General features: G+C 71.6%; 48 protein-coding genes and 4 pseudogenes (1 of these 52 cut by a window edge). 17 read left to right on the plus strand and 35 right to left on the minus strand.

Annotation, left to right across the window (positions count from 1 at the left end; translation table 11 throughout):
- Positions 1 to 680 carry the 5' end (the start) of an FAD/NAD(P)-binding protein gene (locus tag ACFUO4_RS42970; protein ID WP_383496005.1) on the minus strand. 1,096 nt of this gene lie to the left of the window's left edge, so the window shows 680 of its 1,776 coding nt (coding positions 1-680); the start codon lies at positions 678 to 680; its stop codon lies off the left edge, out of view.
- A gap of 532 nt (positions 681 to 1,212) precedes the next feature.
- Positions 1,213 to 2,397 carry a DUF5685 family protein gene (locus ACFUO4_RS42975; RefSeq protein WP_383496008.1) on the minus strand — a complete coding sequence of 395 codons (1,185 nt, stop codon included), beginning with the start codon at positions 2,395 to 2,397 and terminating at the stop codon, positions 1,213 to 1,215.
- A gap of 299 nt (positions 2,398 to 2,696) precedes the next feature.
- Here ACFUO4_RS42975 and ACFUO4_RS42980 point away from each other — a divergent pair, with 299 nt between their 5' ends.
- Positions 2,697 to 3,137 (plus strand): cell division protein SepF, encoded by a 441-nt coding sequence (locus ACFUO4_RS42980; RefSeq protein WP_079312542.1) that lies wholly within the window; start codon positions 2,697 to 2,699, stop codon positions 3,135 to 3,137.
- Positions 3,138 to 3,173: 36 nt separating this feature from the next.
- Here the strand turns inward: ACFUO4_RS42980 and ACFUO4_RS42985 are convergent, their stop codons facing one another.
- Positions 3,174 to 4,364: an acyl-CoA dehydrogenase family protein gene (locus ACFUO4_RS42985; RefSeq protein WP_383496011.1), complete on the minus strand. Its 1,191-nt coding sequence runs from the start codon at positions 4,362 to 4,364 to the stop codon at positions 3,174 to 3,176.
- Positions 4,365 to 4,539: 175 nt separating this feature from the next.
- A complete protein-coding gene (locus tag ACFUO4_RS42990; protein WP_383496014.1) occupies positions 4,540 to 6,141 on the minus strand; it encodes an MFS transporter in 1,602 nt (533 codons plus the stop codon).
- Positions 6,142 to 6,401: 260 nt separating this feature from the next.
- Between ACFUO4_RS42990 and ACFUO4_RS42995 the strand changes: the two genes are divergently transcribed.
- The gene (locus ACFUO4_RS42995) at positions 6,402 to 7,655 is read left to right on the plus strand and encodes a mannosyltransferase family protein (protein ID WP_383496017.1); all 1,254 of its coding nucleotides are present in this window, start codon (positions 6,402 to 6,404) and stop codon (positions 7,653 to 7,655) included.
- A gap of 238 nt (positions 7,656 to 7,893) precedes the next feature.
- Positions 7,894 to 8,889, plus strand: a complete 996-nt coding sequence (locus ACFUO4_RS43000) for a phosphatase PAP2 family protein (protein ID WP_079310567.1) — start codon at positions 7,894 to 7,896, stop codon at positions 8,887 to 8,889.
- A 106-nt stretch (positions 8,890 to 8,995) separates the two neighbouring features.
- On the opposite strand, the gene ACFUO4_RS43005 is transcribed toward ACFUO4_RS43000, so the two are convergent.
- Positions 8,996 to 9,211: an I78 family peptidase inhibitor gene (locus tag ACFUO4_RS43005; RefSeq protein ID WP_383496022.1), complete on the minus strand. Its 216-nt coding sequence runs from the start codon at positions 9,209 to 9,211 to the stop codon at positions 8,996 to 8,998.
- Between the two features lie 395 nt (positions 9,212 to 9,606).
- Between ACFUO4_RS43005 and ctaD the strand changes: the two are divergent.
- A pseudogene (gene ctaD, locus ACFUO4_RS43010) lies at positions 9,607 to 11,133 on the plus strand (cytochrome c oxidase subunit I); the annotation flags it as partial.
- Positions 11,134 to 11,176: 43 nt separating this feature from the next.
- Here ctaD and ACFUO4_RS43015 read toward each other — a convergent pair.
- The 4 genes and pseudogenes from ACFUO4_RS43015 to ACFUO4_RS43030 form a co-directional block, all read right to left on the minus strand.
- Positions 11,177 to 12,217, minus strand: coding sequence for a YafY family protein (locus ACFUO4_RS43015; protein ID WP_128112263.1), 1,041 nt, complete (start codon positions 12,215 to 12,217; stop codon positions 11,177 to 11,179).
- A 61-nt stretch (positions 12,218 to 12,278) separates the two neighbouring features.
- Positions 12,279 to 12,623, minus strand: a pseudogene (locus ACFUO4_RS43020) (hypothetical protein); the annotation flags it as partial.
- Between the two features lie 88 nt (positions 12,624 to 12,711).
- Positions 12,712 to 14,013, minus strand: a complete 1,302-nt coding sequence (locus tag ACFUO4_RS43025) for an ABC transporter substrate-binding protein (protein ID WP_383496025.1) — start codon at positions 14,011 to 14,013, stop codon at positions 12,712 to 12,714.
- Complete coding sequence (locus tag ACFUO4_RS43030) at positions 13,982 to 14,533, minus strand: hypothetical protein (protein WP_383496028.1); 552 nt, start codon at positions 14,531 to 14,533, stop codon at positions 13,982 to 13,984. Before ACFUO4_RS43030 ends, ACFUO4_RS43025 begins: the two co-directional genes overlap by 32 nt.
- Positions 14,534 to 14,662: 129 nt before the next feature.
- On the opposite strand from ACFUO4_RS43030, the gene ACFUO4_RS43035 reads away from it, so the two are divergent.
- The 3 genes from ACFUO4_RS43035 to ACFUO4_RS43045 are packed head-to-tail and all read left to right on the plus strand — an operon-like array spanning position 14,663 to position 18,736.
- Positions 14,663 to 15,130 carry a hypothetical protein gene (locus ACFUO4_RS43035; RefSeq protein WP_383496031.1) on the plus strand — a complete coding sequence of 156 codons (468 nt, stop codon included), beginning with the start codon at positions 14,663 to 14,665 and terminating at the stop codon, positions 15,128 to 15,130.
- Positions 15,131 to 15,143: 13 nt separating this feature from the next.
- Positions 15,144 to 18,011 carry an ATP-binding cassette domain-containing protein gene (locus tag ACFUO4_RS43040; protein WP_383496034.1) on the plus strand — a complete coding sequence of 956 codons (2,868 nt, stop codon included), beginning with the start codon at positions 15,144 to 15,146 and terminating at the stop codon, positions 18,009 to 18,011.
- Positions 18,008 to 18,736 carry an ATP-binding cassette domain-containing protein gene (locus ACFUO4_RS43045; protein ID WP_383496037.1) on the plus strand — a complete coding sequence of 243 codons (729 nt, stop codon included), beginning with the start codon at positions 18,008 to 18,010 and terminating at the stop codon, positions 18,734 to 18,736. Before ACFUO4_RS43040 ends, ACFUO4_RS43045 begins: the two co-directional genes overlap by 4 nt.
- Here ACFUO4_RS43045 and ACFUO4_RS43050 read toward each other — a convergent pair.
- A complete protein-coding gene (locus ACFUO4_RS43050; protein WP_383496040.1) occupies positions 18,636 to 19,283 on the minus strand; it encodes a transglycosylase family protein in 648 nt (215 codons plus the stop codon). The genes ACFUO4_RS43045 and ACFUO4_RS43050 overlap by 101 nt on opposite strands.
- A gap of 118 nt (positions 19,284 to 19,401) precedes the next feature.
- The gene (locus ACFUO4_RS43055) at positions 19,402 to 20,034 is read right to left on the minus strand and encodes a transglycosylase family protein (protein WP_383496043.1); all 633 of its coding nucleotides are present in this window, start codon (positions 20,032 to 20,034) and stop codon (positions 19,402 to 19,404) included.
- 387 nt (positions 20,035 to 20,421) lie between these two features.
- Between ACFUO4_RS43055 and ACFUO4_RS43060 the strand changes: the two genes are divergently transcribed.
- Together ACFUO4_RS43060 and ACFUO4_RS43065 are read left to right on the plus strand one after the other, a co-directional pair.
- The gene (locus tag ACFUO4_RS43060; RefSeq protein ID WP_383496046.1) at positions 20,422 to 21,204 is read left to right on the plus strand and encodes a hypothetical protein; all 783 of its coding nucleotides are present in this window, start codon (positions 20,422 to 20,424) and stop codon (positions 21,202 to 21,204) included.
- A 65-nt stretch (positions 21,205 to 21,269) separates the two neighbouring features.
- Complete coding sequence (locus ACFUO4_RS43065) at positions 21,270 to 21,662, plus strand: hypothetical protein (protein ID WP_383496048.1); 393 nt, start codon at positions 21,270 to 21,272, stop codon at positions 21,660 to 21,662.
- 71 nt (positions 21,663 to 21,733) lie between these two features.
- Here ACFUO4_RS43065 and der read toward each other — a convergent pair whose 3' ends face one another.
- The 6 genes from der to ACFUO4_RS43095 all read right to left on the minus strand — a co-directional run bounded on the left by der (position 21,734) and on the right by ACFUO4_RS43095 (position 26,780).
- Complete coding sequence (gene der / locus ACFUO4_RS43070; protein ID WP_079310575.1) at positions 21,734 to 23,212, minus strand: ribosome biogenesis GTPase Der; 1,479 nt, start codon at positions 23,210 to 23,212, stop codon at positions 21,734 to 21,736.
- A gap of 81 nt (positions 23,213 to 23,293) precedes the next feature.
- The gene (locus ACFUO4_RS43075; RefSeq protein ID WP_383496052.1) at positions 23,294 to 23,977 is read right to left on the minus strand and encodes a lysophospholipid acyltransferase family protein; all 684 of its coding nucleotides are present in this window, start codon (positions 23,975 to 23,977) and stop codon (positions 23,294 to 23,296) included.
- The gene (gene cmk, locus ACFUO4_RS43080) at positions 23,935 to 24,621 is read right to left on the minus strand and encodes a (d)CMP kinase (protein ID WP_383496055.1); all 687 of its coding nucleotides are present in this window, start codon (positions 24,619 to 24,621) and stop codon (positions 23,935 to 23,937) included. The genes ACFUO4_RS43075 and cmk overlap by 43 nt, the downstream gene beginning before the upstream one ends.
- A gap of 202 nt (positions 24,622 to 24,823) precedes the next feature.
- A complete protein-coding gene (locus tag ACFUO4_RS43085) occupies positions 24,824 to 25,909 on the minus strand; it encodes a prephenate dehydrogenase (RefSeq protein WP_383496058.1) in 1,086 nt (361 codons plus the stop codon).
- Positions 25,906 to 26,274: a chorismate mutase gene (aroH, locus tag ACFUO4_RS43090; protein ID WP_079310578.1), complete on the minus strand. Its 369-nt coding sequence runs from the start codon at positions 26,272 to 26,274 to the stop codon at positions 25,906 to 25,908. Before aroH ends, ACFUO4_RS43085 begins: the two co-directional genes overlap by 4 nt.
- Before the next feature lie 101 nt (positions 26,275 to 26,375).
- A complete protein-coding gene (locus ACFUO4_RS43095) occupies positions 26,376 to 26,780 on the minus strand; it encodes a YidB family protein (protein ID WP_079310579.1) in 405 nt (134 codons plus the stop codon).
- A 153-nt stretch (positions 26,781 to 26,933) separates the two neighbouring features.
- On the opposite strand from ACFUO4_RS43095, the gene ACFUO4_RS43100 reads away from it, so the two are divergent.
- Genes ACFUO4_RS43100 through ACFUO4_RS43110 form a run of 3 tightly spaced genes read left to right on the plus strand, consistent with a single transcriptional unit; the run spans position 26,934 to position 28,616 of the window.
- On the plus strand, positions 26,934 to 27,590 hold the full coding sequence (locus ACFUO4_RS43100) for a hypothetical protein (RefSeq protein WP_079310580.1): 657 nt from the start codon (positions 26,934 to 26,936) through the stop codon (positions 27,588 to 27,590).
- Positions 27,591 to 27,621: 31 nt separating this feature from the next.
- Entirely contained in the window at positions 27,622 to 28,206 is a 585-nt protein-coding gene (locus ACFUO4_RS43105) for a DUF6529 family protein (protein ID WP_383496062.1), read from the plus strand.
- The gene (locus ACFUO4_RS43110) at positions 28,203 to 28,616 is read left to right on the plus strand and encodes a Rieske (2Fe-2S) protein (RefSeq protein WP_079310581.1); all 414 of its coding nucleotides are present in this window, start codon (positions 28,203 to 28,205) and stop codon (positions 28,614 to 28,616) included. The genes ACFUO4_RS43105 and ACFUO4_RS43110 overlap by 4 nt, the downstream gene beginning before the upstream one ends.
- A 4-nt stretch (positions 28,617 to 28,620) precedes the next feature.
- Here the strand turns inward: ACFUO4_RS43110 and ACFUO4_RS43115 are convergent, their stop codons facing one another.
- Both ACFUO4_RS43115 and ACFUO4_RS43120 read right to left on the minus strand, forming a co-directional pair.
- Complete coding sequence (locus ACFUO4_RS43115) at positions 28,621 to 29,640, minus strand: ADP-ribosylglycohydrolase family protein (protein WP_383496065.1); 1,020 nt, start codon at positions 29,638 to 29,640, stop codon at positions 28,621 to 28,623.
- Positions 29,637 to 30,356, minus strand: coding sequence for an NUDIX domain-containing protein (locus tag ACFUO4_RS43120; protein ID WP_383496131.1), 720 nt, complete (start codon positions 30,354 to 30,356; stop codon positions 29,637 to 29,639). The genes ACFUO4_RS43115 and ACFUO4_RS43120 overlap by 4 nt, the downstream gene beginning before the upstream one ends.
- Positions 30,357 to 30,437: 81 nt before the next feature.
- Between ACFUO4_RS43120 and ACFUO4_RS43125 the strand changes: the two genes are divergently transcribed.
- Complete coding sequence (locus ACFUO4_RS43125) at positions 30,438 to 31,430, plus strand: DUF72 domain-containing protein (protein ID WP_383496134.1); 993 nt, start codon at positions 30,438 to 30,440, stop codon at positions 31,428 to 31,430.
- Here the strand turns inward: ACFUO4_RS43125 and ACFUO4_RS43130 are convergent.
- The 12 genes and pseudogenes from ACFUO4_RS43130 to ACFUO4_RS43185 all read right to left on the minus strand — a co-directional run.
- Positions 31,397 to 32,800, minus strand: a pseudogene (locus ACFUO4_RS43130) (DHA2 family efflux MFS transporter permease subunit); the annotation flags it as partial. The gene ACFUO4_RS43125 and the pseudogene ACFUO4_RS43130 overlap by 34 nt on opposite strands.
- Before the next feature lie 44 nt (positions 32,801 to 32,844).
- A complete protein-coding gene (locus tag ACFUO4_RS43135; protein WP_383496069.1) occupies positions 32,845 to 33,390 on the minus strand; it encodes a TIGR03086 family metal-binding protein in 546 nt (181 codons plus the stop codon).
- Positions 33,387 to 34,346, minus strand: coding sequence for a sigma-70 family RNA polymerase sigma factor (locus ACFUO4_RS43140; protein ID WP_383496072.1), 960 nt, complete (start codon positions 34,344 to 34,346; stop codon positions 33,387 to 33,389). The genes ACFUO4_RS43135 and ACFUO4_RS43140 overlap by 4 nt, the downstream gene beginning before the upstream one ends.
- Positions 34,347 to 34,423: 77 nt before the next feature.
- The gene (locus tag ACFUO4_RS43145) at positions 34,424 to 35,542 is read right to left on the minus strand and encodes a pseudouridine synthase (protein WP_383496075.1); all 1,119 of its coding nucleotides are present in this window, start codon (positions 35,540 to 35,542) and stop codon (positions 34,424 to 34,426) included.
- Positions 35,543 to 35,553: 11 nt separating this feature from the next.
- Positions 35,554 to 36,204 carry an SMC-Scp complex subunit ScpB gene (scpB, locus tag ACFUO4_RS43150; protein ID WP_383496078.1) on the minus strand — a complete coding sequence of 217 codons (651 nt, stop codon included), beginning with the start codon at positions 36,202 to 36,204 and terminating at the stop codon, positions 35,554 to 35,556.
- Positions 36,201 to 37,172, minus strand: coding sequence for a segregation and condensation protein A (locus ACFUO4_RS43155; RefSeq protein ID WP_383496081.1), 972 nt, complete (start codon positions 37,170 to 37,172; stop codon positions 36,201 to 36,203). The genes scpB and ACFUO4_RS43155 overlap by 4 nt, the downstream gene beginning before the upstream one ends.
- 18 nt (positions 37,173 to 37,190) lie before the next feature.
- A complete protein-coding gene (locus ACFUO4_RS43160; protein ID WP_079310587.1) occupies positions 37,191 to 37,766 on the minus strand; it encodes a hypothetical protein in 576 nt (191 codons plus the stop codon).
- Entirely contained in the window at positions 37,751 to 38,887 is a 1,137-nt protein-coding gene (locus ACFUO4_RS43165; protein ID WP_059196697.1) for a ParA family protein, read from the minus strand. The genes ACFUO4_RS43160 and ACFUO4_RS43165 overlap by 16 nt, the downstream gene beginning before the upstream one ends.
- Positions 38,888 to 39,299: 412 nt before the next feature.
- A complete protein-coding gene (ald, locus tag ACFUO4_RS43170; protein ID WP_079310592.1) occupies positions 39,300 to 40,415 on the minus strand; it encodes an alanine dehydrogenase in 1,116 nt (371 codons plus the stop codon).
- Between the two features lie 144 nt (positions 40,416 to 40,559).
- Positions 40,560 to 42,620 carry a tetratricopeptide repeat protein gene (locus ACFUO4_RS43175; RefSeq protein ID WP_383496086.1) on the minus strand — a complete coding sequence of 687 codons (2,061 nt, stop codon included), beginning with the start codon at positions 42,618 to 42,620 and terminating at the stop codon, positions 40,560 to 40,562.
- A gap of 151 nt (positions 42,621 to 42,771) precedes the next feature.
- Entirely contained in the window at positions 42,772 to 43,398 is a 627-nt protein-coding gene (locus tag ACFUO4_RS43180) for an NUDIX domain-containing protein (protein WP_383496089.1), read from the minus strand.
- 85 nt (positions 43,399 to 43,483) lie between these two features.
- A complete protein-coding gene (locus tag ACFUO4_RS43185; protein ID WP_079310589.1) occupies positions 43,484 to 45,151 on the minus strand; it encodes a CTP synthase in 1,668 nt (555 codons plus the stop codon).
- 512 nt (positions 45,152 to 45,663) lie between these two features.
- Here ACFUO4_RS43185 and ACFUO4_RS43190 point away from each other — a divergent pair.
- The 3 genes from ACFUO4_RS43190 (at position 45,664) to ACFUO4_RS43200 (ending at position 50,148) form a co-directional block, all read left to right on the plus strand.
- Positions 45,664 to 47,466, plus strand: coding sequence for a glycoside hydrolase family 15 protein (locus tag ACFUO4_RS43190; protein WP_383496137.1), 1,803 nt, complete (start codon positions 45,664 to 45,666; stop codon positions 47,464 to 47,466).
- A gap of 103 nt (positions 47,467 to 47,569) precedes the next feature.
- Positions 47,570 to 48,631 carry a pyridoxal-phosphate dependent enzyme gene (locus tag ACFUO4_RS43195; RefSeq protein ID WP_383496093.1) on the plus strand — a complete coding sequence of 354 codons (1,062 nt, stop codon included), beginning with the start codon at positions 47,570 to 47,572 and terminating at the stop codon, positions 48,629 to 48,631.
- A 134-nt stretch (positions 48,632 to 48,765) separates the two neighbouring features.
- Complete coding sequence (locus tag ACFUO4_RS43200) at positions 48,766 to 50,148, plus strand: FAD-binding protein (protein WP_383496096.1); 1,383 nt, start codon at positions 48,766 to 48,768, stop codon at positions 50,146 to 50,148.
- Between the two features lie 11 nt (positions 50,149 to 50,159).
- Here the strand turns inward: ACFUO4_RS43200 and ACFUO4_RS43205 are convergent, their stop codons facing one another.
- Both ACFUO4_RS43205 and ACFUO4_RS43210 read right to left on the minus strand, forming a co-directional pair.
- Entirely contained in the window at positions 50,160 to 51,752 is a 1,593-nt protein-coding gene (locus ACFUO4_RS43205) for an FAD-dependent oxidoreductase (RefSeq protein WP_383496099.1), read from the minus strand.
- A 14-nt stretch (positions 51,753 to 51,766) separates the two neighbouring features.
- Positions 51,767 to 53,284 carry an APC family permease gene (locus tag ACFUO4_RS43210; RefSeq protein WP_383496102.1) on the minus strand — a complete coding sequence of 506 codons (1,518 nt, stop codon included), beginning with the start codon at positions 53,282 to 53,284 and terminating at the stop codon, positions 51,767 to 51,769.
- Between the two features lie 223 nt (positions 53,285 to 53,507).
- Between ACFUO4_RS43210 and ACFUO4_RS43215 the strand changes: the two genes are divergently transcribed.
- Positions 53,508 to 55,136, plus strand: a complete 1,629-nt coding sequence (locus ACFUO4_RS43215; protein ID WP_383496105.1) for a PucR family transcriptional regulator — start codon at positions 53,508 to 53,510, stop codon at positions 55,134 to 55,136.
- On the opposite strand, the gene ACFUO4_RS43220 is transcribed toward ACFUO4_RS43215, so the two are convergent.
- Entirely contained in the window at positions 55,133 to 56,269 is a 1,137-nt protein-coding gene (locus ACFUO4_RS43220) for a glycosyltransferase family 4 protein (protein ID WP_079312607.1), read from the minus strand. The two genes, ACFUO4_RS43215 and ACFUO4_RS43220, sit on opposite strands and share 4 nt — an antisense overlap.
- A 285-nt stretch (positions 56,270 to 56,554) precedes the next feature.
- Positions 56,555 to 56,752, minus strand: a pseudogene (locus ACFUO4_RS43225) (hypothetical protein); the annotation flags it as partial.
- Between the last annotated feature and the right edge of the window lie 53 nt (positions 56,753 to 56,805).

Below are 56,805 nucleotides of genomic sequence, written 5' to 3' on the forward strand. Positions count from 1 at the left end.
ATCAGGTCGACGAAGGCCAGCCCGAAGCCACGCACGAGGACCGGCTCGCCGGGCGCGAGCGCGGACAGGTCGCTGTCGGCGGTGAAGTCGGGCGGGAGATGGACGAGGCCGTGCGTCTCGGCGTATGCCGCCAACCTGCTTTGCTCCACGTCGAGTTCGGCATCGAGATGGCCGAGGGAGAGCACCACCAGGTCGGCGAGGAGCGGGCGCGGGCGGTCCTCCAGCCACACCTGCTGACGTCCGTCGCGCGAACCGCTGATCCGCAGGGCGCGTCTGGGGTGGTGGTGGACACGGACGCCCTCGGGCAGCGCCGCCACCGCCTGCTCGTGCGCCCAGCGCAGATAGGCGCCCTGGAGCTGCCGGTCGGCGAAGGTGGCGCCGTCGATGCCGGCCCACTCGTGCAGGGTGGGCCCGGGGCGCACCGGCCCCTCCATGGTCACCGTCTCGTCGGTGAACATGGTGACGTCCTCGGCGTGCGAGTTCATCCACAGCAGCGGCGACTGCGCTTCCCGCCAGATGCGCCCGGCGCCCGGCGGATACGGGTCCACCAGATGGATGTCGAAGCCTTCGCGGGACAGTCCCGAACCGGCGTACAGCTCGGGCGCGTTGGCGGCGATCCGCTCGATCAGACCGGTCCCCCGCGGCCCGGCCCCGACGATCACCAGCGTGCCCCGGCTCATCGCGCGGCCTCCGAGCGCGTGCCCGTGAGGGTGCCGATCAGCCGGCTGAGAGGGCGTTGCGGGACGGTCCGCAGGGAATCCGCGCCCGCGGGTATGCCCGGGGCGGCGGGGGCTGTGACGAGGGTGTCGCAGGACATGCGAAAGCTCCGTGTGGACGGGCGCCTTCACATACGGCCGAGCCCCTCAGCAGGACCGCCTTTCGAGACTACGGGGCGGTTTCCCCTCACTGTCAAGGCTGTCCACACTGTGAGCGGTACGTCTCAGGTCAGTTGACGCACAACCGGATGCCTGTTCCACTTGGCCCATGCATCCACAGCAGTGGCTGGTCAAGCGCTCCCACATCGACCTCGGTCGCGTGTGGTCGTCTTCCTGTTGAGCTGACCCCCTGCGCGCCCCGACGACCGGGGCGCCTTTTGCGCATTCCCGCTCCACCCTTCTCTCTTCTCCTCTTTCGCCTTCACAAGCGCCCTCCCCTCACCCAGCGCTCTTTCTCGCTCACAGGAGACAGTTCCGTCATACGCACGCCCCCGGTTCAGCAGCCGCAGTCACACCCGCAGTCGCAGCCGTCGCAACAGTTCCCGCAGCAGTCTCCGCAGCACTGACTGCAGTCGCAGCAGTCCCCGCAATCACCGCAATCGCACTGATTGCACAGCCCTTCCCGCCGCTGCCGGCTCCACGGGTCCTCGAACTCCCCGCAGCACATCTGGCAGGTGCAGGCGAGCCCCAGCCACACCGCGCACCCCGCGAGCAGCCCGCGCCGGTCCCGGCGGGGCGGCTCCGGGGGCGGGAAGCCCGGACCGCCGGGGCCGGGAGGGGCGTACGGCGACGACATGCCGGCCGTATGCCCCGCGTGCCCGCACGAGGACGAACCGAAGGCCCGGTCCACCGACCCCCGCAGCTCATGCACGAGCAGCACATGCGCCAACTCGGCATCAGCGAACTCGACCTCGCGCAACGCCAGCCGGATCCCGTGCACGGCGTCGTCGGCGAGCCGTCGCGCCTCCGTCAGCGAGGTCCCCGTCGCGGTCAGCGGGTTCCAGGCGCCCGCCGCGGCGTCAGTCTCCCTGTCCTCCACGGCGTCCAGCAGATGCGCGAGCCGTCCGAAGAGCCGCCCGGCCTCGGCGAGCGGTGCCGCGTTGCCGGGGCGGCCGGCCAGCACGGCCGTGTGCGCGAAGGCGGCGGCGGTCGCGGTCTCGGTCGGTTCGGTGACGGTCAGGATCGGCGTGCCCGGCCCGGCGAGCGCCTCGATACCGAGCTGCCGGTCGACCGCGTCGACGAGCACGGCGGTGTCGAACCCGACCGCGGACCCGCTGCGGGCCCCCGCCGCACCCCAGCTCGACGCCACCCGGCGCGCCGCGAGCGCGACCGGCTTGCGGGCCAGCAACCCGTCCCCGTCGGCGACATGGTCCCGGACCTTGGCCGACGCGAGCACCAGCGAGACGGCGGCGGAGAGCCGCGCGCCCTCACCGTTGGCTACGGATGCGGTACGCATTCCGCGCAGCGGACAAGGCCCCGCCGTACGCCTCCCACCACCCGATTCCCGGGCCTGAGCCTCCGTCAGAACCGATATCAGCAGCCCGTCGTAGTTGGTGACGATCCGCGCGAACTGGCCGTGATCCTTGCGCAGCGCGAGACACAGCCCGCACAAATGCGCCATCCACTGGGTCTTGAGCTGCTCACCGAGCCGATGACGGCAGGGCCTGACGATTCCGAACATGGCGATCCCCCGTGGTGCGTACGACGTTCAGCGGCGGCATCGTATCGATCGCGCCGACCGCCTCGTTCACCCGTACGCTCCGTGTCTCACCCATACGCCGCGAAGAATCATATTTCACTCACAGTCAGCAGCCGTATGGGAAACGACCCTTGGGGCACCCGGGCTCTGTACGGATTCGCTGTGCACCAGTACCGTCACAAACCCCCCGCGCGGCGTCTATCCACTTGGCGCGACGTCCGCATCATGGATGACCATAGGGATGCGGAAAGCAAAACAGACCGCTGTGAGAGGAGGCGTCCATGGGATCGGTGCGCAAGGCGAGTGCCTGGCTGGGCCTCGTTGACGACAACGATGACGAGCGTTACTACGACGACGACGGATACTCCGAAGGGACCGAGGCCGGGGATGCCTGGGTCACCGACCCCCGGGTCAAGGTGGCTTCGGACGTGGCCGAGGAGAAGGGCCGTCGGATCGGGACGGTCACCCCGGACAGCTTCCGGGACGCGCGCGCCATCGGCGAGCTCTTCCGGGACGGGGTTCCCGTCATCATGAACCTGACGGCGATGGAGCCGGCCGACGCCAAGCGGGTCGTCGACTTCGCGGCCGGCCTGATCTTCGGACTGCGCGGTTCGATCGAGCGTGTCTCGACCCGTGTGTTCCTGCTGACCCCCGCCAACACGGAGATCGTGAACGGCGACCCGGCCGCGCACCGCACGGACGGTTTCTTCAACCAGAGCTGAGGCAGGGCCGCTCACCGGCCCTGCCCCGCGCAGGGTTCACCGGAAGGCATCCAACCCGGTGAGCGCCTTGCCCAGTACCAGTTGGTGCATCTCGACGGTCCCCTCGTACGTCAGCACCGACTCCAGATTCGTCGCGTGCCGCATGACGGGGTATTCGAGGGAGATCCCGTTGGCACCGAGGATGGTCCGCGAGGTCCGGCAGATCTCGATGGCCTCACGCACGTTGTTGAGCTTGCCGAAGCTGACCTGCTCGGGACGCAGGCGGCCGGCGTCCATGCGCCGCCCCAGATGATGGGCGAGCAGAATCCCCTTGTGCAGTTCGACCGCCATGTCGGCGAGCTTGGCCTGGGTCAGCTGGAATCCGCCGATGGGCCGTCCGAACTGCTCCCGCGTCTTCGCGTACTCGACGGCGGCCTCCAGACAGCTCCGCGCGGCTCCCATCGCGCCCCACACGATCCCATACCGGGCGTGCGACAGACAGCTCAACGGCCCCTTGAGGCCGACGACCTCCGGCAGCACGGCGTCCGAGGGCAGCCGCACGTCGTCGAGCACGAGCTCACTGGTGACGGACGCCCGCAGCGACCACTTGTGCTTGATCTCGGGCGCGGAGAACCCGGCCGAGTCGGTCGGCACGACGAACCCGCGGATCCCTTCGTCCGTCTGCGCCCACACCACGGCAACGCCCGCGACGGACCCGTTGGTGATCCACATCTTCCGCCCGTTGAGCACCCAGTCGGTGCCGTCGCGCTTCGCGTACGTCCGCATGGACGCGGGGTCGGACCCGTGGTCGGGCTCGGTCAGCCCGAAGCAGCCGATGACCTCGCCGGCGGCCATGCGCGGCAGCCAGGCCTGCTTCTGCTCCTCGCTGCCGAAGCGATGAATGGCGTACATGGCGAGGGAGCCCTGCACGGAGACGAGGGAGCGGATCCCGGAGTCGGCGGCCTCCAGCTCCAGACAGGCGAGCCCGTACTGCACCGCGCTGGCCCCGGCGCACCCGTACCCGTCCAGCGACATCCCGAGGGCCCCGATCCCGCCGAGCTCCCGGGCGAGGTCCCGAATCCCCGGCAGTTCGCCGCTCTCGTACCACTCGGCGACATACGGCAGCACCCGATCCGCGGCCCAGGCCCGCACGGTGTCCCGGACGGCGAGGTCCTCGGGCTCCAGCAGATCATCGATACCGAGGGGATCGGCGGGATCGAACGGCGGCAGCTTCGAGGCCCCAGACATGACAACACCCTCCGACACAGAAAACTAGCACCGCTAATCAGAACTGGGTCCAGACGTTACGGGGAGGTGTGACGCCCGTCCAGTAGCTGCACCCGCAGCCGCCAACGGCGAAGCACCCCCACAGGAAACGCCCGCCTTCCAGCCGACAGTCACGGGCGGTGCGCGGGTGGGAGAGCTACGCGGAGACGCGGGACTCCATGACGTCCCGAGGCGCAGGCACCTCCACCTCAGCCGGAACGACCTCGCACTGCATCACCCGCGGCAACCGCAACGCCATCACCGCCCCCAGCAGCAACAACCCCGCACTCACCAGCAACGTCACGTGCAGCCCGTGCACAAAACAGTCCCGGGCCGTCCGACGCAGGGCCTCACCGGCAGGCCCTCCCAGACGTCCCGCCACCTCGTACGCCTCGCCCAGCGAATGCCCCGCCGCCGCGGAGGCCGACGCCGGCACTCCCTGCACGGACGACAGTCCAGGCGTGTACGCCGCGTTCATCACACTGCCGAGCAGCGCGATCCCGATCCCCGCGCCCAGCTGGTACGACGTCTCCCCGATCGCCGCCGCCCCGCCCGCCTGCTCCGGCGGAGCCTCGCTCAGCATCGACTCGTACGCCCCGAACAGCGTCGTCTCCAGACCGAAGCCCAGCAGCACGAACCCGAACAGCAGCAGCGGCGCGTTGTCCTCGCCGCCCATCCCGAGCAGCGTCAGCACCGCGACAGCCGTCAGACAGAACCCGAAGCACACCATCCGCCGCGGCCCGAACCGCCGCAGCATCCGCGCCCCGGCCAGACCGGACGCCATCGCGGCCACGGTCAACGGCAGCAGCCGCAACCCCGTCTCCAGCGGGGAAAGTCCCAGCACCAGCTGGAGATACTGCGCCGCGATCAGCTCCAGGCCCACCAGGGCCAGCATCGCCAGCACGATGCAGCAGACGGAGGTGGAGAACGCGGGCCGCGCGAACATCCGCAGGTCCACCAGCGGATGCGTACGGCGCCTCTGCCGTCGTACGAAAAGAACCAGCAGCACCGCGCCCACCACCAGCGGCACCGCGGTGATCCCGTCGATCTCGCCGCCGCCGAGCCGCTTCACGCCCAGCACGACCCCGAACAGCCCGGCCGCGGCCATCAGCGCGCCGACCACGTCCCAGGGTCCTTGCCCGCTGCCCTTGGACTCGGGCAGCAGCAGCCGTCCGACCGGCAGGCTGACCAGCATGAGCGGGATGTTGACCAGGAAGACCGAGCCCCACCAGAAGTGCTCGAGGAGGAACCCGCCGAGCAGCGGGCCGACCGCCGCGCCGACCGCGGCCACCGCGCTCCAGATGCCGATCGCGAGCGCCCGCTCGCGCCGGTCGGGGAAGACCTGGCGGAGGATCGACAGCGTCGCGGGCATGATCATCGCGCCGCCGACCCCGAGCAGCGCCCGCGCGAGGATCAGCACCTGCGCGTTGTCGGCGAGGGCGGCCACCCCGGAGGCGACGCCGAAGAGGGCGTACCCGAGCAGGAGGACGCGTCTGCGGCCGACCTTGTCGCCGAGCGTGCCGAAGAGGATCAGCAGCGAGGCGCAGACGAGGGGGTAGACGTCGACGATCCAGAGCAGCTCTATCGCGCCGGGCTTGAGGTCCTCGGTGACGGCGGGGACCGCCACGTGCAGCACGGTCGCGTCGACCGCGACCAGGAGCAGGCTCACGCAGAGGACGACGAGGACGACCCAGCGGTTGGCACCGGCCCCGGCCGCCCGACGGCGCAGCGCTGCGGCGGCCGTGGTCGTCCCGGACATGTACGTACCTCCCAGATGTTCCCTCGCGTTCGGCGGGCACACGGGGTGGGGACTCCCCGTGATCTCGGCCGGAGGAGCGGTGATCTCCGGCCCGCGCAACGAAGGCGAGTGACACGTCAGCGTACGCGAGTTCACGTCTCGGCCAAGTGGTGGACCTCTCACACTCCGCGGAGAACTCGTGTGGCGTACGCCACTCCCCCTCCCTCCCGAACACGCCCCCGCGGCGCTCGCGGTTCACCGGGCGTTCAATAATCGGGCCGGTGACCGATCTTGAGACGCGCGTGGCGCCACCCGGCAGCGCCCTGCGCCGCGCCGCCCCGGCCCTCCTCGGGTACGCGGCCGTCCGCGCCCTGGGCCTGCTTACGCTGGCCCTGTGGAGCGCGGCGCGCGACAAGAGCGCGTACACGCTGCTGACGGCCCGCTGGGACGCCCTGTGGTACACGAGGGTCGCCGAGCTGGGATACGGCTACGAGGTCCGGCTCCCCAACGGCGACGTGCACTCGAACCTCGCCTTCTTCCCGCTCCTCCCCTGGCTGGAGCGGGGCATCGCGGCGGTGACACCGCTGTCGTACGCCGACGCCGGCTTCGTCGTCAGCCTGCTCGCCTCGCTCGCCGCGGCCTGGGGGATCTTCGCGGTCGCGGACCATGTGTACGGGCACCGGGCCGGAGCCTGTGCCGTGCTGGTCTGGGCGGTGCTGCCGGTCGGGATCGTGCAGTCCATGGCGTACAGCGAGTCGCTGTTCACGGCACTCGCCGCCTGGTCGCTGTACGCCGTCCTGACGGGCCGCTGGCTGACGGCGGGCGCCCTGGCGGCGCTGGCGGGCCTGACCCGGCCGGTGGGGCTCGCGGTGGTCGCGGCGGTGTGGGTGACGGGCATCGCCGCCTTCCTGCGGGACCGGGCCGCCGCCCGCACTCCCTCGTTCGTGCGGGACCGAAGCACGGCCGCCGCGCACGGCGCACCGGAGACGGCCCGCGCCCCCTCCCCCGCCGGCGACGGGCCGGCCGGGGGCGCGCCGGCCTGGCGCCGCGCCCTCGGCATGCTCCTCGCCCCCCTCGGCGCCGCCGGCTACGTCCTGTGGGTCGGCCACCGCACCGGCAAGGGCCCTCTCGGCTACCTCGACGTCCAGGCGGGCTGGCGCAACGGCTTCGACGGCGGTTACGCCTTCGCCCGCTTCGTCGCCGACAAGTTCACGTCGTTCCCCTCGGCCCTCGCCGGCGTCGGTCTGATCGTCGGGGTCGGGCTGGTGGTGTGGCTGTACGTCGTCTGCGTACGCCAGGGCCAGCCGCTGCCGCTCCTGGTGTACGCCGGTGTCGTCACCGCCCTCGCGCTGTGCGCGTCGAGTTACTTCGGCTCGAAACCGCGTCTGCTGCTGCCCGCCTTCCCGCTGCTGCTGCCCCTCGCCCTGTCCCTGGCGCGGGCGCGGACGTCCAGGGCGGCCCTGGTGGTGGCCGGTGTCGCCCTGGCCTCGGCGGTGTACGGGGCGTTCTGGCTGAACGGCTCGGGCCCGCCATGATCGACTCGCGGCGTCCGATGAGCGGCGGGACAATTGCGCCCCACCATTCGGTGAACGAATTCATAAGCGCCCATAAACCGGAACCCGGAATGATCAAAGGAATTGAAGGGACAGGCGGGACCGGAAAGCGGATTCCTCGGAAATAAACCTCTTCCTGAGAGGAATCCCACATCACATCGTCATCACAAAGCCGTGGATTCGACCGGGAACTGAGCTCACTCGCTGTAACGTCGATTGGGTGCGTACCGAACGGAACCTCACCCGTCTGGACCGGGTGTTCGCCAGGCTGGACCGGGAGCCGGAACGACCGGCGCATCTCGACGTGCCGCGGATGTCCCGGCACCGCGTCGCGCTGCTCGCCGGCACCCTGCTGTTCTACCTGGCGATCGTGTGGCTCGTGGTGGACACGTCGTGGCTGGTCCGGCTGGACTGGCAGGTCATGTTCTTCCGGCCGTACCAGCAGTGGTCGGAGATCCACTGGTTCGTGGACTACTACGTGGTGCTCGGCCAGCGCGGCCCGACCGCGGTGATGGTCGCGGCCTGGCTGGGCTGGCGCTCCTGGCGGCAGCACACCCTGCGCCCGCTGCTCACCCTCGGTGCCTCGCTGCTCCTGCTGAACATCACGGTGGGCGCCGCCAAGCTCGGCATGGGCCGCCTCGGACCGCACTACGCGACCACCATCGGCTCGAACGAGATGGGTCTGGGCGGCGATATATTTCCCAGCGGCCACACCGCGAACGCCGTGGTGACCTGGGGAATCCTGGCCTATCTGGCCTCCACCCCGAGAGCCCGCAGATGGCTGTCCGCCATCTCCGCGGTGACCTCGCTCGGCGTCGGCCTCGCCACCGTCTACCTCGGTACGCACTGGCTGAGCGACGTCATGCTCGGCTGGACCGCGGGTCTGCTGGTCCTGCTGGCCCTGCCCTGGTGCGAGCCCCTCATCACCCGCGCCGAGACCGCCCTCTTCGACCTGCGCGACCGCTGGCGGGCCCGCCGCGCGGTCCCCACGGCCGTCAAGCCGGTCGAGGTCCCGGTACCGCTCAAGCCGCGCACCGCGCCGCAGAGCGAGCCCGCGGCCCGCTCCGGCCGGGCGCCCGCCTATCTGGCGCCGGGTCCGCACACCACCCGCTCGGAGCGCACCCCGGTCACCCCGGTCGGCCCGCGCCGGCCACCCCACCCCGACCGCGTCGCACGCGGCACAGCCTCGGCGGCCCGCCCCCTGACAGGCGGATAGGCCACCGGCGGACAGCGGGGACGGTACGCACACACCCACCCCGCAGCGACGGCCCCCACTCCTCACCGGGTGGGGGCCGTCGTCGCAGGTCGCGGCTCGTCGCGGGTCAGCCCTTCCAGGAGCGCGCCACGCGCCCGTCCCTCACCTCGAAGTTCAGGCGACCGCTGCGGTACTCCATCGTGATGATCGCTCCGGGCGGCAGCGAGCGGACCGTCGACCAGCCCTTCTCGCGCGCGAGCCGCTCGGCGCGGCCCTGCTCCAGACCCACATAGGCGTCCGGGTTGTCGTGGGGTTCGGCGGGCGGTGTCGGTATCGGTGCCATACGGCCCACGCTAGGCCCTGCGCCCGCGCCCGGGCCAGGGATCAGAGCACTGTCGGTCACCGGTCCTTCTCCGGTCACGCTTCTGTCACAAGATCCCGACAGCCGTATCCCCGTCTCGACGTCACACGTACGAGCGGTTCCCTAGCCCTTCCGCGCGTAATCGAACGTAATTCCCGCGTGTCGCGGACGCTTCTCCGATAAGCGGCCGGAAAGTGCCAGGAGATGTGTCGCCGGAGCCTTTTCCTTCCGATTCCGGGCGTGGTAGGTGGGTCTGACACCGCATAGGAAAAACACTGATCCACCACACAACCCCCGTACGCCCTCTGTCGCTGTGCGCGGCGACGCGAGCATCATGACGTGACCCGAGGCGCGAGAGGCGAAGGGGCGATCCAGCGATGGGTACCGAGACCGTGCAGACGACGGTGCGACCCGTGCGGAGCAGGAACCACGGCCGGGTCGTCGTCGACTGGCTGACCACCACCGACCACAAGAAGATCGGTCATCTCTACCTGATCACGTCGTTCGTGTTCTTCCTGGCCGGCGGTGTGATGGCACTGCTGATGCGCGCCGAACTCGCCCGGCCGGGGCTGCAGCTCCTCGACAACGAGCAGTTCAACCAGTTGTTCACGATGCACGGCACGATCATGCTGCTGCTGTTCGCGACGCCGAGCTTCGCGGGCTTCGCCAACGAGCTGATGCCGCTTCAGATCGGCGCGCCGGACGTGGCCTTCCCCCGGCTGAACATGCTGTCCTACTGGTTCTTCCTGTTCGGCGGGCTCATCGTGATGGGCTCGCTGCTGGTGCCGTCCGGGCCGGCCGCCTTCGGCTGGTTCGCCTACGCGCCGCTCAACAGCATGGAACGCTCGCCGGGCGTCGGCCCCGATCTGTGGATCATGGGGCTCGCGCTGGCCGGCTTCGGCACGATCCTCGGCGCGGTCAACTTCATCACCACGATCATCGGGATGCGCGCGCCCGGCATGACGATGTTCCGGATGCCGATCTTCACCTGGAACACGCTGTTCACGTCGATCCTGATCCTGATGGCGTTCCCGGTGCTGGCGGCGGCGCTGCTGGTGCTGGAGGCGGACCGCCGGTTCGGCTCGCAGGTGTTCGCGTCGGCCAACGGCGGGGCGCTGCTGTGGCAGCACCTGTTCTGGTTCTTCGGGCATCCCGAGGTCTACATCATCGCGCTGCCGTTCTTCGGGATCATCACGGAGATCCTGCCGGTCTTCAGCCGCAAGCCGCTGTTCGGCTATCTGACGCTGGTCGGCGCGACGATGGCGATCACCGGTCTGTCGATCGTGGTGTGGGCGCACCACATGTTCGTCACCGGCGCGGTGCTCCTGCCGTTCTTCTCGTTCATGACGTTCCTCATCGCCGTGCCGACGGGCGTGAAGTTCTTCAACTGGATCGGCACCATGATGAAGGGCTCGCTGTCCTTCGAGACGCCGATGCTGTGGGCGTGCGGCTTCCTGGTGACGTTCCTGTTCGGCGGTCTGACCGGGGTGATCCTGGCGTCGCCGCCGCTGGACTTCCACGTCTCCGACTCGTACTTCGTCGTCGCCCACTTCCATTACGTCGTGTTCGGCACGGTCGTCTTCGCGATCTTCGGCGGCTTCTACTTCTGGTGGCCCAAGTTCACCGGCAAGATGCTCGACGAGCGGCTCGGGAAGATCCAGTTCTGGACGCTGTTCGTCGGCTTCCACACCACGTTCCTGGTGCAGCACTGGCTGGGCGCGGAGGGCATGCCGCGCCGGTACGCCGACTACCTCGCCGCCGACGGGTTCACCGCCCTCAACACGATCTCGACGATCGGCGCGTTCCTGCTCGGCATCTCGACGCTGCCGTTCCTCTACAACGTGTGGAAGACCGCCAAGTACGGCGAGAAGGTCGACACCGACGACCCCTGGGGCTACGGCCGTTCCCTGGAGTGGGCGACGTCCTGCCCGCCCCCGCGGCACAACTTCACGACGCTGCCGCGGATCCGCTCCGAGTCCCCGGCGTTCGATCTGCACCATCCCGAGTACGCGGCGCAGACTCCGCAGCCCGAGCCAGAGAGCGAGCAAGCCGGCCGTGCGCCGTCCTGATCGCCTCCGTCAGCTCCGCGGGCTCCAGCACCTCGAACTCGAAGCCGGTCATCATCACGTGAATGACCATCACGTCGAGGCTCGCGGCCCCGGTGCGCAGGATGCAGGCGTCGGGTCCGTCCGCCTCCAGCTGCCCCGCGCTCGGTGAGATCCGCTCGGCGGCCTCCTCGACCGGCACCAGCAGGCGGACGACGGCGTGGGCGGCGTACGCGCGCGTGGAGACGCCTCGGGACACATAGGCGGCGAGGTCCTCGGCGGGCGGGGTGCGCGGGGCGAAGCGCGGGCCGTGCGGCGGCTTGGGCGTGATGCGGTCGACCCGGAAGGTCCGCCAGTCGTCGCGGTCGAGGTCCCAGGCGACCAGGTACCAGCGGCGCTCGGTGCACACCAGGCGGTGCGGTTCGACGGTACGACGGGTCGGCGTGCCCCCGTGGTCGCTGTACTCGAAGCGCAGCCGCTCGGCGTCCCGGCAGAGGTGGGCGAGTTCGGTCAGCACGGCCGGGTCGACGCCGGACGGCTGGGGGCCGCGAAGCATCGGCACGGTGAAGGCGTTGAGGGCACCCACCCGGCGGCGCAGCCGGTTCGGCAGGACCTGCTCCAGCTTGGCCAGGGCCCGTACGGACGTCTCGCCGATGCCCTCGATGCCCTGCCCGGCGGCCGTGCGCAGGCCGACGGCCACGGCGACGGCCTCGTCGTCGTCCAGCAGCAGCGGCGGCAGCTCGGCGCCCGCGCCCAGCTGGTAGCCGCCGCCGGTGCCGGGGCTGGCGTTGACGGGGTAGCCCAGCTCGCGCAGCCGGTCGACGTCCCGGCGCACGGTGCGCGGGGTGACGCCGAGGCGGTCGGCGAGATCGGCGCCGGACCATTCGCGGTGGGCCTGGAGGAGCGAGAGCAGGCGCAGGAGTCGTGCCGAGGTCTCCAACATGGGGCCGAGTCTGCCAGCGATCGCGGACAGCCGCGGTCCGCAATGCGCTCTACCGGCCGCAGCGCAGGCTGAGGTTGCCGTGCCGGGTCTCGTAGGGCACCCGGTCGCCCGCGGCCCGCAGATCCATCACGCCGGGCATCAGCCGCCGCTCGTCGTCGTCCACGCGCGCGTAGGCGTCCCAGCAGCCGTCCGGCAGTCCGACGCTGCTCGGCAGGGCCGCGCGCAGTCTGCCGTCGGCGGCCGGGGTCAGCGGCAGGAACACCTCTTCATGCCCGTCGCGCCGGCGCAGCACGAGGTGGGCGGTACCGCCCCCGCCGTCCACCGTGACGTCAAAGGTCAGCCCGCCCGCGGAGTCGGCGATGCAGTCGGCCCGCAGGGGTGCCGTCGGCCGAGCCAACGTTGTCATGCGGTACGGATCCTTCCTCGGCTGTGCTGTCAGGTGAGACCCGCGACTTTGCCTTTTGGTTGCCTTGCCCCCGAGTCTTTTGCCGGCGCTACTGCCGATAGGGAAGCTGCGGCACGTCGAAGCAGGTGTCGTTCATGTCCCCCTGCGAGACCCACCCCTTCCCGTCCTGCCAGCGGGCCACCGAGAGGCAGGTCCGCCGGGTCTTCGGCGGCTCGGCCAGCCGTTCGAAGCGGACGGGGAGCAGCAGCCCGTCGGCGGTGTAGTCCTCGCTGCGGTTCATGCGGTCGTCGACGCACGCGCGCGTGATCCCGCTCCCCGCCTTCGCGCATGCCTCGGCCGCGTCCGTGAACCACATCGCCGCCGCCCAGCCCTCCAGCTGCCACTGGGAGTGGGTCTCCAGGCCCTCGGTGGCGTCCCGGAACTCCCGTACCGCCGCCTGGCCGGTGTCCTCGTGGTTCCGGCTGGAGCCGGTGGCCCACAGGGCGTTGCGGCAGCGCGGGGAGTCCTTGTAGTCGTCGGGGACGGTGGAGGTCCAGTTCTGCACGTTGGTGACCTTGGCGGTGACCCGGACGCCGGCGTCGTCCATCGCCATGCACAGCTGGGCGTTGCCGTGCGCGTCGACGGCGTCGAACACGAGGTCGACGCCCCGGTCCTTCAGGTCGGCCGCGACGGCACGGAAGTTGGGCAGCGCGAAGTCGACCTGCTCGTCGACCACCTCGTACCCCTCGGCCTTCAGCCCCTGGACGACGAGCCGGGCGTAGGCGGCGGAGGCGGCCTGGTTGTACGAGACGACGGCGGCCGTACGGGCCCCCTGCTCGCGCTTGAAGTACCGGTAGACCTCGGTGCCGCCGTACTGCCGCCCGTCCCAGCCGGTGGTGCCGTCGCGGGGCGCGAGGCTGCCGTAGATGCCGTAGAGGTGCGGCCAGGTGTCGTAGGCGTTCCCGATGGGCTGGCCGCCGATGTCGGGCACGCGCGCGTGGGAGACACGGGAGGCACCCGCGTAGTCGAGGGACGTGGTGGCGACGAGGGCGACGACCTTGTCCTCGTCGATCAGCCGGTGGACGCAGGTGTTGTTGCCGACGCCGCTGCCGCCGTCGTCGCACTCCCGCACCTCGACCAGGCGCCCGTCGATGCCCCCGCGCGCGTTGAGACGGTCGAAGTAGGCCTTGGCGCCGTCGCGCGGTCCGGTGAAGGTGTCGCCGCCGACCGGGCTGGTGGCGCTGCTGACGATCCCCACGCGGATCGGCGTCGCCTCCTCGGCCGGCGTGCTCCGGTCGCCGCGGTGCTCGAAGTCGCTCTCCGGGAGCCTGCTGCCGCACGCCGCCGTCAGGGCGAGCAGCAGCACCGCGGCGGCGGCCTCAGCAGCCCGGCAGGGCCGACGCCGACGCATTCCCGCTCAACTGGACCAGCGCGCACAGCGTCGTGACGGACACCTTCCAGGTGCCGTCCTGCTCGACCGCCTTCCCGGAGGCGTCCGGCAGGGCGGTGGCGCCGTTCAGGAGGAGGGTGTACGTCACGGTCGCCTCGGTCGGCGAGCTGAACTGCACCTTGGTGACCTGCGCCTCGACCTGTCCGCCACGGTCGTCACCGCTGAACGCCGCCAGGACGGGCCCCATCTTGTCGCCGTTCTCCAGGACGGCCTGCTTCTCCTTGGTGGACGTCCTGGGGTCGAAGAACTTGTGCCAGTTCTCCTCGACCTCCTTCTCGGCCGCCGCCTCGTCGGCCGGTCCGCTCACGGAGGGGCTGGCGGGCGCGCTCGTCGTCGTCTCCGGAGTCGGGCTGGGGGGCGGACTGTCACTGCCGCCGCCGCTGTCGTCGCTGCAGGCCGTGAGGGACGCGGCGAGGACGAACACCACCGCCACCAGCCCTCGGCTGCCGTTCCCCCACGTGCGGTCGCTCCCGAGAACCATCTGGCTCACCACCGGGTGTCGGTCCGGGCCATGTGCGCCCGGTGCTTTCAGGGTCAGCTTCCAGAGTGCATAGTGCAAAAGATTGGCTGACATGGACAGGCACGCGCACGCGACATGTGGGAGCCAGAGATGCGGACAGCCCGACTGCGGACCCTGCACCCCGCCCAGTGGGCCGGCTGGGCCGCGCTCGCCGCGGGCGCGGTGCTGTGCGTCCTCGGCTGGTACGGCGTCTCCGGCGAGCGGTTCGCCGAACGCCAGCTGCCCTATCTGGCCTCCTGCACGGTCCCCGGCGCCGCGCTGATCGTCGCGGGCGCGGTCCTGCTGGCGCACGGCCGGGACACGATCGCCGCCGCGCGCGTGGAGGAGCTGTACGGCCTCCTGGTGACCGCCGAGCCGGAGACTCCACCGGAGCGGGCGACGGCTCCCCTCGCGATCAGCGGAGACCTGCTGATGGTGCCGGGCGGCACGCTGTGGCACCGCGCGGACTGCCCCCTGGTGGCCGGGAAGGTGGAGGCCGTGCCGGTGGACGCGAAGCTGGTGGCGAGCGGCGAGCTGGGCGCCTGCCCCATCTGCGAGCCCGCCGAAGAGACCGACTGAAGCCCCGCGGCCGATGTCGTCCCTCACCTACGACCTGACGCTCGCCGGCCTGTCGGTGGGCAGCGCCGCCGCGCTGACCGGGATCGGCCTGATCGTGACCTACCGCGCCACGGGCGTCCTCAACTTCGCGCACGGGGCGATCGCGATGGTGTGCGCGTACGCACTGCGGCAGTGCGTGGTGGAGTGGGGCTGGCCGCTGTGGGCGGGCGCGGCGGTGACACTGCTGCTGGCGCCGGGGCTGGGGGTGGTCCTGGAACGTTTCGTCTTCCGCCCCCTGTCGGTACTGGGCGGCGACCCGGCCCAGACCCTGGTGGCGTCCATCGGGGTGTTCGTGCTGCTGGTGGGCGGAGCGGCGCTGCTGTGGGGCCAGGGCGCGCGGGACGACGCGCCGGAGCTGGTGTCGTCGGACCCGTGGGGCCAGTTGGCGGTCGTGCTGGTGCTGGCGGCGGGGGTGGGGGCGGTCATCCGCTGGACGCGCTTCGGCCGGGAGTTGCGCGCGGTCGTGGACGACCGTCACCTGGCCGTACTGGGCGGCATCGACGCGGACCGGGTGGCCGCGGCGGGCTGGGCGTTCGGTGCGTTCACCGCGGGCCTGACGGGCGTGCTGCTGGCGCCGTACGTGCGCCTGGACCCCTACGGCCTCCCCCTGCTGGTCATGGAAGTGGTGGCCGTCGCGGTGGCGGCCCGGATGCGCAACCTGCCGGTGGCGGTCCTGGTGGCCCTCGCCATCGGGGTGGGCCAGAGCCAACTGACGCGACTGCACCCTTCCGGCTGGGCCGAACAGCTGCTCCAGGCGTTGGGCGCGAACCTCTTCGTGGTGGCCCTGCTGCTGGCCGCCCTGGCCCTCCCCCGCATCGGCACCCGCGACGCGCTGCCCCGCACGGCGAGCGCGCGTGTGCCGACGCCGCCGGGCGCGTGGATCGTGGCCGTGGTGCTGTTCCTCCTCCCCCTGGGCTTCGCGGGCTCGGACCTGCATACGTCGGTGCAGGTGCCGGCGCTGGGGGTGGTGCTGCTGTCGCTGGTCGTGGTCACCGGCCGCGGCGGCCAGATCTCCCTCGGCCAGGCGGCGTACGCGGGCCTGGGCGCCCTGTTCACGGCGCTGCTGGCGGCGGGCCGCTTCCCAGGGCTGCCGCAGCTCCCCGAACTCCCGGCACTGGCCCTCGCGGTCCTCCTGGTGGCTCCCCTGGGCCTGCTCACCGGCTGGCCGGCGATCACCCGCCGCGGCCTGGCCCTGGCGCTGGCGACGTTCGCGGTGGGCGTGGGGGTGAGCCGCTTCGTCTTCGCCCAGCCGTACGCCACGGCGGGCCTGACGCTGGGCCGCCCGGCGGCCTTCGAGGGCGACCGCGCCTACTACGTCCTGGAGTTGGTACTCCTCGCGGCGGCCCTGTGGGCGACCCGCCTGCTCCGCGCGGGCCGTACGGGCAGGGCCCTGGCGGCCATGCGGGACCACGAGACGGGAGCGTCGGCGGCGGGCGTCCAGGTACCGCGCCTGAAACTGCTGGCGTTCGTCGCGGGCGCGGCGCTGGCGGCCCTGGGCGGCGGAATGCTCGGCATGGGCGTCCGCGCCTTCGACCCCGGCGCCTTCGACCCCGTCCGCGGCCTGCTGTGGTTCGCCGCGGTCACGGTCCTGGGCGCCGACAGCACGCTGGGCGCGTTGACGGCGGCGGCGCTGCTGGTCGGTCTGGACGCGGGGGCGAGGGGCGGGGTGGCGGCGGCGCTGATCGGGGTGCTGGCGGTGCTGGTGGGCCGATTCCCGGGAGGGCCGTACGAGGCGCTGAGGACGGGGGCGGGGCGGTTGCGGCTGCGGAGGGAGGTGCGGCTGACGGCGGTGGGGGTGGCGGTACGGGGGCGCCTGCGGACGACGGAACGCCGGCCGACGCACCCGCCCGCACCCGACGAGGCCGACCGAGGCGCTGAGGGGGCGGCGACACGGACGCGACAGGGAGCAGCCACAGTGGCGCCCACTTCCCCGTCCCCACAAGCACCACCCGCACCCGCCGACGGCCCCCAACCCCCACCAGCACCACCCACACCCCACCACGAAACCCGCACGAGCCGCCCGCCCGCGAACCACAACGCACCCGCACCCGCCGACGGCGCCCAACCCCCACCAGCGCCACCCGCACCCGACCACGAAACCCGCACGGGCGGTGCGGGTGGGAAACTCCGCGCGGCCGCAGGCCGTGTGCTCACCACCCACGGCCTCCACGCCCGCTACGGCACCTTCACCGCCCTCGACGGCATCGACCTCACCCTCCACCCCGGCCGCATCACCGCCGTCATCGGCCCCAACGGCGCCGGCAAGACCACCCTCTTCGACTGCCTGGCCGGCACCCACCGCCCCACCCACGGCCAGATCCGCTACGCCGGCCGGGACATCACCCGCCTCCCCGTCCACGCCCGCACCCGCCTCGGCATCACCCGCACCTTCCAGCAACTCGCCGTCTTCCCCACCCTCACCGTCACCGAGAACGTCCGCGTGGGCGCCGAGCAGAGCCACACCCCCGATCCGGCAGCCGCCACCCGCCACGCCCTCAGACTCCTCGCCCTGGACGGCCCCCTGAGCACCCTCCCCGCGGCCGGCCTCCCCACCGGCACCCTCCGCCGCGTGGAACTCGCCAGAGCCCTCGCCGGCAACCCCCGCGTCCTCCTCCTCGACGAACCCGCCGCCGGCCTCGACACCGCCGAGGTGACCGCGCTGGCCCGCGTCCTGAAGGCCCTCGCCACCGACGGCACCGCCCTGCTCGTCGTCGAGCACGACCTCGACCTGGTGGCCGACCTCGCGGACGTCGTCCACGTCATGGCCGCGGGCCGCATCATCGCCTCCGGCCCGCCGGAGCACGTACTGGACACCCTCAGGGCCCGGGAGACGACCGCATGACGACGACCCTCTCCCTGCGCCACGCGCGTGTGCGCTACGGCCCCCTGGAGGCCCTCCACGGCGTCACCCTCGCCGCCCCCGCCCCCGGCCTCACCGTCCTCCTCGGCCGCAACGGCTCCGGCCGTACCACCGTCCTGCGCGCCCTCGCCGGCACCGTCCCCCTGTCGGCCGGTGCCGTCGTCTGGGACGGCACCGACATCACCCGCGTCCCCGCCCACGAACGCGCCCGCCGCGGCCTCCACCTGGTCCCCGAGCGCCAGGCGGTGTTCGGCTCCCTCACCGTCCGCGAGAACCTCGAACTGGCCGCGCCCGCCCACGCTCCCGCCTTCGAGGCGTACCCCCGGCTGGAGGCCCTCCTTCCGCGCCGCGCCGGCACCCTCTCCGGCGGCGAGCAGCGCATGCTCGCGCTCGCCCGCGCCCTGCTGACCCGCGCGCGCGTACTCCTCGTCGACGAGCCCACGCAGGGCATGTCCCCCACGGTCGCCGCCCGCACGTACGCCCTGCTGGCCGGTCTCGACGCCTGTGTGGTCGTAGCGGAACAACGCCTGCCCCCGGCCCTGCGTGACGGCACGGCCGCGCACGCGCCCGTCCTCGCCTACGAACTGCGCCGCGGCGTGGTCGTGTTCAGCGGAGAGGCGGCCGAGCGAACCCTGGATCAAGCGGCGCCCCGAACACCGCCGCAGCCCGGTCGCCGCCCTTCGAATCCCCCGAACCCTTCGGAATGACCAGCAACGTCCCGGGGTTCAGCCGGTCGGGAGAGCGCCCGATCATGTCCTTGTTGGCCTGGTACAGCGCCCGCCACCCGCCCGGGACGCCGTACGTGCGGGCGAGCCCGGAGAGGGTGTCGCCGGCCTTCACCGTGTGCATCCGGCCCTGGAGTCCGTACCGGCGCGAACAGACCGGCCAGGCCTCCCAGCCCTGCGCGGCGAGCACTTCCCGGGCGACGGCGATCTGCTGCGCCGGCGTGGCGAGGTCCGCGCGCGGGGCGTACGTCAGCCCGCCGAACTCCTCCCAGGTGGGCTGCCGGAACTGGAGTCCGCCGTAGAAGCCGTTGCCGGTGTCGGCGTGCCAGCGGCCGCTGCTCTCGCATTCGGCGACGCAGTTCCAGGGCCAGCCGTCGCGGGCGCAGTCGTAGCGGACGGGTGCCGGGGCCGGACCGGGAGCCGGGGGCGGCGGGGCCGCATGCGCGAGGGCGGGGACCGTGGCCCCGGCGAACAGGCCGACGACGAGCAGCCAGACGGCGACGAGCGGCTTGGGCGGCGTGCGGTGCATCGGCCCACGCTAAGCGGCTCGTTCCGTACGGCCGCGGATGCGCGTCCGGCGCGGTCGGGGGCCCCACCCGGTCGGCGGACCGTCCGGGTGGAGCCCCGTGCCCGGGAGGGGGAGCAGCTCAGAGTGCGAGTCGCTGCCCGGGCACGATCAGGTCGGGATCACCGCCGATGACGGCCTTGTTGGCGGCGTAGAGGCGCTGCCAGGTGGTCCCGTGGCGGGCGGCGATCGTGCTCAGTGTGTCGCCCGCGCGGACGGTGTAGTCGCCGCGGGAGGCGCCGCGGCCGGTGTGGCTCTGTGAACGGGCCGGCGTCTTCGACGGCTTGGACGTGGTACCGGAGGCCGGCGCACCGGCGGACACCGAGGGTGCGCTGCCGTGCGCCCCGGCCCGGGCCGAACAGGTCGGCCAGGCGCCCCAGCCCTGGGCGCGCTGGACCTTGGTGGCGATCGCGATCTGCTGGGCCCGGGTGGCCCGGTCGGCCGTCGCCGCGTAGACGGTGCCGCCGTACGCGCGCCAGGTGCCGGCGGAGAACTGGAGCCCGCCGTAGTAGCCGTTGCCGGTGTTGATGTGCCAGTCGCCGCCGCTCTCGCACCGGGCGATGCGGTCCCACACTCCGTCGTCCGCCGGCGCGGCGTTGCCGGCCGCGGCGAGGAGTCCGAGCGGGGCGAGCAGGGCCGCCCCGGCGAGGACCGCCGTCGTACGAACAGGAGTCTTACGAGCGCTGTCGTGCGTGGTATCGGCGCATTCGGACATGAGGTTCCCTCTCACAGGACCGGTACTCGTTGCACACGGCGGAGGAATGTAGAGAGGGTGACCGCCCGGTATCAACCAACTCCTCGTCATTCCAGGCCAGTTCCCCGTTACTCCCGGTATCGGCTTTTTTCGGCCACCTACTTCATTCACTGATTTCCTGATTTGTCGACCAGTCGCCCCGATGATCTGTGACTCACTTCACCGAACCAACTTCCCTGGATTTCCAAGGACTTGACACTGAGTGCCCGATTCCGCGCCGCCGGTGACCCGTTGCGCCGGATGGTTCGATTCCGTTCGCTCTGGAGCGTGACTCCCGCCACAGATCGCCCGTTGTCTTCTTCATGAGCCCGGGACCCACCCGGGCACCGCTTCCTGAGGGAGTCACCCGTGCCGCGCTTGCTCGACGTCAGCGACGAAGTTCGCGCCGAGATCGGCGACGAAGAAGCCGACCGGCTGCTCGCCGGAGACAACGCCCCCGGCAGTTACGACTGCACGTCCTGCCGCACCCCGGGCGACTCCGAAGCGGAGCGCACCAGCACCGTCCTGTTCATCGGCGACGAGACCGCGGTCCTCGCCTTCGCCCACGCCACCTGCCTGCCCTCGCAGGTCGTCCAGGTCACCGAGGAGCAGCTCCAGGGCGCGGTGCGGTCCATCACCGGCGACACCGTCGACCTGGAGCCCGACAGGGTCGTCCCGGAGCAGGCGGTGCTCGGCGTCACCAGCGGACTGGTGCTGATCGCCGGGGAGTTGCACCCGGCGCTCGTCGTCGAGCCGACGGGCCCCATCGTGCGCCCGGGCGCGACCGGCGCCGGCGACGACTTCCTGCCGCTCCTCATCGAGCAGGGGTTCATGCCGGTCACCGAACTGACCGAGGTGCCCCCGGTGTTGCACGGCTGGTCGGTGCTGCTCGCCATGGGCCAGCTGCACGCGGTGCTGCAGCCGTCGGCCAACGGCGGGCAGCCGGTGGCCTGGTGGCAGGCGCACCAGCCGCTGCAGGTCACCGAGGGCTGGCGGGCCGCCGCCAACAAGCACCAGCAGGTGCTGATGTTCGCGGCGCCGGTGGGCTCGATCGGCCGTCAGCCGCGCGAGGACCTGCTGCGGGGCGCGATCGACAAGGCCGCGGCCAACGGCAAGCTGGTCGCCTCCGCCCTCCCGCTCGCGGGGACCTGAGCCCGGCGCCTCCGTGCGCCTGAACGCGACCGCATCTCCTGAACACCGCGGTCGTTTGGACATACGTGCACGCATACGAGGTTCCCCGCCGCCCGTCCCTCCAGTCGATCCCGTCGTCGCGGTCGGCCCCGGACCCGCTGGGCGGCCCATCGGCCACGCCGATCTACGACGCGCTCTACGCCGAGTACGTCAGGTCCTTCCGGACACTGCCGGGCGACCGCAGCGGCGAGGACGAGATGGACTTCACGGCCTTCGGGAACCTCCCGCAGGGCTCGGAGTCCTACGGCGGGTACCGGCCGGGGTCGTTCAGCAGCTCGTACAGCGCCTACAGCGCGGGGGCGCACAGCGCCCGGGTCGGGCAGCAGTCGCAGTGGCAGCGGGTCGGCCAGGTCGGGCAGCACGGCACGATGGTGCAGCACGTACCGGCGCTGCCGCCGGGTCAGCGCCGGGGCTTCTGAGGAAGCGGGCACGAAGGGCGGCCCCCGTCTCCACGGGGGCCGCCCTTCGGCATGCCGTACGCCTGCCGCGCCTACTTCTTCTTCGCGCCGCGCTTCTCGCGCACCCGCACCGAGATATGGATCGGGGTGCCCTCGAAGCCGAACTCCTCGCGCAGGCGACGCTCGATGAAGCGGCGGTAGCCGGCCTCGATGAAGCCGGAGGCGAAGAGCACGAACCGCGGCGGCTTGGTGCCGGCCTGGGTGCCGAAGAGGATGCGGGGCTGCTTGCCGCCACGGATCGGGTGCGGGTGGGCCGCGACCAGCTCACCGAGGAAGGCGTTCAGCCGACCGGTCGGGACGCGCGTCTCCCAGCCCGCCAGCGCCGTCTCGATCGCCGGGACCAGCTTCTCCATGTGCCGGCCGGTGCGCGCCGAGACGTTGACCCGCGGCGCCCAGGCGACCTGGCCGAGCTCGGTCTCGATCTCCCGCTCCAGGTAGTAGCGGCGTTCCTCGTCGAGGGTGTCCCACTTGTTGTAGGCGAGGACGATCGCGCGGCCCGCGTCGACCGCCATGGTGACGATGCGCTGGTCCTGGACGGAGATGTTCTCGGAGGCGTCGATCAGGATGACCGCCACCTCGGCCTTCTCGACGGCGGCCGCGGTGCGCAGCGAGGCGTAGTAGTCGGCGCCCTGCTGGAGGTGGACCCGCTTGCGGATGCCGGCGGTGTCGACGAACTTCCAGGTGACGCCGCCGAGTTCGATCAGCTCGTCGACCGGGTCACGGGTGGTGCCCGCGAGTTCGTTGACGACGACGCGCTCCTCGTTGGCGACCTTGTTCAGCAGCGAGGACTTGCCGACGTTCGGGCGGCCGATGAGGGCGATGCGGCGGGGGCCGCCGACCGCGGTGCCGAAGGTCTGCTCGGGGGCCTCCGGCAGGGCCTCCAGGACGGCGTCCAGCATGTCGCCGGTACCGCGGCCGTGCAGCGCGGAGATGGGGTGGGGCTCGCCGAGGCCGAGGGACCACAGGTAGGCCGCGTCGGACTCGCCGCTCTGCCCGTCGACCTTGTTGGCGGCGAGCACCACGGGCTTGCCGGCCTTGCGCAGCAGTCGTACGACCGCCTCGTCGGTGTCGGTCGCGCCCACCTTGGCGTCGACGACGAAGACGACCGCGTCGGCCGCCTCGATCGCGTACTCGGCCTGGGCGGCGACGGAGGCGTCGATGCCGAGGACGTCCTGCTCCCAGCCGCCGGTGTCGACGACCTTGAAGCGGCGGCCCGCCCACTCGGCCTCGTAGGTCACGCGGTCGCGGGTGACGCCCGGCTTGTCCTCGACGACGGCCTCACGGCGGCCGATGATGCGGTTCACCAGCGTCGACTTGCCGACGTTCGGCCGGCCGACGACGGCGAGGACGGGCAGCGGGCCGTGACCGGCCTCCTCGATCGCGCCCTCGACGTCCTCGAGATCGAAGCCCTCTTCCGCGGCGAGCTCCATGAACTCCGCGTACTCGGCGTCGCCAAGCGCTCCGTGGTCGTGCTGCTCGCCCGAGCCGTCGGAGTGGATGTGGTCGTTCATGAAGTCGGTACCTCGTCGTTCATTCGTGGTGATCGGTGGACCAGCCGGTTTCTGTCGGTTTGATCCACTACTCAGTGTCGCCTAACGGCCGGTTGACCGCCTGGCGTTTTCCAGGTGCGCGGTGAGCTGCTTCTGGATGCGTTCGGTCGCCTCGTCGAGGGCCTTGCGGGTGCGCCGCCCGGAGCCGTCGCCCGCCTCGAACGGGTCACCGAAGACCACGTCGACGCGGCTGCGCAGCGGGGGCAGCCCCTTTATCAACCGTCCGCGCTTGTCGGAACTTCCCAGTACGGCGACCGGGACGATCGGGGCGCCGCTGCGGACCGCGAAGTACGCGAGCCCGGCGCGCAGCGCCGCGAAGTCGCCCTCGCCGCGGGTGCCCTCCGGGAAGATGCCGAGGACTCCCCCGGCGGACAGCACGTCCAGGGCCTGGGTGATGGCCGTGCGGTCGGCGCCCGAGCGGTCGACCTTGACCTGGCCGATGCCGAGCAGGAACGGGTCCAGCGGGCCGACGAAGGCTTCCTTCTTGATCAGGAAGTGGGTCGGCCGGGGTGCGACGCCCATGACCATCGGGCCGTCGATGTTGTGGGAGTGGTTGACGGCGAAGATCACCGGGCCGGACGCGGGCACCTTCCAGGCGCCGAGCACGCGCGGCTTCCACAGCCCGTACATCAGGCCGACGCCGATGCGGCGCCCGACCTCGGCGCCGCGGAGTGAAGGTGCGGTCACTTCCCGGCCCGCTTCTCCTCGACGAGGGTGACGACGCACTCGATGACCTGCGACAGCGTGAGCTCGGTGGTGTCCACCTCGACCGCGTCGTCCGCCTTGGCGAGCGGCGAGGTCTTCCGGCTGGAGTCCGCCGCGTCCCGCTTGACCAGGGCCTCGCGGGTGGCGTTGACGTCGGCGCCCTTCAGCTCACCGCTGCGGCGGGCGGCACGCGCCTCCGGCGAGGCGGTGAGGAAGATCTTGAGGTCGGCGTCGGGCAGCACGGTGGTGCCGATGTCCCGGCCCTCGACGACGATGCCCCGCTCCGCGCCGGCGGCGATCGAGCGCTGCAGCTCGGTGATCCTGGCCCGCACCTCCGGCACCGCGCTGACCGCGCTGACCTGGGAGGTGACCTCCTGGGTGCGGATCGGACCGGCGACGTCCGTGCCGTCGACGGTGATCGTCGGACCCGCCGGGTCGGTGCCGGAGACGATCTCGGGCTTGCCCGCCACGGCGGCGATCGCGGACGGGTCCTCGATGTCGATCCCGTTGGTCACCATCCACCACGTGATCGCGCGGTACTGGGCGCCGGTGTCCAGGTAGCTCAGACCGAGCTGCGCGGCGACGGCCTTCGACGTGCTCGACTTGCCGGTGCCGGAGGGACCGTCGATGGCGACGATCACGGGCTGGGCGGCGCCGTTTTCCACGGGGGGACACCTTCCTGGTGCGGTGTGGTGGGGTTGCGGGGCGCGAACGTGCCCCGCACAAGGTTACTGGCTCCAGATGGGTGCCTCTTCAGCGCCGGTCGGCACCATCCAGCCCGTCCGGCGTTTCAGGACGAGGCCTTTCGGCCGTAGCAGGAGTCTGGGGGCGGCAGCCTCCGGGGAGGGCTGCCCCGACGCCGGGTGCCTACTGCCGCAGCGCCCACCCTCGCTCCCGCAGAGCCGCAGCGAGCACCGGCGCCGTCTGCGGCTCCACCATCAGCTGCACCAGGCCCGCCTGCTGCCCGGTCGCGTGCTCGATGCGGACGTCCTCGATGTTGACCCCGGCCCGTCCCGCGTCCGCGAAGATGCGGGCCAGCTGACCGGGCTGGTCGTCGATGAGGACGGCGACGATCTCGTACGCGCGCGGCGCCGAGCCGTGCTTGCCGGGTACCCGCACCTGGCCGGCCTTCCCGCGCCGCAGGATGTCCTCGATGCCGACGGCGCCCGCGCCCCGCTTGGCCGCGTCGGAGGACTGCAGTGCCCGCAGGGCCTGCACCGTCTCCTCCAGGTCGGCGGCGACGTCGGAGAGCAGGTCGGCGACCGGCCCCGGGTTGGCGGACAGGATGTCGACCCACATCCGGGGCTCGGAGGCGGCGATCCGGGTCACGTCACGGATGCCCTGCCCGCACAGCCGTACGGCGGACTCCTCGGCGTTCTCCAGGCGTGCGGCGACCATGTTGGAGACGAGGTGCGGCATGTGGGAGACCAGCGCCACCGCGCGGTCGTGGGCGTCGGCGTCCATGACCACCGGCACGGCACGACAGTGCGAGACCAGCTCCAGGGCGAGGTTCAGCACCTCGGTGTCGGTGTCGCGGGTCGGGGTCAGCACCCAGGGGCGGCCCTCGAAGAGGTCGCCGGTCGCGGCCAGCGGGCCGGACTTCTCCCGGCCGGACATGGGGTGCGTGCCGATGTACGACGTGAGGTCCAGGCCCAGCGCCTCCAGCTCGCGGCGCGGACCGCCCTTGACGCTGGCCACGTCGATGTAGCCGCGGGCGAGGCCGCGCCCCATGGCGTCCGCGAGCACGCCGGCCACATGGGCGGGCGGGGCGGCGACGATCGCGAGGTCGACGGGCCCCTCGGGCGCCTCGTCGGTGCCGGCGCCGAGCGCGGCGGCGGTACGGGCCTGCTCGGGGTCGTGGTCGGAGAGGTGGACGGTGACGCCCCGGCCGGCGAGCGCGAGCGCGGCGGAGGTGCCGATGAGTCCGGTGCCGATGACGAGTGCGGTTCTCACTGGGCGATGTCCTTGCGCAGAGCGGCGGCGGCACCGAGGTAGACGTGGTTGATCTCGGCGCGGGGCCGGTCGGACTCTATGTGCGCGAGGATCCGTACGACACGGGGCATGGCGCCCTCGATGTCGAGTTCCTGGGCGCAGATCAGCGGTACGTCGGCGAATCCGGCGCCGAGCTTGCGGGCCGCGGCGGCCGGGAAGTCGCTGTGCAGGTCCGGCGTGGCCGTGAACCAGACGCTGATCAGATCGTCGGCAGTGAGGTCGTTCCGCTCCAGGACGGCGGTGAGAAGGGCTCCGACCTGCTCGTCCATGTGACCGGCCTCGTCCCGTTCGAGCTGGACGGCGCCCCGGACCGCTCGTACCGCCACGGCGATGCTCCTTGCTGATGTACGGCCATTGGTACATCCAGCCTAGTCAGCCCGCGGGGGGCGGGTGCCTGGCGCCCGCCCCCTGAGACACCCGCGGTGCTCTAAACGGTCTGCTGACTGATGAGCTCCTCCAGGGAGGCGGGCACCTCGCCGTTCGGGGTCAGCCGGTCGACGGCCTGCGGCAGTTCCCGGGCGAGCGCGTCGGCGGCCTGGTCCGGGGAGACGCCGGCCTCCTCGGCCACCTGCCGGAGGGTGTCGTCGGGCAGCGCCTGCTGGATCTGGGTGCCGGTCACCGACTTGTTCTCGCCGCTGCCGAGCCAGGACTCCTTCTGCTCGGCGAGACCGGACTTGGCGAGGGTGTCGAGCAGCCCGCCCAGCGGGTTGCCGCCGTTGCCGCCCTGCTTGCCGAGGGCGGAGAGCAGCGCGCCCAGGATGTTTCCCCCGTCGGAGCTGCTGCCCGAGCCGAGCAGAGTGCCCAGCAGGCCGCCGAGATCGTTTCCCGCCATGATCAAAAGCCTTTCGGGAGTGCGGACCCTGACAATGTCACCCGAATGTCACAGCTCCGCTACTTGGGGAGAAAACACACCGATGCGCCCCTGGACTCGGGGCCGGTGTTCCGCTCTCATGACAGGAAGCTCGCCTCGGGGGAGGCCCCTTTCATGAAGCGTTCCGGACCGCTGCTCACTCTTCTCGCGGGTCTGCTGGTAGGCCTGTTCATGCTGTCGCTCAACGCGACGACGGGCGAGAAGAAGACGTCGTCGTACGTGGAGGAGTCACCGAGCCCCAAGGCCTCACCGCCGCCGACGACCCAGTCTCCTTCTCCGTCCCCCTCGCCTTCGAAGTCGCCGATCCCGAACGCCGATTACGCCGGCCGCACCGACGACGACTCCTCGGCGGTCGCCGTTTCCCTGCGGGACGGCCGGGCGATCGCGTACTTCTGCGACGGCCACGACAAGGAGTCGTGGCTCAAGGGCGACGTCGAGGACGACGGCACGATGAAGCTCACCGGCAAGCACGGCGCCGAGCTGAACGGAACGCTCAAGGAGGGCAAGCGGATCAGCGGCACGGTCGACATCGGCGGCGGGCACTACAGGTTCACCGCGGACAAGGCGATCAAGCCGTCCGGTCTGTACCGGGCGACGGCGACCGTGCGGAGCGCGAAGTTCGACGGCGGCTGGATCGTCCTGAAGGACGGCACCCAGGTCGGCATCCTCACCAGGAACGGCAAGCCCTCCCCCGCACCCGAGATCGACCCCGCGACGGGCGCGGTGACGGTCGACGGCGAGCAGCTCACAGCCCGCCCCGTCACACCCTGATCGCCGCCTTCACACCCTCTGGGAGCCGACCATGACCGTCGACCCGAACGCCGCCACGCAGGGATTCCCGAGTCCGCCCCCCGACCACCACCGGCCGAGCGCGGCCCGCTATCTGGTCCCGGCCCTGGTGGCCGCCGCGGTGGCGGTCGCCCTCGGTGTGTACGGCAAGGTCCATGACCCGGCGGGCACCGCCTTCAACCTCGCCGGCTTCAGCAGCACGGGAGCCGTGAAGTCCTGGCTGGCGACGGTCGCGGTCTTCTTCGCGCTGGTCCAGCTCACCTCGGCGCTGATGCTGTACGGCAGGCTGCCCGGCCCGAGCTGGTCGGGCACCCTGCACCGCTGGTCGGGCCGCGCGGCCTTCCTGGTGGCGGTGCCGGTGGCGGTGCACTGCCTCTACGCGCTGGGCTATCAGACGTACGAAACGCGCGTTTTCTGGCACTCCCTCCTGGGTTGCTTCTTCTTCGGGGCCTTCAGTGCCAAGATGCTCCTGCTCCGCTCGGAGCGTCTTCCCAACTGGCTGCTGCCGGTCGTCGGCGGGCTCGTCTTCGCCGCGCTCACGATCATCTGGCTGACCTCCGCCCTCTGGTTCTTCCGCACTTTCGGAGTGACGACATGACGATGCAAGGCCCGACGCGGCGTTCGGTGCTCCTCGCGACGGGCGCGGCGGCGTTCACCGTGGGGTGCAGTGAGTACGGCGACGAGAACGACTCCGGCTCCGACACCGTCGAGGCCTCCCCCGGTACCGAGTTGGCGAGCACGAGCGACATCCCGGTCGGCGGCGGCAAGATCTTCAAGGACGAGAAGGTCGTCGTCACCCAGCCGGAGAAGGGCGAGTTCAAGGCCTTCACCAACATCTGCACCCACCAGCAGTGCCCGGTGGCGAGCGTCTCGGGCGGCACCATCAACTGCAACTGCCACGGCAGCAAGTTCAGCATCAAGGACGGCTCGGTGGCCCACCCACCGGCGACCCAGCCGCTGGCCGAGAAGAAGATCACGGTCGAGGGCGACTCGATCCGGCTCGCCTAGTCCCCTAGTCCCACAGGGCTCCGAGCGTCACCAGCTCGCTCTGGTACTCGATCCGGTCCGCCCATTCCACGGGCCAGGCGTCGGCCCCGTGGTACGCCCCCGCGAACGCGCCCGTCAGACAGGCGATCGAGTCGGAGTCGCCGGAGCTGCACGCGGCCCGCCGCAGCGCCGTCACCGGCTCGTCGACGAAGAGCAGGAAGCACAACAGCCCGGTCGCCAGGGCCTCTTCGGCGATCCAGCCCGCGCCGGTGGCCAGACAGGGGTCGGTCTCCGGCGAGACGGTACGGACGGCGTCCCGCAGCCGGTCCAGGATCGCCAGGCACTCGTCCCAGCCGCGCGCGATGAAGTGCTCGGGCGTGGGGTCCTGGCTCCGCGTCCACAGGTCGCCGAGCCAACGCTCCTGGTAGCGGGTGCGGTTGTCGAGGGCGTACGACCGCAGCAGCCCGATCAGCCCGGTCGGCTCGGCCCCCTGGGCGAGCAGCCGTACGGCGTGCGCGGTGAGGTCGGAGGCGGCGAGCGCGGTGGGGTGCCCGTGGGTGAGCGCGGACTGCAACTGGGCGGCACCGGACCGCTGTTCGTCGCTCAGTCCGGGGGCGAGTCCGATGGGGGCGACGCGCATGTTGGCGCCGCAGCCCTTGGAATGGATCTGGCTGGCGTCCTGCCAGAGCCGGCTCTGGTCCTTCAGCATCTCGCAGGCGGTCAGACATGTGCGCCCCGGTGCCCGGTTGTTCTCCGGGGACTGGTACCAGTCCACGAACTCCTCGCGCAGTGGCCGCTCCAGCCGTAGCGGGCCGAGCAGCCCGCGGTCCATGGCGGTCCGCAACCCGCGCCCGAGGGCGAGCGTCATCTGGGTGTCGTCGGAGACGAAGGCCCGCTGCGGCAGCGGCATCTCCCGCCACGGCCCGCACTTGGCGAGGATCGAGGGGACGTCGTTGAACTCGGTCGGGAAGCCGAGCGCGTCCCCGAGGGCGAGCCCGATCAGCGTGCCGGTCGCGGCGCGTTTCCTGACGGTGGTGGCGGTCATGCGGGGCGTCCTTCCCGGGACGGTCGGAGGAGGGGCGGGTGCAGGGCGGTGGCCGGTCCCGCGCGGTAGAGAGCCGCCGGTTTGCCGCGGCCGCCGGTCAACCGGGCGGCGCCGGGGACCTGTTCGACGAAGCCGGGCGTGGCGAGCACCTTGCGGCGGAAGTTGGGCCGGTCGAGCGTGGTGCCCCACACCGTCTCGTAGACCTGCTGGAGCTCGCCGAGGGTGAACTCGGCCGGGCAGAAGGCGGTGGCGAGGCAGCTGTACTCCAGCTTGGCGCCGACCCGTTCATGGGCGTCGGCGAGGATGCGGTCGTGGTCGAAGGCGAGCGGCCGGGCGCTGTCGTACGGCACCCAGCGGGCGTCGGCCGCGTCGCTGCCGCCGTGCGGTTCGGGCGCGTCGGGCAGCAGCGCGGCGAAGGCGACGGAGACGACCCGCATCCGGGGGTCGCGGTCGGGCTCGCTGTAGGTGCGCAGTTGCTCCAGGTGCAGCCCGGAGACGTCGACCAGGCCGGTCTCCTCGGCGAGTTCACGCCGGGCGGCCGTCTCCGCGGACTCGGCCGGCTGCACGAAGCCGCCGGGCAGCGCCAGATGTCCGGCGTACGGCTCCTGTCCGCGCTCGACGAGCAGGACGTGCAGGGCCCCCGCGCGGACGGTGAGGACGGCGAGGTCGACGGTGACGGCGAAGGGTTCGTAGGCGTGCTTGTCGTACTCGGCCACCTTCACCCCCCTCTCCTTTAATAGTCAGTACGACTATAAAGAGGCGGGGTGAGTTCGCACAACCCGGGTAACCGCATCCGCATGGGCGAGATCCTCGTAGGCACGTGTTCGTGGACCGACCGGGCGTTGACCGGCAGCGGCTGGTATCCGCCGGGACGGCGGGACGCCGAGGGGCGGCTGCGGCACTACGCCGAGCGGTTCCCGGTCGTCGAGGTCGACTCGGCCTACTACGCGCTGCCGAACGCCCGCACCAGCGCCCTGTGGGCGGAGCGGACGCCGGCCGGCTTCGTCTTCGACGTGAAGGCGTTCTCGCTGCTCACCGGTCATCCGACCCGGAGTGCGGTGATGCCGGACGGGCTGCCCGCCGACCCCGGGAACCCGGCGGTGCTCGACGCGGTGTGGGCGCGCTTCACCGAGGCGATCGAGCCGCTGCGGGCGGCCGGCCGGCTCGGCGCGGTGCTGTTCCAGTTCCCGCCCTGGTTCCGTCCGGGGCGGCGGGCCGGGGCGTTCCTGCGGGAGTGCGCCGAGCGGACCGCCGGCTGGCCCGTCTCCGTGGAGTTCCGGCACCCCGGCTGGTGGCGCAGCGAGTGGGCGGACGTGACCGCCGCCCTGCTCGCCCGGTACGGCATGGCGGCGGTGGCCGTCGACATGACACAGACGCTCCCCTCCTCGATCCCGCCCGTCGCTCCCGTCACCTCACGGCGGCTGTCCGTGGTCCGCTTCCACGGCCGCAGCGCGTCCTGGGGCACGGGGAGCAAGGAGGACCGGTTCCGGTACGAGTACCAGGAGGCCGAACTCGCCGAGTGGCTGCCCCGGTTGCGCTCCCTGGCCGGGCGGGTCGACGCGCTGCACGTGCTGTTCAACAACTGCTGCGGCACCGCGGCCGTCCGTGCCGCCGAGGCCATGCGGCGCCTGCTGGCACAGGGCGCCCATGTCCCGGCGGCACGGGAGGCTCACTCCGCGGCGGCCCGGGACGGCGCGAACACCGCCACGACGGCACCGACCGCCGCGATGCCCGCCGCCGCCCAGAGCGCCGGTCCGCAGCCGTCGAGGAAGTCGGTCCGCGAGCCGTAGCCGCCGTACGTCGTGAAGACCGCCGCGGCCACGGCGACGCCGAAGACCCCGCCGAGCTCGCGCAGCGCGTTGTTGACACCGGCCGCCACACCCGCGTCGCCCAGGGGGACGGCGGAGGTCACGGCGTTGGCCACGCTCGGGAACACCATGGAGATGCCGACGCCCGCGACGATCAACGGGCCGACGAGGCTGCCGTAGCCGACGCCGGGTTCGACCTGCCAGGCCAGCAGGGCGAGCCCGATGCCCTGGAGCAGCAGGCCGGCCAGCATGAACGGCCGGGTGCCGTACCGGTCGGCGAGGGCGCCCGCGATCGGGGAGATCAGCAGCGGGGTGGCGTTCCAGACGAGGATGCGCACCCCGGACTCCAAGGGGTCGTAGCCGAGCCCGGTCTGGAAGAACTGGGTCATCATGAACAGGGCGCCGATCAGCGAGGCGAAGCCCAGGAAGGCCGCCGCGTTGGCCGTGGAGAACCGACGGTTCCTGAAGTGGGCGAGGCTCAGCATCGGATACCGGGCGCCCTTGTGCTCCCACCTCAGGAAGGCGGCCACGAAGACGATCCCGGCGGCCAGGGTGGCGAGGACCTCCGCACTCCCCCAGCCCGCCTCGGGAGCCCGCACCGGCGCCCAGGCGAGGCCGGTCAGCCCGACGGCGGCCAACACCAGGCCGACGATGTCGAGGTGGGGGCGCGGCCCGAAACTCTCGGTGAGTTTGCGGGCGGCCAGGGGCAGCATCGCCAGCCCGAGGGGCACGTTGAGCCAGAAGATCCACTGCCAGGACAGGCCTTCGGTCACGGCCCCGCCCAGCACGGGCCCCGCGGCCACGCCGAGCCCGGTGACCCCGCCCCACACGCCGATCGCCACGCCCCGCTTCTCGGCCGGGAACGCCTCGCTGATCAGGGTGAGGGTGAGGGGCAGGAGGACGGCGGCGCCGGCGCCCTGCACCACCCGGGCGGCGATGAGCTGGCCGGAGTCGCCGGCGAGGCCCGCGGCGGCCGAGGCCAGCGTGAAGACGGCCAGGCCGGTCACGTACATCCGCCGCCGCCCGAACCGGTCGCCGAGCGCGGCACCGGTCAGGGTGAGGCAGGCGAAGACGAGGTTGTAGGCGTTGATCGTCCATTCCAGCTGGGACAGGCTCGCCCCGAAGTCGGCCTGGAGCGCGGGCAGCGCGGTGGCGACGACCACGATGTCGAGGGCGCACAGCAGGGCACCGAGCCCGGCGAGGGCGACGGTCCAGACGCGGTGGGGTGGTGCGGGTGGGGCATGGGTTTCCCGGAGGGGGACTTCGAGCGCTTCGGCCGTTTCGATTGTTTCGGTTGTTTCGGTTGTTTCGGTTGTTTCGGTTGTTTCGGTTGTTTCGGTTGTTTCGGTCATTGTGGTGCCTTCCGTGAGTGTCGTTCACGGAAGGCAGACCGGGCTCATCGCGGAAAGGAATCGCGGCGGCCCAGGAAGGCCAGCAGCCGCACGTCGGGCGGCGCGGAGGCCGCCACCGTGACCGGCGCCCCGAACCGCACCCCCCGGTCCTCCGCCGCGACCACGCACCGCGCGACGGGCAGCAGGTCGGCCGCGAGGGCGACCGGCAGCGGGCGGGCCCTGCCGCACGCCTGGGCGACGTCCCAGCCGTGCACGGCGATCTCGACGGCGCCGACCGCGCCCATCACCCGTACGTCCAGCGGCCGTTCGCCGACCAGCACCTCGCCCTCGGCGCCGGCCGCCCAGGCGCCGAGCACGGCGCACGCGCGCGTGCGGAAGCCGCACTCCCGGTCGGCGTGCGGCAGCAGTCCGATCCGGCCGCCGCTCAACCCCTCGTACAACGCGTCGAGGGAGTCGTCGAGATGGCCGAGCAGCTCCCCCAGGTCCCACTCGGCGCACGGCGTGCCGCGGCCGAGCCCCGTGGACTCCGCCCCGGCGACGCTCCCGAGCGCATAGGCGAGCGAACGCTCCAGCAGCTCCCCCACGTTCACGACAGCACCTCCGGCAGACCGAACGTGGCGAACAGCGCGGGGTCGAGGAAGACCGTCATACGCCCGATCTCCCGGCCGTGACGGGTGAGCACTTGCACGGAGTGCGCACGCAGGACGCCGTCGACACCCCGCTCGTACATCGCCGCCGCCGGCTGCCCGTTCGCGCGCGTGGGCAGCATCCGCAGCCCGCGCTTGGCACGCGCGCGTGCGTCCAGGAAGCGCAGCACGTCCTTCTGGCCGCGGAACCACTCCAGGTAGGGCGGCATCTCCAGTTCGACGCCGTCCCGCAACAGCGCGAGCAGGGCGTCCATGTCGGCGTTCTCGAAGGCGGCTATGTACCGGTCGAGCACCTCGCGGTCGGCGGCGCCGTCGGGTTCCACGACGAGGTCCTCGTCGGGCGCGACCTCGTCGAGGTGGGCACGCGCGCGCTGGAGGCTGCTCTTCACGGCGGCGGTGGAGGTGTCGAGGAGGGCCGCGACCTCGGGCGCCCGCCAGGCGAGCACGTCCCGCAGGATCAGCACGGCCCGCTGCCGCGCGGGCAGATGCTGGAGCGCGGCGACCAGGGCGAGCCGCAGACTGCCCCGCGCGGCCACGACCGTCGCGGGGTCGAGCAGCGCGTCCGGCAGCGGCTGGAGCCACGGGACGTCCGTCGCGGGGGCCCTCAGCGGCTCCTCAGGCGCCTCTGACGGGCCGCCGAGCCCCGTGGGCAGCGGACGCCGCGTACGGCCCTCCAGGGCCGTCAGACACGTGTTGGTGGCGATCCGGTGCAGCCAGGTGCGCAGGGACGCCCGGCCCTCGTAGCCGTCGTAGGACCGCCAGGCCCGCAGATAGGTCTCCTGCACCAGGTCCTCGGCCTCGTCGGCCGAGCCCGTCATCCGGTAGCAGTGCGCGAGCAGCTCGCGCCGGTACGGGTCGGTGAGCCGCACGAACTCGTCGCGGTCCGTCGTCGCTCCCATGGCCACTCCTCTCGCCGGTCATGAGTACAGACCGGCGAGGGAGCGGAAACGCATCGGCTCCGAGGGCGGATGTCGGCCTAGAGGTCGACTTCCTTCATCAGCATGCCGACCTCGGTGTTGGACAGCCGGCGCAGCCAGCCCGACTTCTGGTCGCCCAGGGTGATCGGGCCGAAGGCCACGCGCACCAGCTTGTCGACCGGGAAGCCGGCCTCGGCCAGCATCCGGCGCACGATGTGCTTGCGGCCCTCGTGGAGGGTGACCTCGACGAGGTAGTTCTTTCCGGTCTGCTCGACGACCCGGAAGTGGTCCGCCTTCGCGTACCCGTCCTCCAGCTGGATGCCGTCCTTGAGCCGCTTGCCCAGGTCGCGCGGGATCGGGCCCACGATGTGCGCGAGGTAGACCTTCTTCACGCCGTACTTGGGGTGGGTCAGCCGGTGCGCCAGCTCGCCGTGGTTGGTGAGCAGGATGACGCCCTCGGTCTCGGTGTCCAGCCGGCCGACGTGGAAGAGCCGCGTCTCCCGGTTGGTGACGTAGTCGCCGAGGCACTGGCGGCCCTCGGTGTCCTCCATCGTGGAGACGACACCGGCGGGCTTGTTCAGCGAGAAGAACTGGTACGACTGGGTCGCGACGGTCAGACCGTCGACCTTGACCTCGTCCTTCTCCGGGTCGACGCGCTTGCCCTGCTCCAGCACGATCTCACCGTTGACCTCGACCCGCGCCTGCTCGATGAGCTCCTCGCAGGCCCGCCGGGAGCCGTAGCCCGCGCGCGCGAGGACCTTCTGCAGCCGCTCGCCCTCCTGCTCGGCGCCCGGGAAGGTCTTGGGGAGCTTCACGTCCTTCTTGCCCGCGTACCGCTCCCGGTTGCGCTCCTCGGCCCGCGCCTCGTACTCACGGGAGGTCGCCGGCACCCAGCGGCCGCGCCCGGTGCCACCCTGCTTGGGTCCGCCCTTGGCGCCGCCGCGTGCCGAAGCGCCGCGCCCGGACTTCGGACCCTGCGGCGAGGCGCCGGGGCCCACGTCGTACTGGCGCTCCTCGGGGCGCGGCTTCTTCGGCCGGCCGCCCTGCTTGTCGTCACGGGAGTTGCCGGCACCGCGGTAGTTACCGCGGCCACCGCTGTTCCCGCCGCGGCCGCCGCTGTTGCCACCACGGCTCCCGCCGTTGTTTCCGCTGCTGTTCCTGCCGCTGCTGCTTCGCATCAAAGTTCCGTCTAGTCGTCTGCGTCCTGGCCGTCCGGCGCGTCAGGAGCGTCCGGATCGAACGACGGAACCCCTTCCAGTGTCTCGGCCTCGATCGCCTCCGCCTCCGGGAGGAAGGGCGCGAGCTCCGGGAGCTCGTCCAGGCCGCGCAGGCCCATCCGCTCCAGAAAGTAGTTCGTCGTCGTGTACAGGATCGCACCTGTTTCGGGTTCCGTGCCCGCCTCCTGGACCAGACCCCGCTGTAGAAGGGTGCGCATCACACCGTCGCAGTTCACTCCGCGCACCGCGGAGACCCTGCTGCGGCTGACCGGCTGGCGGTAGGCGACGACCGCCAGCGTCTCCAGCGCCGCCTGGGTGAGCCGGGCCTGCTGCCCGTCCAGGACGAAGCCCTCGACGGCCGCCGCGAACTCGGGCCGGGAGTAGAAACGCCAGCCGCCGGCGATGAGCCGCAGCTCGAAGCCGCGCCCCTGCACGGTGTACTCGTCGGCCAGCTCCCGCAGCGCGTCGCCGATCTGCCGCTTGGGCCGCTGGAGGATCTTCGCCAGGTGCTCCTCGGTGGCGGGCTCGTCCACGACCATGAGGACGGCCTCCAGAGCGGGCTTGAGTTCGAGGTCGGCGACGGTGTGCAGCCCGGCCGGCACGTCGGTGGTCTCCTCGCTCACGCCTTGTCCTCCTTGGGCGGCTCGGGCGGTCGGTCGAACTCGTCGGTCACCGTCGGCGTCTCGTCCCCCTCGCCGCCGGTCCACCGCACGATCAGGTCCCCGAGGGCGGTCTCCTGGTCGAGGGCGACGGCCTTCTCCCGGTACAGCTCGAGCAGGGCCAGGAACCGCGCTACGACGGTGAGGGTGTCGTCGGTGTCCTCGACGAGCGCGCGGAAGCTGGCCTCGCCGAGTTCCTTGAGGCGGGCGACGACGATCCCGGCCTGCTCCTGCACGCTGACCAGCGGGGCGTGGATGTGGTCGACGTACACCTGCGGCTTGGGCTTGGGCTGCATCGCCTTCACGGCGAGCTTCGCGAACCCCTCCGCGCCGATGCTGATGACGACCTCGGGCAGCAGCTCCGCGTGGTGCGGTTCCAGGCCGACGGTACGGGGGTAGCGGCGGGCCTCCTCGTCGAGGCGCTGGTTGAAGATGTCCGCGATCTGTTTGTACGCGCGGTACTGGAGGAGCCTCGCGAACAGCAGGTCACGGGCTTCGAGGAGCGCCAGGTCGGCCTCGTCCTCGACCTCGGCGGCGGGCAGCAGCCGGGCGGCCTTCAGGTCCAGCAGGGTCGCGGCGACGACCAGGAACTCGGTCGTCTGGTCCAGGTCCCAGTCCGGGCCCATCGCCCGGATGTGCGCCATGAACTCGTCGGTGACCTTCGACAGCGCGACCTCGGTGACGTCCAGCTTGTGCTTGGAGATCAGCTGGAGGAGCAGGTCGAAGGGGCCTTCGAAGTTGGCGAGCCGGACCTTGAAGACGCCGTCATCCGATTCTTCCGCGACCGGCTCGGGCACCTCCTCAGGCACCTCGGGCACAGGTACCTCAGGCACCTCAGCAGGTGCCTCGGGCGCCCCCGGCCCCCGTCCCAGCGCACGCCGGCGGCCGGCAGCGGCGCCGGCGGCGGGGACAGGGACGTCGTTCGAGGTCATGGCCCCCGCAGGCTACCGCTACCGTCCGCGCAGCCGTCGTACGAGGATGCTCGCGTCCCCTCGGGACTCCAGATCGGCCAGCACCACGGCCACCGCCTCGCGGACGATCCGCCCGCGGTCGACGGCCAGCCCGTGCTCGCCGCGGAGCACCAGACGCGCGTGCTCCAGATCCATGAGCTCCTCGGCGGAGACGTACACGGTGATCTTCTCGTCGTGCCGCTCCCGGCCGCTGGGCCGGCGCGCGGCCGCCCTGCTGCCGCCGCCCCGCTGCTTGCGCGGTGCGGCGGAGGCCGCGGCAGAACCTTCCTGCGCGTCCTGACGTCGCGTGGAGCGCTCCGCCGCGGTGCCCCGGCTGCGGGACTCGCCCGCCTCGGCCGGCTCCGTGGCCACGTGCTCCGCCCCGTCGCCGTCCCCGCCCTGTGCGGGCACGGACTGCGGTGCGTCCTCCGCCGCCACTGTGTCGCTCTCCCCGGCGGGAGCGGGCACCCGGGCATCGCCGTTGGCCCCCCGCCGCGGAGTGGACGGCTGGAGCGCCATTCCCCCTGTCGTACGGAAGAGTTCGTCGGCCCCCGGCAGACTCACTCGGCGTGACACCGGGCGAGCACCTCCCTGGCGAGCTGGCGGTAGGCGGCGGCACCGACGGAGTTGGAGGCGTACGTGGTGATCGGCTCACCGGCGACCGTGGTCTCCGGGAAGCGGACCGTGCGCCCGATGACCGTGTGGTAGACGTGGTCGTCGAACGCCTCGACCACGCGGGCCAGGACCTCTCGGCTGTGCACCGTGCGCGAGTCGTACATCGTGGCGAGGATGCCGTCGAGCTCCAGCTCCGGGTTGAGCCGCTCCTGGACCTTCTCGATGGTCTCCGTCAGCAGGGCGACACCGCGGAGGGCGAAGAACTCACACTCCAGGGGCACTATCACCTTGTGCGCGGCCGTCAGCGCGTTCACGGTCAGCAGACCGAGGGAGGGCTGGCAGTCGATCACGATGTAGTCGTAGTCGGCCATGAGCGGCTTCAGGGCCCGCTGGAGCGTCGACTCGCGGGCGACCTCGGAGACCAGCTGGACCTCCGCCGCCGACAGGTCGATGTTGCTCGGCAGCAGGTCCATGTTGGGGACCGCGGTCTTGAGCAGGACCTCGTCGGCCGCCATGCCCCGCTCCATGAGCAGGTTGTAGACGGTGAGGTCGAGCTCCATCGGGTTGACACCGAGACCCACCGACAGCGCGCCCTGCGGGTCGAAGTCCACGAGCAGCACCCGGCGTCCGTACTCCGCGAGCGCGGCACCCAGGTTGATGGTCGACGTGGTCTTGCCGACGCCGCCCTTCTGGTTGCACATCGCGATGATCTTCGCGGGGCCGTGGTCGGTCAGCGGGCCCGGGATCGGGAAGTACGGCAGCGGGCGACCGGTCGGGCCGATGCGCTCGCGGCGCTGACGGGCAGCGTCGGGAGCGAGCGTGGCCGCGTACTCGGGGTCCGGCTCGTACTCGGCGTCGGGGTCGTAGAAGTGCCCCTCGGGCAGTTCGTCGTAGTCGGCGAAGTGGTTGTGGGGCGCGCCACTTCCGTCGCCGGCCATGGCGTTCACGTGATGGCCATCCATGCTCTGGTGTGCTGACAGAGTCGTCCCTGTCGTCTGGTGACTCTGGTGGGCTGCGAAGGTGCGCACCGCCACGGAGCCGACAGCCTCGAACCCCGCGGGACCCTGGTCCCGTACCGGCATTCCTGGTTGACCACCCCCGGGAGTAAATGTCGACTCATTCACAAGTCGTCTTACCTCCTTGGTGACCAGGAAACTTCTAGACAGGTCAGCGTTGCACCATGCCGACAGTCGGCGACTCTATGGCGTGTCGGGCGTCCGCAGCAACACAATCCGCCGGACCCGGCTCGATGTGTCGACAATGAAACATCCCTCTGTCAAGGGCGTACGGCCGTCGCACAGCAGGTTTCACCGGTGTGCGAATCGACCAAAGAGTTACGTTCGAGGCGAGTTGACCGAGCGCCGCAAAGTGACCATACACACATCCGGCCGGACCTTGTCGGGCAAGGTCCGGCCGGGTGCGCGTCGTTGACGCGCCATGTTGACGTATCGCCTTTATGAAAAGGTGACTTAGCCGTTCGTCGAGGCCGGCGGCTCAGCCGAGCAGCGTCTCGAGCTCCACGTGCTCCAGGCCGTGCGCCTCGGCGACCTCGCGGTAAACGACCTTGCCCTCATGGGTGTTGAGGCCCTTGGCGAGCGCGGGGTCGCGGCGCAGCGCCTCCACCCAGCCGCGGTTGGCGAGTTCGACGATGTAGGGCAGCGTCGCGTTGGTGAGCGCGTAGGTGGAGGTGTTGGGCACCGCGCCGGGCATGTTGGCGACGCAGTAGAAGACCGAGTTGTGGACCTGGAAGGTCGGCTCGGCGTGCGTGGTCGGGTGGGAGTCCTCGAAGCAGCCGCCCTGGTCGATCGCGATGTCGACAAGGACACTTCCGGGCTTCATCCGGGCCACGAGCTCGTTGGTGACCAGCTTCGGGGCCTTGGCGCCCGGGATGAGCACCGCGCCGATGACGAGGTCGGCGTCGAGGACGGCCTTCTCCAGCTCGAAGGAGTTGGACATGATCGCCCGGACCTTGGTGCCGAAGACCTTGTCGGCCTCGCGGAGCTTGTTGATGTCGCGGTCGAGCAGCGTGACGTGGAAGCCCATGCCGACGGCGATCTGGGTGGCGTTCCAGCCGGAGACGCCGCCGCCGATGACGACGGCACGCGCCGGCTGGGTGCCGGGGACGCCGCCGGGGAGCACGCCGCGGCCGCCGACCGAGCGCATCAGGTGGTAGGCGCCGACCTGCGGGGCCAGCCGGCCCGCGACCTCGGACATCGGGGCGAGCAGCGGCAGGGCGCGGTTCGGCAGCTCGACGGTCTCGTAGGCGATGGCGGTGGTGCCGGACTCGATGAGCGCGTCCGTGCACTCCTTGGAGGCGGCCAGGTGCAGGTAGGTGAAGAGCGTCTGGTCCTTGCGGAGGCGGTGGTACTCCTCGGCGATGGGCTCCTTGACCTTCAGCAGCAGGTCGGCGGTGGCCCACACCTCGTCGGCGGTGCCGAGGATCGTGGCGCCGGCGGCGATGTACTCCTCGTCCGGGATCGACGAGCCGACTCCGGCGCCCTGCTCGATGACGACCTGGTGGCCGTGGCGCACCAGCTCGTGCACGCCGGACGGGGTGATGGCCACCCGGAACTCGTTGTTCTTGACCTCGCGGGGGATGCCGACCTTCACGTGGATCACGGTCCTTGGCTCAGTGGATGTGGGGCAATACAACACATACCCGGGCATGCACGAGCACACCGGGAGACACCGCAGGAGAAGGTGCGGCAGAGCCAGTCTAATGAAGGTGTTCCCGCTGTCTAGCCTTTCATTGCATCAATCTTCTGCGGGTGTACTACGGATTTCGCAGGCATCAGCGTCTTGTTTCGAAGGATCAGGCCGCTCCGGTTCCGTTTCCGGCTCCGCGACCTCCTCCCCCAGCAGCCGCTCCGCGGCCCCCCGGTGCAGCGCCGCCGCGGTGGGATCGCCCAGGTGATCAAGGGTGTCGGCGAGCCTCAGCTGCAACGCCGCCTGGAGCCGTACGTCCTCCGCGCGCCGCGCCCACTCCACCGCTTCCTGGCAGGTGCGCAGCGATTCCTCGGGGCGGCCCGCGTACTCCTGGACCCGTGCCAGCTCGCTCAACGCCCGCGCGTGGGCGGCGACATCGCCCTCCTTGCGATATCCGGCGACCGCGGCCCGCCAGCCCCGCAGCGCCTCGCCGTAACGGCCCGCGTAGGTGTGCGCCGCGGCGATCCGGCCGTACAGCCGGGCGGCGTCCACCCGCTCGTCCCGGGCCAGCCGCTGGGCGAGGGCGCGGCCGAACCAGTCGGCGGCCCGGTCGTAGTCCCCGAGCTCCAGATGCGCGCCGCCTACGGATTCCATCGCGCGGCCGGTCGCATACGGGTCATTTGCCTGGCGCCCGGCGTCCAGCGCGGACCGGTAGCGGGCCAGCGCGTCGGCCGTGCGCCCGGTCTGCGCGTCCAGGTCCCCCAGGTTCAGCAGCGCCGCCGCCTTCTCCCGGGGCAGCTCCCGGCGCTCGGCCACGTCCAGGACCAGCCGGTGGATGCCGTACAGGTCGGGGGCGGCGGCCTGGGTGCCGAAGTGCGCGACCATCGCCCTGACCAGCTGGGACATCAGCCGCCTGGCGAGGGTGTCGAGCTCCCCGTCGGCGACCGCGAGGCGGGCCGAGGCCAGCAGGGCCGGCCGGCGGATGCGCAGCCAGTCCTCGGCGGCCCGGGGGCTGGGGAAGCGCAGGGAGCGGGGCATGCCCTGGAGCTTCTCCCGGGCCTCGGGGCTGTCGGTCTCGGTGATGGCGCGGCAGGACTGCAGCAGCCGCACCGTCCGCTCCAGCATCCGGGCGCGGGCCAGCTGGAGCTCGGCGGGGCGGTCCTGGGACTCGGCGAGGGACTTCAGCAACGGGTGCAGACAGGCCGGCACCTCGTACTGCGGGAGGGGGGACTCCACGGCGTGCAGCAGGCCGAGGGCGACGAAGTCGTCGAGGGTGGTGCGGGCGCCGCCCACCGAGCAGCCGGCGAGGGCGGAGGCGGTGTGCGGATCTACCAGGCCGGCCGGGGCGAGGGAGAGCAGTCGCAGTATCCGGGCGGCGGGGCTGGGCAGGGACCCGTAGGCGAGCCGGAAGACCCGGGCCAGGGGAGTTCCCTCGTCGCCCTCGGTACGCAGGTGCTTGGCGAGGTCGGCGACGGCGGCTTTCGGCCGGGCTGCGAGCCAGCCGCCGGCCAGCGTCAGCGCGGCGGGCTGGCCCTGGCACTCCTCGACGAGGCCCTCGGCGGCACGGGGGTCGACGGTGATGCGGACCGAGCCGGTGTGCCGGGTGAGCAGTTCCAGGGCGGACTTGGTGTCGAGGCCGCCCAGCGTGCAGGGGCGGACGTCGGAGATGCCGGTGAGCGGGCCGTCGGACACCGCGACGACCAGACACTCCGGGGTGTCCGGGAGCAGGGCGTCGACCTGGTCGGCGGTCACCGCGTCGTCGAGCAGGAGCAGCGCGCTGCGGTCGGCGAGGGCCTCGCGGAGCGCGGCCGTGAGGTCGTCCTCGGCGGCACCGGCCGGGGTCGGCCGGTCCAGGGCGGCGAGCAGCTCACGGGCGGCGCGCTCGACGGGGACGGGCGTTCCGTCGGGCTCGCTCAGGCGAGCCTTCAGCACCCCGTCGTAACGGTCCGCGACCTGGCGTACGAGCTCCTCGGCGAGGGCGGTGCGGCCCGAGCCGGGGCGGCCCGCGATGAGCAGCACACGCGCGCGGGGGGCCTTCTTGCCGGAGAGGGTGTCGAGGCCCGCCCGCTCGATGTCGGCGCGGAGTTCCTTCAACTCCCGTGTCCGGCCCAGGAACTGACCTTCGGCCGACAGCTGAACGCCGCTCGTGTCCACCGCCTGATCCGTCACGGGCCACACTCCCGTCCCACCGCACGCGCAAAGCCCGCCGGGACTCCGGTTCGGGCATTTTCAGAGCCTAGTTCACGCTCTGCAACGTTCCGGGAGGAGCGCGGCGGGCAGGTCGCTCGATCGGATCAGCCGATGGTCACACCAGCGGCGTTCAGGCCTCGAAGGGACGGGCCGGCCAGGGCGCGTCCGCGGGGCGCAGCGCGTCGAGCCCGTCGCCCTGCTGCGCCGCCACCAGCGAAAGCACGCCCACCACCAGGCAGTTGTTGTGCAGCTCGCCCGCGAGTACACCCCGTACGAGCTCGTCGAGGGGCACGCGCGCGTACTCCAGGTCGATCTCCTCGTGCTCCACCTCGAAGCGCTCGCCCTCGGCCTCCGACAGATCGCGGGCGAGGAAGATCCGTACGGCCTCGTCGCAGCCGCCGGCCGTGGTGTAGACGTCGGTCAGCACCCGCCAGTCCTCGGCCTTGACGTGCGCCTCCTCGTACAGCTCGCGCTGCGCCGCGTGCAGCGGGTTCTCGCCGGGGACGTCGAGCAGGCCGGCCGGGATCTCCCACAGCTTCTGGCGCACGGGGTGGCGGTACTGCTTGATCAGCAGGACCCGGCCCTCGTCGTCGAGGGCGAGCACGCCGACCGAGCCGGGGTGGACCTGGTAGTCACGGCGGACGACCTTGCCGTCGGGCATGACCACGTCGTCGGTGCGGACAGAGGTCTTGTTGCCCACGAAGGGGGTCTCGGTCGCCCGGATCTCCCACTCCTCCGGGGTGTCCTTGATCGTCATGCCCAGTCCTTCCGCACGTGCTCAAAGAGAAGCCGGGGCGCCGCCTTTTGAATGCGAACGCCCCGGCCACCGTACAACTGTTGTGTTACTTCGAGGTCTTCCGCTCGACCGCGGCCTTCACCAGCCCGGCGAACAGCGGGTGCGGGCGGGTCGGGCGCGAGCGCAGCTCCGGGTGCGCCTGCGTGGCGACCAGGTAGGGGTGGACGTCACGCGGGTACTCGACGTACTCGACGAGCTTGCCGTCCGGGGAGGTCCCGGAGAACAGGAGGCCCGCCTTCTTCTCCAGCTCCGCGCGGTAGGCGTTGTTCACCTCGTAGCGGTGGCGGTGCCGCTCCTCGATGTACTCCTTGCCGTCGTACACCTCGCGCACGATCGAGCCCTCGGCCAGCTTCGCCGGGTACATGCCGAGCCGCATGGTGCCGCCCATGTCGCCCTCACCGGCGACGATGTCGAGCTGCTCGGCCATGGTGGAGATGACCGGGTGGGCGGTGGCGGAGTCGAACTCGGTGGAGTTGGCGTCCGGGATGTCGGCCAGGTTGCGCGCGGCCTCGATCACGATGCACTGCAGGCCCAGGCAGAGGCCGAGCAGCGGGATCTTGTTCTCGCGGGCGTAGCGGATCGCGCCGACCTTGCCGAGCACACCGCGGTCGCCGAAGCCGCCCGGGATGCAGATGCCGTCGACGTCCGCGAGCTGCGCCGCGGCGCCGGCCGGGGTCTTGCAGTCGTCGGAGGTGACCCACTTGATCTTCACGCGGGCCCGGTTGGCGAAGCCGCCCGCGCGCAGCGCCTCGGTGACCGAGAGGTAGGCGTCGGGCAGGTCGATGTACTTGCCGACCAGGGCGAGGGTGATCTCGTGGTCGGGGTTGTGGACGCGGTCGAGCAGGTCGTCCCAGGTCGTCCAGTCCACGTCGCGGAACGGCAGGTCCAGCTTGCGGACGACATAGGCGTCCAGACCCTCGCCGTGCACGGTCTTCGGGATGTCGTAGATCGAGCGGGCGTCGGGGCAGGCGACCACGGCGGCCTCGTCGACGTCGCACATCAGCGAGATCTTCCGCTTGATCGCGGTCGGGACCTCGCGGTCGCAGCGCAGCACGATCGCGTCCGGCTGGATACCGATGTTCCGAAGGGCCGCAACCGAGTGCTGGGTCGGCTTCGTCTTCAGCTCACCCGAGGGGCCGATGTACGGCAGGAGCGAGATGTGGACCACGAAGACGTTGTCCCGGCCGACCTCGTGACGGACCTGGCGGACCGTCTCCAGGAAGGGCAGCGACTCGATGTCGCCGACCGTGCCGCCGACCTCCGTGATGACCACGTCGACCTCGTCGGTGGCCATACGGCGGATGCGGTGCTTGATCTCGTTGGTGATGTGCGGGATGACCTGCACGGTGTCACCGAGGTACTCGCCACGCCGCTCCTTGGCGATCACCGTGGAGTAGACCTGGCCTGTAGTGACGTTGGCGCTGCCGTCCAAGTCACGGTCGAGGAAGCGCTCGTAGTGTCCGATGTCCAGGTCGGTCTCGGCGCCGTCGTTGGTGACGAAGACCTCTCCGTGCTGGAAGGGGTTCATCGTGCCGGGGTCGACGTTCAGGTACGGGTCGAGCTTCTGCATGACGACGCGCAGACCCCGGGCCTTGAGCAGCATCCCCAGGCTGGAGGCCGTCAGGCCCTTGCCGAGAGAGGAGGCGACACCCCCGGTGACGAAGATGTGCTTGGTCGTCGTAGCTGTGCTCGAACGAAAAGAGGGCGTCGGCATGGCCAAGAGGGGGCTCCCGTGGTCGCGATCTGGGGTGCGGGGCGGCGCTGTGACCGGAGATTCCCGGCGTCGCCGTCGCTGCGGTCGGGGGTTTTGTCCACCACCGGTCCACGGGCTACCAGGGTATCAGCGCCTCGGGGGGATGGCTTCCGGCCACGCTCCGCGCACGCGTCGACACAGACGCTCACCCGTCACGGGTTTCTCACCGGCTGCTCACCCGTTCGGCCCACCCGCGTTGCCCGGAGCGGCACACAGATCATCTACGTGCGTCGTATCCTGCTCGGACATTCACTGCCGAGCGCGCCCGGCAACACGGCACCACCCCCCGCCCGTAAGCCCCGGAACAACGTGAGCTCGTCAGTTCGTTGAGAAGAGATCGTCGTTTTGCCCAGCGGCAGCGCGACTGCTTTGCTTCATCGCTCAACGACGCATTACAAACGACCCCTTGACCGCACTAGCGACAGCCCCCTTTTCCTCTGGGGGGTGACGTGGCCGTTCGACTGGAGTTGCACGTGGCCGGGCGCATCGAAGACTACGCACTCATCGGAGACATGCAGACCGCCGCCCTGGTCTGCCGGGACGGCACAGTGGACTGGCTGTGCCTGCCCCGCTTCGACTCGCATGCCATCTTCGCCGGTCTGCTGGGCACCGAGGAGCACGGCTTCTGGCGCCTGGGGCCCGCGCATGCCGCCGACGCCGAGCCGCCCACCGCGGCCCGGCGCAGCTACCGCGGCGACTCGCTGATCCTGGAGTCCGAGTGGGACACCCCGCGCGGCACGGTCCGGATCACCGACTTCATGCCGCCGCGTGACGGCGCGCCGCAGCTGATCCGGATCGTGGAGGGCGTCTCGGGCCGCGTCCCGATGCGCTCGGCCCTGCGGATGCGCTTCTCGTACGGGCGGGTCGTGCCGTGGGTGCACAAGCACGACGGCCGCACGGTCGCCGTCGCGGGCCCCGACTCGGTGTGGTTCGACACCGACTGCGAGACCTACGGCAAGTCGCTGACCACGTACTCGGACTTCACGGTCGCCCCGGGTGACCGGATCGCCTTCACCATCTCCTGGGAGCCCTCGCACAAGAACCCGCCGCCGCTGCCCGAGCCGGAGCAGTCCCTGGAGGCCACCGAGGACTTCTGGCGCGAATGGGTCGAGCACTGTACGTACCACGGCCCCTACCGCGAGGCCGTCGTCCGCTCCCTGATCACGCTGAAGGCGCTGACGTACGCCCCGACCGGCGGCATCGTCGCCGCTCCGACGACCTCGCTGCCCGAGGACATCGGCGGCGTCCGCAACTGGGACTACCGCTACACCTGGCTCCGCGACGCCGCGATCACGCTCTCCTCGCTGCTGCGCACCGGCTACCGCGAGGAGGCCCGCGCCTGGCGCGAGTGGCTGCTGCGGGCGGTCGCCGGCGACCCCGAGAACCTGCAGATCATGTACGGCATCGCGGGCGAGCGCGAGCTGGGCGAGGCCGAGCTGGACTGGCTGCCGGGCTACGAGAACTCCGCGCCGGTCCGGGTCGGCAACGGCGCCGCCCACCAGCTCCAGCTGGACGTGTACGGCGAGGTCACCGAGGCCCTGCACCTCGCGCACATGACGGGCCTGGCCCGCAACGACTACGCGTCCCTGCTCCAGCTCAAGCTCATCCGCTACCTGGAGGACCACTGGGACGAGCCGGACGAGGGCATCTGGGAGGTGCGCGGCCCGCGCCGCCACTTCGTGCACTCCAAGGTGATGGCCTGGGTCGCCGTCGACCGCACCATCAAGCTCATCGAGTCCGGCGACGCGGACGGCCCGCTGGAGCGCTGGCGCGAGCTGCGCGACGACATCCACCGGGACGTGTGCGAGAAGGGCTACGACAAGGAGCGCAACACCTTCACGCAGTCGTACGGCTCGAAGGAGCTGGACGCCTCCCTGCTGCTGATCCCGCAGATGGGCTTCCTGCCGCCGGACGACAAGCGGGTCATCGGCACCATCGAGGCGATCCAGCGCGAGCTGTCCACGCCGGACGGCTTCATCCTGCGCTACCCGACCGAAGGCGACAGCGAGGGCGTCGACGGCCTGCCCGGTGACGAGGGGGCGTTCCTGGCCTGCTCGTTCTGGATGGCGGACGACCTCGCGATGATCGGCCGCGTCGACGAGGCCCGCAAGCTGTTCGAGAAGCTCCTCGCCCTGCGCAACGACCTCGGGCTGCTCGCCGAGGAGTGGGACCCGCGCCTGAAGCGCCAGGTGGGCAACTTCCCGCAGGCCTTCAGCCACGTCCCGCTGATCGACACCGCCCTGCGGCTGACGGCGTCGGGGGCGTACGGGGGATGACTCCCGTCACGGGCGTGCCGCGCTGCCTGCCGAGGCGCGGCACGCCACGGCCCGACCAGGGTTTCGCTGGACCGATCGCAGGCCGGGCGCGGACCCTGATCGGGTGTCCACGAACCCTTCACCGCCCTGGCGCGTACGCCCCGGCGCTCGTACCTGGCGCTGTGCGCCCGCGCCCGCCGGGGTGCGCGCCTTCCACTCCGCGCTCCCCGGCTACGCACCCACACCCCTGACCGAACTCCCACCCCTGGCCGCCGAGTTGGCGGTCGGGCGGGTCTTCGTCAAGGACGAGTCGAGCCGCCTCGGGCTGCCCGCGTTCAAGGCGCTGGGCGCGTTCTGGGCCGTCCACCGCGTCCTCGCCGAGCGGGAGCCGGGTCCCGTGACCCTGCTCACGGCCACCGACGGCAACCACGGCCGCGCGGTGGCCCGGGCGGCCCGCCTTGCCGGACAGGGCGCCCACGTCTTCGTGCCGCGCGGGGTGCCCGCGCCGGCGGTGGCGGCCATCGCCGCCGAGGGGGCGAGGGTCACCGAGGTGCCGGGGCCGTACGACGAGGCCGTACGGCGCGCGGCCGAGGCGGCCGGCCGGCCCGACTCGGTTCTGGTGCAGGACACCGCCTGGCCCGGCTACGAGGAGATCCCCGGCTGGATCGTGGAGGGCTACGCCACGCTCTGCGCCGAGATCGACGAGCAGCTGGCAGGGACCGGCCCCGACCTCGTCTGCGTCCCGGTGGGGGTGGGCTCGCTCGCCCAGGCCGTCGTCACCCACTACCGCAGCCGCCCCGCCGGACGGGCCCCCGCGCTGCTGTCGGTGGAGCCGGAGACCGCGGCCTGCGTCCTGGCGAGCCTCGCCGCGGGCACGCCCGTCAGCGTCACGACCGGCGACACCGTCATGGCCGGCCTGAACTGCGGTACGCCCTCCAGCCTCGCCTGGCCCTACCTGTACGGCGGACTCGACGCCGCCGTCGCCGTCCCGGACGCGGCGGCTGTCCGCGCGGCCGCCGACCTCGCCGGCCTCGGTGTCTCCTCGGGGCCCTGCGGGGCGGCCCCGCTCGCCGGGCTGCGGGCGGTGCTGACCGGCGCGGGTGCGGAGGAGCGCCGCAGGGCGCTGGGGCTGGACGCGGCGTCCGTGGTCGTGCTGCTGAGCACCGAGGGCGCACCCGCGTGCTGACACGGCCCGCCCTCGCCGACTTCTGTTCCTGAACGTTTCTGACCATTCGGGAACGTCCCCCCTGCCTGACAGGCCCAAAGCCCCCACCCCGCCTACGCTGGAACCATCTGCCCCTGCACGAAAGGGGGCGCCCCATGGCCTCCCCATCAAAGGCCGGCACGGCTCTCGCCGCGCTGCGCGAGGAACTGGTCGGCGACGTGTTCGCCCCGGGGGACGCGGGCTACGACGAGGCCCGTACCGTCTTCAACGCGATGATCGACCGGCGTCCGGCGGTGATCGCCCAGTGCGTCGACGAAGCCGACGTCGTACGGGCGGTGCGCTTCGGCCGTGACCTGGACCTGCCGATCGCGGTGCGCGGCGGCGGGCACAGCGTGGCGGGCATGGCGCTGAACGAGGGCGGTCTGGTGATCGACCTGCGCCACATGCGGGCGGTCACCGTCGACCCCACGGCACAGGCGGTACGGATCGCGGGTGGCGCCACGATGAGCGACCTGGACCGGACCTGTCAGCCGTACGGTCTGGCCACCACCGGCGGCCGGGCCTCGACGACCGGAGTCGGCGGGTTCGTGCTCGGTGGCGGCACCGGCTGGCTGGACCGCTGCTGCGGGCTCGCCGTCGACAACCTCCTCGGCGTCGACCTGGTCACCGCCGACGGCCGTCGCGTGCACGCGAGCGCCGAGGACGAGCCGGAGCTGTTCTGGGGGCTGCACGGAGGAGGCGGCAACTTCGGCATCGCGACCGCGCTCACCCTGAGGCTGCACGAGCTGCCCGAGTTCGCCATCGCACTCCTGCTGTTCCTCCCGGAGTACGGCCCCGAGGTCGCCCGCACCTACCGCGACATCATCGCCACCGCCCCGAACGAGGCGAGCGGCGGCGTCATCTATCTCACCGGCCCGCCCGAGGAGTTCGTGCCGCCGCACCTGGTCGGCACGCTGCTGTGCGGTGCGCTGCTGACGTACGCCGGGTCCGAGGCGGACATGCGCAAGGTCGCCGAGCCGCTGCTGGCGCTGCCGCACGAGACGGAGGTCGTCGGGGCGATGCCGTACGCGGACGTCCAGTGCATGCTCGACGATCCGCCGGGGATGCGGAACTACTGGTCGGCGGAGTATCTGAGGGAGGCGCCGGACGCGTTCCTGGACGTCTACTGCGCGCGGGCGGCGTCCATGCCGGTGCCCACCGGCACCATCCATGTCCTGTTCCCGCAGGGCGGGGCGATCGCCGACGGGCCGAGCGAGTACCCGGTGCCGTACCGGGACGCCCCATGGGCCGTCCATCCCTTCGCGATGTGGGAGGACCCGGCGGACGACGAGCGGGTGATCCAGTGGGTCAGGGACGTCCGTGAGGACGCCCGGCCGTGGAGCACCGGCGCGGTCTACCTCAACTTCATCGGCGACGAGGGCGAAGACCGGGTCGTGGCCGGGGTCGGCGCCGAGAACACCGACCGGCTGGCAGCCCTCAAACGGCGGTACGACCCGGACAACGTCTTCCGCTTCAACCACAACATCAGCCCTGCGTGAGCGGCGGCGGGTCAGCGCAGCACGGCCAGCACCTCCTTCGCGGCCCGCTCGCCCTCGGTCGCACCGCCTTCCATGAGCCCCTGGAAGTCGTAGGAGCAGTGCTCGCCGCCGATGTGGATGTTGCCCTGCGCCACCCCCTCGTACCCCGCGTACCGGTGCAGATAGCCCACCGGCCAGTACGAGTAGGCGCCCAGCGCGTACGGGTTGAGATGCCACGCCGACAGCTGGGCCCGGCCCGTCCAGGCGGCCGACGTGCCCGGGAAGAACGCGTCGATGTCCGCGAGGTACTTCGAGGCCAGCCTGGTGACGTAGGGGTCGCTCTCGTACGAGAACGGCCCCGCCGGCGTCAGTGACCTGGCGAGGCTGCCGCCGCCGTACTGCAACAGGATGCCGCCCGTCCCGGACTGGACCTTGGTGGTGTCCCAGGTCTGCTGGACCCGGCCGTCCGTGAAGCAGTCGCCCGCGGAGACGCCGGGCCAGGGGCCGGTGCCGCGCCAAGGTCTGCTGGAGAACTGCATGTTGAGCTTGGTGCAGTACCCCATCCGGGCGTCCCGCAGCAGGTTGGTCATGCGGGTGTCGAACCCGGCTCTGGTGAGATCGAGTTGCTTGAGGACGGGGAGCGGCACGCACAGGATCGTGTGGTCGGCCGTGACCGTGCGGACGGCTCCCGCCTCCGTGAAGGTGAGGGTCTGGGTGCCGTCGGTGTTGGCCTTGACCGCGGTGAGCGACCAGCCCCGCCGGATGGTGCCGTCGGGCAGGAAGTCGGCGATGGCGTGCGGTAGTTGATCGTTGCCGCCGACGATGTGGTAGCGCTCGTTGGACAGGCCCCAGACGTTGAAGTTGCCGGGATTGGTCTGGTAGCCCATGAGCAGGACGAGCGCGAGTGAGGACTGGTCGGTGGTGTCGGCGCCGTACTCGACGTTGTAGGCGACGTCGAAGAACCGGCCGAGCGGTGAGTCGTGGCCGCCGGGGACCCGGGACTCGATCCAGTCGTACAGGGACAGGTTGTCGAGGGCGGTGCCGGCCTGGGTGGTCTGGTTCCAGAAGACCTCGCCGGATGCCTGGAGGTCCTTGTGGAGGGCCTGGTAGACGCCCTTGAAGTCCTCGTCGGCCTGCGCGCGCGGGTAGTACTCGCCGTTGAACCACAGGACTTCCTCGGCCCCGTTGGGCCCGCCGCCGAGGAAGTCCTCGACGGGCAGGGCGAATCGGCGGCACAGCTCCAGCATCTTCTTGTGGCTGGTGTCGATCAGCTCGCCGCCGATCTCCGAGGTCTGGCCCCAGGACCAGTGGTCGCGCTGGGTGTACATCCGGCCGCCGACCCGGTCGGGGTTGGCCTCGTAGACCGTGCAGCCGTAGCCCGCGTCGGCGAGCGTGAGCGCGGCGGTCAGCCCTGCGATCCCCGCACCGACGACGGCGATCCGCGGTGCGGAGGCGGCGGTGGCTCGGGGGGCGACGGCCGCCGTCACGGCCGTGGCACCGAGGGCGCTCTTCAGGACCGTACGGCGCCGCACCCGCGCCTCCGCCACGGGCACGCCGAGCCGCTCGGCGGCGGCATGGTCGGCGAAGAGGGAACGCAGGACGTGCATCGAAAGGGTTCGGGACACGACGTACACGCTCCTCAGACGTTGACGGGGGTTTCCTCGGTGCGCTCGGCCGCGTCCTCCAGGACGATCCGGCCGATGATCTCGTAGCGCTCCGGCTTCCTGGCCCTCAGGTAGAAGCCGAGACCGAGGCCGCCGAAGAAGACCAGGCCCACGATCCACGGGATGGCCTTGAAGAAGAGCGAGTCGGCCGCCGTACCGGCCGCGGTGTCCAGGTTCGTCACCAGCAGGACGACCACCGCGATCATGCCGACGCCGCCGAGGAGCGGGGCGGTGAGGGTGCGGAACCAGTGGCGGTCCTCGGGGTGGTGCTTGCGGAAGTAGCCGATGACCGCGAAGGAGCACAGGGTCTGCACGATCAGGATGGCCATCGTGCCGAGGATCGCGAGCAGCGTGTAGAGGTGGATGTAGGGGTCCTGGCCGGTCAGCCAGAAGGCCGCCACGAGCGCGACCGCGATGACCGACTGCACGAAGGAGGCGAGGTACGGCGATCCGTGCCTGGCGTGGGTGCGGCCGAGGGCGGGGTGCAGGAAACCTTCGCGGCCGATGGCGTACAGGTAGCGGGCCGCGCACTGGTGGAAGGCCATCCCGCAGGCGAACGACCCGGTGATCAGCAGCCATTGGAAGGCGTCGACGGCCCAGGCGCCGATGAAGGAGTGCGCCGGGTCGAAGAACAGGTCGAGGGGGCTGGTCCCGGAGGAGATCTTCACCGAGCCCTCGAGTCCGTTGCCCGCGATGGTCATCCAGGAGACGTAGATGTAGAAGAGGCCGACGCCGACGACGGAGATGAGGGTCGCGCGCGGGATGACGCGCTTGGGGTCCTTGCTCTCCTCGCCGTACATCGCGGTCGACTCGAAGCCGACCCACGACCAGAACGCGAAGAACAGGCCGAGCCCGGCGGAGGGGCCGGTGAAGGCGTTCTTCGGGTTGACCGGCTCCATCGGGATGCCGTCGGGGCCGCCGCCGTGCAGGAGTACGGCGGTGGCGACGGCGAAGAGGACGGCGATCTCGGCGATCAGCATCACGCCGAGGGCCTTCGCGGTCAGGTTGATGTCGAAGTACGCCAGCACGGCCGTGACCAGCAGCATCGCCGCCGCGTAGACGATCCAGGGCAGATCGACGCCCAGCTGGTCGGCGACCGTGGTCTTCGCGAAGTAGGAGAAGACGCCGACGATCGACGCCTCGAAGACGACGTACGCCAGCACGGCGAGCATCCCCGAGGCCATGCCCGCGATCCGGCCCAGGCCGTGCGAGATGTAGCCGTAGAAGGCGCCGGCGGCGGTGATCCGCCGGGCCATGGCGACGTATCCGACCGAGAAGACGGTCAGGACCAAGGTCGCGAAGAGATAGCCCGCCGGCGCGCCCGTGCCGTTGCCGAAGCCGACCGCGATCGGCAGGTTGCCGGTCATCGCGGTGATCGGCGCGGCGGTCGCCACCGCCATGAAGACGACGCCCACGAGACCTACGGAATTCGCCTTGAGCCGATGCACCTCCCGCGTGGGTGTTGCTGCCTCTCGCGTGGGTCTCTCTGCCATTCCCGCCCCTCTCAACGCGCTTGCGCAACGAAATCCGAAGGTGAAATACGCCCTGCCTTTCGGATGCGTCAGTGTGGCGGCGGAGTGACGCATGCCACAAGCGACACGCGGTCGTGCAATCGGGCCGGGGACGCGACGGATTGTCGTGTACAGGGCTCCGGTGATCGCTGCCGTAACCGTCCGGAGATGTCGTCGAAGCATGCGCGCGGGTAGCGTCCGGCTCATGGACAGCAGATTCGACAGCCAGGGCGCCGGCATCACCGTTCAACGGGCGCTGGAGCTGCCCGGCCTGCGCAGCGGCCTGCCCGAGATCCTCGCGGGCGCCGACCGGCTGCAGCGGTCCGTGCGCTGGGTGCACGCGGGCGAGGTCCCCAACATCGCCTCCCTCCTCAAAGGCGGCGAACTGCTGCTGACCACGGGATACGGCCTCGGTACCCGCCCGGCCGAACAGCGGGCGTTCGTCCGCACCCTCGCCGAGCGCGGCATCGCGGCCCTCGTCATCGAACTCGGCCCCCGCTTCGCCCGCCTGCCCGCGGCCCTCGTCGACACGGCCCGCGCGACCGGCCTTCCGCTCGTCCAGCTCCACCGCGAGGTGCCGTTCGTGACCGTCACGGAGGAGATCCACACCGAGATCGTCAACGGCCACTACGCCCTGCTCCAGCGGGCGGAGGAGGTCCACCGCCGATGTACGGAGGCCCTGTTGGGCGGCGGCGGGGTGCCCCAGGTCCTCGGCATCCTCGCCGACTTCAGCGACAACCCGGTCTTCCTGGAGACGACCGACGGCCAGCTCCTGTACGCGGCCGGCGCCGGGCCCGAGGGCGCGGACCCGCTCCAGGTGTGGGAGGGGCTGCGCGGCCAGCACAAGGACACCCCGCCGACCGGGTCCGTGCTGGTCGACGTGCCCGGCGGCGGGCCCGGCACCGGGTCGGTACGGGCCCGCCTGGTCCTGCTCCCGGTCCGCGCTCCCCTCGTCCCCGTGCACCGGATGGCGGCCGAGCGGGCGGCGGGCATCCTCGCCGTCGTGCTGATGCAGGCCCGCCAGGAGGAAGAACTGGCCGCGCGGGGCCGCGGCGACTTCCTGACCGACCTCGCGGAGGGCCGGATCACCGCGGAGGACGCGCCCGCGCAGGCCCGCGTGCTGGGCTTCAAGCCGGGGAGCAGCCCGCTGCTGCCGGTGGTGATGCGCCTCGGCGACACGCTGTCCCCGGGCGGCGGCTGGGCGGTCCTGGCGAGGGCGGTCTCGGAAGAGCTGGCCTCGGTGGGGGTCCCGGTCCTGCTGGGCGTACGACCCCTCGAAGGCCGCGTGCTGGTGCTGCTGGGCCTGCGTTCGGAGTCGGAGCGGTCGGCGGTCGCGGACCGGGTCGCGGCGGCGCTGCGGGCCGGGGTGGAACGGGCCGGGATGCAGCGGCCCGGAGCCCAGCTCCCGGTCGTGGTGGCCGGCGTCGCGGGCGGCTGGGCGGCGGCCTCGGCGGGGCTGCGGCACGCGGCCGAGACGGCGACTGCGGCCCAAGGTCTGTCGGACCGCCCTTGGTACGACGCCCGGCGCCTCGACATCGACCTGCTGCTGTGGCGGCTGCGCGACCATCCGGACCTCGCGGCCTTCGTCGACCGCGCGATCGGTCCGGTACGGGACCACGACACCCGCTCCAAGCCGCCGCTGCTGCCCACCCTGGAGACCTATCTCGCCCACGCCGGCCGCAAGGCGGAGACGGCCCGCGAGCTCCATCTCAACCGCCAGACGCTCTACAACCGCCTCGCGCGGATCGGCGAGTTGCTGGGCACGGACCTCGACGACCCGCAGACGGTACTGGCGTTGAGCCTCGCGCTGCGGGCACGCCGGCACGTGCCCTAGATCAACGGGCGCGGCTGGGTCAACTCGTCGTAGACACTGAGCACTTGCGCGACGGTCTCGTCCTCCGTCGGCCAGGTGGCTGCCTGCCGTACGCCCTTCTCCCGCAGCTCCTCGCACCGCGCGGGATCGCCGAGCAGCCGTACGACGGCATCCGCGAGCGCCTGGGCGTCCCCGTACGGCACGAGTTCGGCGGCGTCGCCGACGAGTTCGGGCATGCTGCCGACGTCGGTCGCGACGAGCGGCACGCGCGCGTGCAGGGCCTCCTGGGCCAGCAGGGAACGCGACTCCCAACTGCTCGACAGCAGTGCGAGGTCGGCGGCGGCGAGCAGGTCCGCAACGTCGTCGCGCCGTCCGATCAGGCGGACCGGCAGCTCCTCCTCCTCGATCCGGCTCTGCAACTCGGCCCGCAGGGGCCCCTCTCCGGCGATCACGACGAGCGGCAGGGGGTCGAGCGCCCGCCATGCGCGCGAGGCGTCCAGCAGTGTGTCGTACCCGCGATGCCGGTCCAGCGAGCCGACGGCCATCAGCAACGGCCGTCCGATGGCGCCGAGTTCGGCCCGCACCTTCGGCCGCAGCCGCTCGGGGTCCTCCAGCCGGACGGTACGGCGAGGCCCGGGCAGGGCGACGGCGGCGAGCCGCGCGTCCCGGGCGCCGGTGGTGCGGGCCCGGTCCACGAGGGCGGAGGTGGCCCCCAGCACCACGGCGGCGGCCTTCACGACCCGCCGCTCCAACAGCCGCACGAGATGGGCCCGCGCGCCCTCGGCACGCGCTCGGTCGTGCCAGGTCACGACGAGCGGAGTGCGCCGCCCGCTGAGCGCGAGGACGGCACGGAAGGAGGCGTGCAGTCCGTGCGCGTGCACCAGATCGGCGTCGGCGCAGGCGGCCCGCAACGCGGCGACGGACCCCGGGTCGCTGCTCCTGGGCACATGCACGTGCTCGGCACCGGCCCCCGTGAAGTCGTAGATGCGATCCGCCTCGGCAGGGGCGCACACGGTGACCTTCACGCCCCTCGCGACGAGCCCGGAGGCCAGGGACCGCACATGCGCGCTGCTACCGGCGTTGCCGCCGCCGAGCACCTGCACGGTGCGCAACGGCGACTGACCGTGCGGTGAGTGGCTGCTCGCGGGGCTCACGTGGCCGGGGCTCCTGGTTCGGCGTCGGGCGGTCACGAGGAAACGTACAGAAGGTATCGAGCGGAGGGGTGAACCGCGCGCTTCCTACGCGTACTACGTGCTCCCCCAAGGATGCCAGCACGTACGGGTGTTCCGGGAACGCCGACGGTGTGCGGATTCGGGGTGGAGGCAGGTCGGGTCACTCACACGAGTGAAAACCCCCCGAACCCACCCCACGGCCCGCAACCGCGACCCCATTGCCCCCGCACACGGCGCGCGCGACCCCGGTGACGCCGTCCCGCACACGGCGCGCGCGACCCCGGTGACCCTGTCCCCGCACACGGCATCTGCGACAACGGCGGCGGCGTGCGCGACCAGCCCCACCCGCCCGTTCCCCACGGCGACCGCCACACCCAGGACCGCACCCAGCGCATGCGCCCCCGTATCACCGAGCATCGACCACTCCCCGAGGTCGCCCGGCAGAACGGCAGCGGTCCCGTTCATGGGCCCGCGGAGCGGGCCGGAGGCGGGCGACTGCGGAGCAGGTGAGACGGGTG

Origin of the sequence: Streptomyces sp. NPDC057280 (assembly GCF_042668605.1) — a bacterium.
Taxonomy (GTDB): Bacteria; Actinomycetota; Actinomycetes; order Streptomycetales; family Streptomycetaceae; genus Streptomyces.

Excerpts from the sequence above, each read along its gene's own strand:
- ACFUO4_RS43095 (WP_079310579.1), bottom strand. The coding sequence starts at position 26,780 with ATGGCGGGAAACGATCTCGGCGGCCTGCTGGGCACTCTGCTCGGCTCG.
- ACFUO4_RS43115 (WP_383496065.1), bottom strand. The coding sequence starts at position 29,640 with ATGACCGCCACCACCGTCAGGAAACGCGCCGCGACCGGCACGCTGATC.
- ACFUO4_RS43140 (WP_383496072.1), bottom strand. The coding sequence starts at position 34,346 with ATGGGAGCGACGACGGACCGCGACGAGTTCGTGCGGCTCACCGACCCG.
- ACFUO4_RS43030 (WP_383496028.1), bottom strand. The coding sequence starts at position 14,533 with ATGGTTCTCGGGAGCGACCGCACGTGGGGGAACGGCAGCCGAGGGCTG.
- ACFUO4_RS42990 (WP_383496014.1), bottom strand. The coding sequence starts at position 6,141 with ATGTCCGGGACGACCACGGCCGCCGCAGCGCTGCGCCGTCGGGCGGCC.
- ACFUO4_RS43200 (WP_383496096.1), top strand. The coding sequence starts at position 48,766 with ATGGCCTCCCCATCAAAGGCCGGCACGGCTCTCGCCGCGCTGCGCGAG.
- ACFUO4_RS43210 (WP_383496102.1), bottom strand. The coding sequence starts at position 53,284 with ATGGCAGAGAGACCCACGCGAGAGGCAGCAACACCCACGCGGGAGGTG.
- ACFUO4_RS42985 (WP_383496011.1), bottom strand. The coding sequence starts at position 4,364 with ATGTCTGGGGCCTCGAAGCTGCCGCCGTTCGATCCCGCCGATCCCCTC.
- ACFUO4_RS43145 (WP_383496075.1), bottom strand. The coding sequence starts at position 35,542 with ATGCGAAGCAGCAGCGGCAGGAACAGCAGCGGAAACAACGGCGGGAGC.
- der (WP_079310575.1), bottom strand. The coding sequence starts at position 23,212 with ATGAACGACCACATCCACTCCGACGGCTCGGGCGAGCAGCACGACCAC.
- ACFUO4_RS43165 (WP_059196697.1), bottom strand. The coding sequence starts at position 38,887 with ATGCCGGTACGGGACCAGGGTCCCGCGGGGTTCGAGGCTGTCGGCTCC.
- ACFUO4_RS43045 (WP_383496037.1), top strand. The coding sequence starts at position 18,008 with ATGACGACGACCCTCTCCCTGCGCCACGCGCGTGTGCGCTACGGCCCC.
- ACFUO4_RS42980 (WP_079312542.1), top strand. The coding sequence starts at position 2,697 with ATGGGATCGGTGCGCAAGGCGAGTGCCTGGCTGGGCCTCGTTGACGAC.
- ACFUO4_RS42975 (WP_383496008.1), bottom strand. The coding sequence starts at position 2,397 with ATGTTCGGAATCGTCAGGCCCTGCCGTCATCGGCTCGGTGAGCAGCTC.
- ACFUO4_RS43185 (WP_079310589.1), bottom strand. The coding sequence starts at position 45,151 with ATGCCGACGCCCTCTTTTCGTTCGAGCACAGCTACGACGACCAAGCAC.
- ACFUO4_RS43015 (WP_128112263.1), bottom strand. The coding sequence starts at position 12,217 with ATGTTGGAGACCTCGGCACGACTCCTGCGCCTGCTCTCGCTCCTCCAG.
- ACFUO4_RS43155 (WP_383496081.1), bottom strand. The coding sequence starts at position 37,172 with ATGACCTCGAACGACGTCCCTGTCCCCGCCGCCGGCGCCGCTGCCGGC.
- ACFUO4_RS43125 (WP_383496134.1), top strand. The coding sequence starts at position 30,438 with ATGGGCGAGATCCTCGTAGGCACGTGTTCGTGGACCGACCGGGCGTTG.
- ACFUO4_RS43180 (WP_383496089.1), bottom strand. The coding sequence starts at position 43,398 with ATGACGATCAAGGACACCCCGGAGGAGTGGGAGATCCGGGCGACCGAG.
- ACFUO4_RS43040 (WP_383496034.1), top strand. The coding sequence starts at position 15,144 with ATGTCGTCCCTCACCTACGACCTGACGCTCGCCGGCCTGTCGGTGGGC.
- ACFUO4_RS43110 (WP_079310581.1), top strand. The coding sequence starts at position 28,203 with ATGACGATGCAAGGCCCGACGCGGCGTTCGGTGCTCCTCGCGACGGGC.
- ACFUO4_RS43100 (WP_079310580.1), top strand. The coding sequence starts at position 26,934 with ATGAAGCGTTCCGGACCGCTGCTCACTCTTCTCGCGGGTCTGCTGGTA.
- ACFUO4_RS43050 (WP_383496040.1), bottom strand. The coding sequence starts at position 19,283 with ATGCACCGCACGCCGCCCAAGCCGCTCGTCGCCGTCTGGCTGCTCGTC.
- ACFUO4_RS43005 (WP_383496022.1), bottom strand. The coding sequence starts at position 9,211 with ATGGCACCGATACCGACACCGCCCGCCGAACCCCACGACAACCCGGAC.
- ACFUO4_RS43035 (WP_383496031.1), top strand. The coding sequence starts at position 14,663 with ATGCGGACAGCCCGACTGCGGACCCTGCACCCCGCCCAGTGGGCCGGC.
- ACFUO4_RS43055 (WP_383496043.1), bottom strand. The coding sequence starts at position 20,034 with ATGTCCGAATGCGCCGATACCACGCACGACAGCGCTCGTAAGACTCCT.
- ACFUO4_RS43025 (WP_383496025.1), bottom strand. The coding sequence starts at position 14,013 with ATGCGTCGGCGTCGGCCCTGCCGGGCTGCTGAGGCCGCCGCCGCGGTG.
- ACFUO4_RS43105 (WP_383496062.1), top strand. The coding sequence starts at position 27,622 with ATGACCGTCGACCCGAACGCCGCCACGCAGGGATTCCCGAGTCCGCCC.
- ACFUO4_RS43215 (WP_383496105.1), top strand. The coding sequence starts at position 53,508 with ATGGACAGCAGATTCGACAGCCAGGGCGCCGGCATCACCGTTCAACGG.